Origin of the sequence: Phyllobacterium sp. P30BS-XVII (assembly GCF_014138335.1) — a bacterium.
GTDB classification, from domain to species: domain Bacteria; phylum Pseudomonadota; class Alphaproteobacteria; order Rhizobiales; family Rhizobiaceae; genus Phyllobacterium; species Phyllobacterium meliloti.
On record NZ_JACGXO010000001.1, the window covers coordinates 115343 to 171419 of the forward strand.

Here is a 56077-nt window from a genome sequence, read left to right on the forward strand (position 1 = left end):
AGCGTGATTTGCCGCAAATCACGGTGACATCCATCAATGTTCCCGGAGATGGCAGCAGTGCGACGGTTGCGTGGTCGCAGCGCCGGGTCAACCAGTCAGTCACAACGCCTTATGCGAAAGGCAGCACCATCGCCATTGATCCCAATCTGCGCGTCGCGGGTACAAACATCACATTTGTACGTGTTGAGACAAATATCGCCTACCTACCGCTCATCGCCTGGACGATGCAAAATCCTGTCAACACGTCCATTGGCACCTCAGGCAAAGGCATTCCCATGGCGAAGACAATCTATGGCCGCGTCCGTCAGGGTACAGCAGTCGCTTGCAGCAATTGCTGAGATAACAGATCGCCTTCAAGACCTGCTGATACTTGATATTTGTCATCCGCTTCAGTTTCACCTATCTGTGGAAGGTGGTTCTGATGGAGTAATGCATGTCTCGCGCTTTTCTTTTTGTGCTCGATTCCTTTGGCATAGGCGGCGCGCCGGATGCTGCAGCTTTTGGTGATGCGGGCGCAACGACGCTGGGGCATATTGCGGAAGCATGCGCTCAGGGACGTGGGGACAGGACCGGGCTGCGTTCCGGCCCGCTCGCTCTGCCGAAAATGGCTTCACTTGGTCTTTTCCACGCGGCCAGTCTTGCGTCCAACTTCGAAATTCCGTCTGAGACAACTGATCCGGTCGGATTATGGGGAGCCGCAGAAGAGGTTTCCAATGGCAAGGATACGCCGTCAGGTCATTGGGAAATCGCTGGCGTACCCGTAACCTTCAACTGGGGTTATTTTCCCCAGACAATCCCGACCTTTCCCGACAGTCTGATTGCAGAAGCTGTCCGCCGTGCCAATTTACCCGGTATTCTGGGCAACAAACATGCGTCCGGTACTGACATCATCGAAGAGTATGGCGAAGAGCACATTCGCAGCGGCCAGCCGATTTTCTATACGTCAACGGATTCCGTGATCCAGATCGCTGCGCACGAACAGCATTTTGGTCTCGGCCGGCTTTACAAGCTCTGCGAGATCATGCGCGAGCTGGTCGATCCGCTGAATATTGGCAGGGTGATCGCGCGGCCATTTGTCGGTGAAACCAGAGAAACCTTTGAGCGCACCGGTAATCGCCGCGACTATTCCGTCCCGCCGCCTGAACCGACATTGCTCGACCGCCTGACCGATGCTGGCCGCACCGTCATCGCGATTGGCAAGATCGGCGATATCTATGCGCATAAGGGCGTATCACAGGTGCGCAAGGCCAATGGCAATATGGCTCTTTTTGACGAGACCCTGATTGCCATGGACGATGCGCAGGACGGTGATCTGGTCTTCACCAACTTCGTCGATTTTGACATGCTTTACGGCCATCGCCGTGATGTACCCGGTTATGCCGCGGCACTGGAAGCCTTTGACCGCCGCCTGCCGGAAGCTTTGGCAAAATTGCGCGCCGGTGATCTGCTCATCCTGACGGCCGATCATGGTTGTGATCCAACCTTCAAGGGAACAGATCACACGCGCGAACGCGTTCCGGTTCTCTGTTTCGGGCCTGACCTGCCGCATGGATCGCTGGGTATCCGTCCGACCTTTGCCGATATTGGCGAAACGATTGCTGCTCATCTCGACATTGCACCCGGCCTACACGGCAAGAGCTTCTTGCGAGGCACAGCATCCCATGCCTGAACTTCCTGAAGTCGAAACCGTACGCCGTGGATTGCAGCCCTTCATGGAAGGCGCAACCATTGCGCGTGTCGAGCAGCGCAGACCGGATCTGCGCTTTCCCTTTCCGGAAAACTTTGCCCAAAGGCTGACAGGGCGCCGGATCGACTCGCTGGAACGCCGGGCCAAATATCTGATTGTGCATCTGGACGATGGTTTGGGATTGATCAGCCATCTGGGAATGTCCGGCTCCTATCGGATCGAACGGGACGAGGAAGAAACTGCGCCAGGTGTGTTTCACCATGAACGGTCGCGGAATACGACGCATGACCATGTTGTGATCCATGTGGAATCAAAAGATCGTGTGAAAAGTCGTATCATCTACAACGACCCACGCCGTTTCGGCTTTATGCTGTTTGCAGAACCAGGCGCGCTCAACACCCACAAATTCATTCAGGATCTCGGCATCGAACCCACAGGCAACCGGCTGGACGGCGCACTGCTCGCAAAACTTTTCGAAAACAAGAATGCGCCGTTGAAAGCGGCTCTGCTGGACCAGACACTGATTGCCGGCCTTGGTAATATCTATGTCTGCGAAGCTCTCTGGCGCGCCGAGCTGTCACCTCTGCGCGTTGCCGGGACCATTACTGGCGAGAACAGCGAACCTGATCCCATAGCGGAGCGGCTTGCTGCCTCCATTCGCTCCGTCATCTCCGATGCGATTGCCGCAGGCGGGTCCAGCCTGAAGGATTACCGGCAGACCGACGGGGAGCTTGGCTATTTCCAGCATTCATTTTCTGTCTACGATCGCGAAGGCGAGCCTTGCCCGCGTCCTGCCTGTGATGGCACGGTAACGCGCATCGTCCAAAGCGGACGGTCGACATTTTTCTGCCCGATCTGCCAGCATTAGGAGGAGTACCCGCATGGCCTACGAAAATATCATTGTCGAAACGCGCGAGAAGGTTGGCTTCATTCAACTCAATCGACCGCAGGCACTGAATGCGCTGAATTCCGCCTTGCTTGCCGAGCTGAGCGCGGCGCTTGAAGACTTCGAAAAGGACGACCGGATCGGTGCCGTCGTCATCACCGGCTCTGAAAAGGCATTTGCTGCCGGTGCCGACATCAAGGAAATGCAGACGCTCCAATTCGCCGATGCATATCTCAGCGATTATTTCAGCGAATGGGAGCGGGTCACGCGTCTGCGCAAACCACTTATCGCCGCGGTGGCGGGCTATGCGCTGGGCGGGGGCTGCGAGCTTGCCATGATGTGCGATTTCATCATTGCAGCGGATACTGCCAAATTCGGGCAGCCCGAGATTACACTTGGTGTCATGCCCGGCATGGGCGGCTCCCAGCGGTTAACGCGCTTTGTCGGCAAGTCCAAGGCAATGGACCTGTGCCTGACCGGACGCATGATGGACGCTGCAGAAGCTGAGCGTAGCGGCCTTGTGGCACGCGTGGTGCCCGCTGGCGAGCTTATTGAGGAAGCCCTGAAGGCGGCCAAGAAAGTTGCCTCCTTCTCCCTGCCGGTTGTCATGATGACCAAGGAGACGGTCAACCGCGCCTATGAAACAACGCTGTCGGAAGGATTGAGGTTCGAGCGGCGCCTGTTCCATTCCATGTTTGCGCTGGAAGATCAGAAAGAGGGAATGGCGGCCTTTGCGGAAAAGCGCACGCCAAATTTCAAGAATCGTTGAGGGTGAAATATCCACCGGCAAGGCGACGATTCCAAGTTGACGCAACAGGAAACGTCATCTATAAGCCCGACAACGTTTGGTGGCCCCTCGGCCACCCTATTATTTTGTGACGGCCGCTTTGAAGCTGCCGAGTAGCTGACAGAAAAGAGAGGCATCATGGCCAACACTCCTTCGGCCAAGAAAGCGGCGCGTAAGATTGAAGCCCGCACCGAAGTAAATAAATCCCGCCGCTCACGCGTGCGCACCTTCCTTCGCAAGTTCGAAGATGCGGTGGCAAGCGGTGATCAGGCAGCCGCTTCCGTAGCCTTCAAGGCTGTTGAACCGGAAGTAATGCGCGCTGCTACTAAAGGCGTAATGCACAAGAACACGGCATCCCGGAAGGTTTCCCGTCTTGCACATCGCCTCAAGGCCATGTCTGCATAATTAGACAGAAATAGTCTATTTTAAACCCGGCTGGTCTTTAGCCGGGTTTTTTATTTGCCGTTTTTTTGAGCATAAATTCGTTTCCAGTGAAAAAGATTGTGGCATATCAAAACCCTGACATATGCTGGTCACAAATAGTTTCATACAAAAAGCGACAATCATCATTTCTTGTTTAATATCAAATACTTACGGCAGGTAGTCATTGTGTGCCAACCCCAGCCGGGAGAATCTGCCACCCCAGCCACTGTCAAGCGATAATTTAATATTTTTTTTTGATCGCGTGAGTCCGCACTGCAGCAAAATTCGCATTCCAAAAAAGGCTTTGAATCCGAAGGCTTTTTCCGCACCGAACCGGGAGTCGTTAAAAAAATCGTAAAAGCGTTAACCTTTAATTCACTAAAAAAGCGTCGTGCCTGCCCTTGCCCTCCACGCAAAGGTTTTTGTAAGGTCCAGACATCGAAGGGGTGGGCAAAAACCCATTTAACAGGCTTATAAAATTAGTGGGTTCGAACGCAGATTTTTTGTTTGCGTAACGAGTAAGTTTTGTCGGTATTCAGGTTTTATACGGACCTGGGTGTTTCAGAAAAGAAGCAAGTTGGCGGCGCTGGCATCAGCCGGGCGTGAGTCTTTTTGCGCCAAAGTTGAGAAGGATATGGACGTGGCGGTTTTTAGAACTTCAGTGCGAGATTGTTCAGACCTGTATTACGCGTCCCTCTCCTTATCCGATCTATAGCTCCAGGAGATTGAAAGCCGGCCATAGGGGTGATCGGCTCTTTAGGACTGCAAACCGGTTCATGCCGGTCCACATGAGAACACGGGCAATCTAAGCCCGAACAGATAAATATCAGGATGAGGCGATGACAATGACCAGCGGAATAATGGATAACGGCACGAATGCAGCCATGGTCCCGCTCCATATGGACGAAGGGAAAAGTATGGTACCGGCCAGCAGCCAGGGCGAAATGATTTTCGAGAGGGTCAAGACCAAACTCAAGGCCAAGCTTGGAAATGAAGTTTACTCGAGCTGGTTCGGCCGCCTGAAACTGGATGAGACTTCCAAGAGCATTGTTCGCCTGTCTGTACCGACCGCATTTCTCCGTTCCTGGATTAACAACCACTACTCCGACATGATCAACGCGTTGTGGCGTGAAGAAGACGAGCAGGTTCTCAAGGTTGAGATCGTATTCCGCAGCGCCAGCCGTGCCTGCCGTCCTTCGCTGGAGGCCGAGCCTGCATTGCGTGCCGATCCGCGTGCCATCACCCGTGACAAGCCGGTTTTTCCTGTCGGCAACACGTCGCAGGACAAGAAGGCACCGGCGCATTTCGCTGACCGCGCTACCGATCGCCCCGGACAGAACTCTGTCTTTGGTTCGCCGCTGGACCCTCGCTATACATTCGAAACATTTGTTGATGGCACGCCAAACCGCGTTGCTCTGGCTGCAGCCCGCACCATTGCCGATGCCGGTGCCAGTGCCGTCCGTTTCAATCCGCTGTTCATCCATGCCTCTGTCGGCCTCGGCAAGACACATCTTCTGCAGGCGATTGCCGCTGACGCCCTGAAGCGCTCGGAGCGGGCCCGTGTGGTTTATTTGACCGCTGAATATTTCATGTGGCGCTTTGCAACGGCTATTCGCGACAACAATGCGCTCTCTTTCAAGGAACAGCTGCGCGACATCGACCTTCTGATCATTGACGACATGCAGTTCCTGCAGGGCAAGTCGATCCAGCATGAATTCTGCCATCTGATCAACACCTTGCTCGATAGCGCCAAGCAGGTTGTTGTGGCCGCTGACCGTCCGCCATCAGAACTGGAATCATTGGATGCGCGCGTGCGTTCGCGCCTGCAGGGCGGCGTTGCCCTTGAAATGGTCTCCCCTGATTATGGAATGCGTCTGGAGATTCTCAAGCGCCGTCTGGTTTCGGCGCAGCACGAAGACCAGTCGCTTGATATTTCGCCCGAGATTCTTGATCACGTTGCCCAGTCCGTTACGGGAAGCGGCCGCGAACTCGAAGGCGCGTTCAACCAGCTGCTGTTCCGCCAGACATTCGAACCCAACCTCTCCGTGGACCGGGTCGATGAGCTGCTGAGCCATCTGATGCGCGGCGGCGAAGCCAAGCGTATCCGCATTGAAGAAATCCAGCGCATTGTTGCGCGCCATTATAACGTGTCCAAGCAGGACCTTCTGTCCAACCGGCGTACACGCACCATCGTGAAGCCGCGCCAGATCGCCATGTATCTTGCCAAGATGCTTACACCCCGTTCGCTGCCGGAAATCGGTCGGCGCTTTGGCGGCCGTGATCACACCACAGTTCTGCATGCGGTGCGCAAGATCGAGGATATTGTCGGCAAGGACCAGAAACTGTCGCAGGAACTTGAACTGCTCAAGCGCCTGATCAACGATCAGGCCCAGTAAGGCCGACGCCACTTATCAACAGAAAGCCTGTGGTATGGTACGCTGATACCAGCCACAGGCTTGCTTTTTACGGTGACTTTCTGCCAATTTGCTTGACCTTGGGGGAACTTCGCCCTCTCGCCAGAAAAAGCGCCGCAGGCCCGTAAAGGCTTTGGGTCGAAAAAGACAGTGAGACCGGTTTATCATGCGTGTAACTCTTGAACGTTCCAATCTTCTGAAGTCGCTCAACCATGTCCATCGCGTGGTGGAACGGCGCAACACCATTCCGATTCTTTCGAACGTTCTTTTACAGGCCGAGGGTGCAAGTCTTGCCCTCAAAGCGACCGACCTTGATCTTGAAGTAACCGAAGCTACGGCTGCCCAGATTGAACAATCGGGCGCGACCACAGTACCGGCACATCTGCTCTATGACATCGTGCGCAAGCTGCCCGATGGCGCGGAAGTCATGCTGGCGACCAACACCGATGGCAATTCGATGACTGTGACCTCCGGCCGGTCGAATTTCCGCCTGCAGTGCCTGCCGCAATCGGATTTTCCCGAGCTAACCGCGGGCTCCTTCACTCACACATTCCGCATTACCTCGACAGCGCTGAAAAGCCTGATTGAGCGGACCCAGTTCGCCATCTCGACCGAAGAAACCCGCTATTATCTCAATGGCATCTATTTCCATGCCATCGAAAGCGAAGGTTCCCTGAAGCTGCGTGCTGTTGCCACGGACGGACATCGTCTGGCGCGCGCGGAACTCGAAGCGCCGTCAGGTGCCGAAGGCATGCCCGGCATCATCATTCCGCGCAAGACAGTTGCCGAATTGCAGAAGCTTGTCGATGATCCGGATGTCGCTGTCACGATCGAATTGTCGGACACCAAGATCCGCTTCACCATTGGCTCGGTGGTTCTCACCTCCAAGCTGATTGACGGCACATTCCCTGACTATCAGCGCGTCATTCCATCCGGCAATGACAAGAAGCTGACCATCGACCGCCAGAGCTTTGCCTCTGCCGTTGACCGCGTGTCGACGATCTCAAGCGAGCGTGGCCGCGCCGTCAAACTGACCATTGCCGACGGCCAGCTGACATTGACCGTGAACAATCCGGATTCCGGCAGCGCAACGGACGAGCTTGCCGCTGATTATGATTCCGACCCCATCGAGATTGGCTTCAACGCAAAATATCTCCTTGATATCACAGCCCAGCTTTCCGGCTCCGAGGCGATCTTCATGCTCGCTGATGCGGGCTCGCCAACATTGGTGCGCGATACGGGCGATGCAAATGCGCTCTACGTGCTCATGCCAATGCGGGTTTAACGCTGGCTGACGGACGTTTCTGACGCTGGAGTTCCTAGCCTCCTCCGTGGTGTGGAGGGTGAGATGGGGTTCGTGGTTCGACAAGCTCACCATGAGGGAGAGTGTGGATGCAACGCTAATCGCAAAGATTGCAGCACAAAGATTGCAGATCACCACCATTGCAGAACTTGGCTCCCCTTCATCACCTCTCTCCCTCATGGTGAGCTTGTCGAACCACGCACCCTGCATCACCAACCACACTTTGAACCCTGACAAACACCACAGCGATCGGATGGGAGAATGAACAATGCAATGTCATATGATTTCTTTCATCAACGCGACAGTTCACTGATGCGGACGCTTTCCTTTCTCAGTGGCAGCGCTTGAGCATGACGAGCGATGATCCCACAGCAGATGCAGGTAAACCGGCCCGTGTTTCCATCAGCCGGTTGAAGCTCGCGCAATTTCGCAATTATGAAAACCTGTCGCTGCGGCTTGGACCGTCGCATGTGGTGCTGACGGGGGAAAACGGCTCGGGCAAGACCAATCTGCTCGAGGCGATTTCATTCCTCTCGCCGGGCCGCGGGTTGCGCCGCGCGACCTATACGGATGTTACCCGTAATGATGCGCCTGATGGTTTTGCCATCCACGCGGCCATCGAGACCGAAGAGGGCTCTGTTGATGTCGGCACGGGACTGGCGGGCAATGCGCCGGGAGATACGGCACGGCGTGTGCGTATCAATGGTGTGACTGCATCGAGCGCCGATGACCTTTTGGAGTATTCCCGCATTCTCTGGCTGGTGCCGTCCATGGATGGGCTCTTCACCGGTCCCGCTGGTGATCGCAGGCGTTTTCTCGACCGTATGGTGCTTGCTATTGATCCGGCGCATGGCCGCCGCGTGGCTGACTATGAGAAAGCCATGCGCAGCCGTAACCGCCTCTTGACGGAAGAGCGCGGTAATAGCGCCTGGCTTGATGCCATCGAGACGCCTATGGCCGAGCTTGGCATTGCCATTGCCGCAGCCCGGGCCGAGCTTATGCGCCTGATCAACGGCATGATCGAGCGGCTGCCGGATGACAGCCCCTTCCCCAAGGCTGATTGCATCCTCAACGGCGAGTTGGAAGCGCGCATCGGCATCGAATCGGCAACCGATGTGGAGGAAACCTTTCGCCGCGCACTGCATGATGGGCGCACCCGCGACCGGACAGCGGGAAGAACGCTGGATGGTCCGCATCGATCCGATCTTCTGGTGCGGCACCGGCCCAAGGGCATGCCCGCTGAACTTTGTTCGACGGGCGAGCAGAAAGCCCTGCTCATTGGCCTTATCCTGTCCCATGCACGCCTGACAGGCGAACTCGCAGGCATGGCGCCCATACTTCTGCTGGACGAGATTGCCGCCCATCTTGACGAAGGCCGCCGGGCAGCACTTTTCGACATCATTGAAGAGCTTGGCGGTCAAGCCTTCATGACCGGCACCGACCGGGCGCTGTTTTCAAGTCTCGCGGGTCGCGCCCAGTTTTTCGACGTGGTTCACGGAGAAGTGCATGCCGGTTAGAACAGACCATGGAAAGTCTGTCTGTCACCGTGTTAGCATGTCCTAGAATCGTACTCTTCTGCAGCAATCCCCATCAAACAAAGCTTCTACGGCCCTCAGCCACTTGATCCAACAAAGGAACCCCTATGTCTGATCTTTCGTCCTTCCCAATCACCAAACGCTGGCCAGCCCAGCATCCTGAACGTCTCCAGCTCTATTCCCTGCCAACGCCGAACGGCGTGAAAGTATCGATCATGCTGGAAGAGCTTGGTCTGCCCTATGAGGTTCATCTCATCGACATTGGCAAAAACGAAAGCTGGACACCGGAATATCTGGCACTCAACCCGAATGGCAAAATTCCTGCGATCATCGACCCGGATGGTCCTGATGGTAAGCCGCTGGCACTGTTCGAATCCGGCGCGATCCTGCTCTACCTCGCCGAAAAGACCGGCAAGTTCCTGCCCTCGGATCCAGCGCGTCGCTACGAGACAATTCAGTGGGTGTTCTTCCAGATGGCCGCGATTGGCCCGATGTTCGGTCAGGTTGGCTTTTTCCACAAGTTTGCCGGTCGTGAAATCGAGGACAAGCGCCCGCTTGAACGTTACCAGAATGAATCCAAGCGCCTGCTTGGCGTGCTGGAAACGCGTCTGGAAGGCCGCCAGTGGATCATGGACGATGAATACACCATCGCCGATATCGCCACGCTTGGCTGGGTGCGCAATCTGGTCGGCTTCTATGGCGCGGGTGATCTTGTCGACTATGCCAGCCTGAAGAACGTACCGGCATGGCTGGAACGTGGTCTTGCCCGTCCGGCAGTACAGCGCGGTCTGGATATCCCCAAGCGCCCGTAAAAGCCTTTATTCCAGCATTGCCTGTTGAAAAACCTGTGAATGCCGCCGTTTTGGCGGCGTTCGCTTTTTGCCCGGTTGCATTCTCCCGGCAGAGCCGTAACTAATAGACCAATCTGACACATATATTAGAGTACCGGACGATTGTTCGAGGTATTCGGATCGTCGCGGTGCTCCATGATGGGGGGGCATTATGATGTGGAATCAGGTCTATAATCCGTTTGGCAATTCCGTTCTTTCAACACTGGCAGCAGCGATACCTGTTGTCGTGCTCCTGGCGATGATCGCATCCAACAAGGTCAAGGTACACATTGCAGCAATCATTGCGTTGATTGTCGCCAATCTCATTGCAATCTTTGTGTTCACCATGCCTGCCGATATGTCGATCCGGGCATCGCTGCTTGGCGTCATCACCGGCTTTTTTCCCATTGGATGGATCGTCCTCAACGTCATCTTCCTCTACCGGCTCACGGTGGAAAAAGGCGTGTTCGAAACGCTGCAAAACACCATTGGCGGCGTAACGCGCGACCGGCGTCTGCAAATCCTGCTGATTGCCTTTTCCTTTGGTGCGTTCTTCGAAGGTGCGTCGGGTTTTGGAACGCCTGTGGCCGTGACCGCCGCAATTCTTATCGGCCTTGGCTTTTCGCCGCTGGCAGCATCCGGGCTTTCCCTGATCGCCAATACGGCCCCGGTAGCCTATGGTGCTCTGGGCACACCCATTGCAGGGCTTTCCAGCGTCACCGGCATTGATCCTTTTCTCCTTGGCGCCATGGTTGGCCGCCAGCTGCCATTCTTCTCGCTGATCGTGCCATTCTGGGTTGTCTGGGCCTTTGCCGGATATAAGGGCATGAAAGAGGTCTGGCCGGCAATTCTCGTCACCGGCGTTTCCTTCGCCGTGCCGCAGTTTCTCATCTCCAACTTTATCAATCCATGGATCGTTGATATCGGTGCATCGCTGATCTCCATGGCCTGTCTCATCGGCTTCCTGCGCATATGGCAGCCAAAAGTCATATGGACATCCGCAGCATTGCGTACCCGCGATGATTCCGCCTCGCAGGTCCCACCGGTAAAGACAACCAAGACAACACCAACCCGGGCAGAAGTCTGGGCCTCGATGACGCCGTGGATCATTGTCTGCGCCGTGCTCCTGCTCTGGGGTACCGACTGGTTCAAGAATACAGTCAATCCATGGGCGACCTTGAGCTACAGCGTTCCCGGTCTCAACAATCTGATCATGAAAGTAGCGCCCATCGCGGCACAGCCAACACCTGAAAAAGCGGTCTTTGCCTTTACATGGCTGTCCTATACGGGCTCAGGCATGTTGATTGCGGCTGTTATTTCCGGGCTCGTCATGGGCTACAGGCCCATGGAAATGCTCAAAGTATATGGGCGCACGATCAAGCTCTGCTCCTATTCCCTCATCACCATTTCCGCCATGCTGGCCATTGGAACGCTGACACGCCTTTCGGGTATCGACGCCACCCTCGGGCTCGCTTTCGCTGCCACAGGCGTGCTCTACCCGTTTTTCGGCACATTGCTGGGCTGGCTGGGTGTTGCCCTGACGGGATCGGACACCGCTTCCAATGTGCTCTTCGGCAATCTGCAGAAAATCACATCCGAACAGCTCGGCCTCTCGCCGATCCTGATGGGCGCTGCCAACTCATCAGGCGGTGTCATGGGCAAGATGATCGACGCCCAGTCCATCGTCGTCGCTTCGACAGCCACCAACTGGTACGGGCATGAGGGGACGATCCTACGCTTCGTCTTCAAGCACTCGATCATCCTTGCCTGCCTTGTCGGCGTGCTTGTGATGCTTCAGGCCTATGTCTTTACCTGGATGATCGTTACGCCGCCTTGAGCGCAAGCGTCGGCCAACAGGCGTCGCGGCTTTAGCTGGCCGCGATTGGTTTAAGTTATTTTCGCATGCCTGTCGGTTTTTAACTCGCCTATACGTCCTATTGTGCAACGCCCGGCGTGGGGCGCATGTCAGAAGGAAAGAATGAAATGACACAATCACAAAAAGTGCAGGTGGAAAACGTCAACCATCCCGGCAACAAACAGCGCCTCGATCAGGCCAAATATGATGCTATGAAAGAGGCCTATCTGCAGGTCCTGCCAGCAGCGACGCCCGGCCTGACCGTGGCTGAAATTCGTGAACGCCTGACCGATGTGTTGTCACAGGAGCACTTTCCCGGCGGCGCCAAGGCCGGATGGTGGGCAAAGGCTGTGCAACTTGATCTGGAAGCCAAAGGCGTAGTGAAACGGGAAAAGACCAGCCCGATACGTCTATATCTGGCCTGAATTGACGCAATTCCATTCATTATCCTTGATGTTAAACACCAAAATTACTCAGCCTTTCAGCCCTTGCCTGCGCATTCGCCCCAGCCTAGATAGAGCCATGGAGGACGCCCTCCTCGCGGCATGACGTGCAGCGGATGAACACAGCCGGGACGGCCCGCATTTGGAAAAGGATGGTCGTCATGGCCTGGATTTATCTCGTTATCGCAGGACTGTTTGAAATTGGCTGGGCTATCGGGCTCAAATATACGGATGGGTTTACCCGTCTGACGCCTTCGGTACTGACCGGGGCAAGCATGGTTATCAGTGTTGTGGTTCTTGGACTTGCCTTGCGTGAATTGCCCGTAGGCAGTGCCTATGCGGTCTGGACCGGCATTGGCACAGTGGGTACTGCCCTGCTTGGCATGTATCTCTTCGGTGAACCGGCAACAGTGATCCGTCTTGTCTGTATCGGCCTGATCGTATCCGGTATTGCCGGCTTGAAATTTCTCGCCTGAGACAAATCGGATGCTGCCTTCAGGCTCAATCTTGTTCTAATGTGAGATATGACCGAGCCTGAAAACCCAGCATTTACCTCAACGGAACTCGAGCGCTATGCCCGCCACATCATCCTTGCGGAGATCGGCGGGCCTGGCCAGCAAAAGCTCAAACGTGCCCGCGTGCTTGTTGTGGGGGCTGGCGGGCTTGGCGCACCGGTGCTGCAATATCTGGCAGCCGCCGGTGTTGGCACCCTCGGCATTGTCGATGATGACCGGGTTTCGCTGTCCAACCTGCAACGGCAGGTCATCCATGATACGGAGCTTGTCGGCTCAGCCAAGGTGGAAAGCGCTGCCCGGGCCATTGCTGCGATCAACCCACACGTAACGGTTGAGGCGCATGAAATACGGGTTGCACCTGACAATGTTGCCGATCTTGTCAGCCGCTATCACATCGTCGTTGATGGTTCGGATAATTTTGACACACGTTATCTGCTGGCAGATGCCTGTGCAGCAGGAAAACGCCCGCTGGTTTCGGCAGCGCTTGGGCGCTTCGATGGGTCTTTGACGACGCTCAAGCCCTATGAGCAGAACGCCAAGGGTGAGCAAAATCCATCCTATCGCGATCTCTTTCCGTCGCCGCCGCCACCGGGACTTGTGCCTGCCTGCGCAGAAGCGGGCGTTCTTGGTGTGCTGCCGGGTGTGATCGGCAGTCTGCAGGCCACGGAGGTCATCAAGCTGATTACCGGTGTGGGTGAACCGCTCATCGGTAAGCTGCTGCTTTACGATGCTTTGAGTTCGCGGTTCGAGTCGATCAAGTATAGAGCAAGTGCAGCCGGGGCCGCGGCGTGAGCGTGATCCATGCCGCTTGAGCTGACACCCGAGCAGCAGGCAATCGCGAGCGGCGCGCGTGGTGAAGGCGCGGCAATGGCAATGCGCATTGTGGCCGCAACGGCCCGGCAGATGGGTGCGCCCTCTCTCATCCCCATTGCATCCGCCCACATTGATGGCGCGCTCTATCACGGCGATTCCGGCACGCTGTTTGCCGAGAAACTGGTGGAAGGCGGAGCGAAAGTTGCCGTGCGGGCGACACTCAATGTCGGCTCGCTTGACTTGACCGGCTGCTCCAAAAACCGGCTTGAGCCGCGTGAACGCGGCATGGCGCGGCGCATGATGGATGCCTACCGGACGCTTGGCTGCGAACCGACATGGACCTGCGCGCCCTATCAGGCGGGCCATCGCCCTGCCCTTGGCAGTGATGTTGCCTGGGGCGAATCCAATGCGGTGGTTTTCTGTAATTCCGTTTTGGGTGCGCGCACAAACCGTTACGGCGATTTTCTGGATATCGCCTGTGCCATATCAGGCTATGCCCCCTATTATGGTTTTCACCGGCCGGAAAACCGTCGGGCCAAAATTATGTTCGATGTCACAGGTCTTGAAGCCAGCTTTCTTGATTCAGAAGTAGCATGGCCGATTCTCGGCAGCCTGTTTGGGCGGGAAGTTGGAGATTCTGTCGGCGTTGTCGCCGGTATCGACCATCATCCGGGCGAGGATGCATTGAAAGCCTTTGGTGCAGCCTCGGCATCAGCAGGTGCTGTCGGGTTGTTTCATGTGGCGGGTGTGACGCCTGAGGCGCCCGATCTTGCCACAGCATTGCACCATCAGACACCTGAAACGGTGATCAAGGTGAGCGGCGATATGATCAGAGATTCACGCCGCAGACTATCGACCGTGGCAAACACGGAAACCATCAATGCGGTAGCGATTGGCAGCCCGCATCTTTCCAGCACTGAATTTGATCGTCTGGAGGCACTGATCGCCGGGCGTCGCCTGAGCGTGCCACTCTATGCCTGCACCGGCCGCCACGCACTGGCTACACTGGAGAGCAGCGGCAAGCGTCAGACACTGGAGAAAAGCGGCGTCATTATCGTTGCCGATACCTGCGTCGTCGTTACGCCTATCCTGCCCGATATCGACAATGCCGTGCTCATGACCAATTCGGGCAAGTTTGCACATTATGCACCGGGAAATACGGGTTATGGCGTTATTTACGGCTCAATGGCCGAGTGTGTGGAAAGTGCCGTAACCGGGTGTCCCGTATTTGGTGCCGCATGACTGAGTTTCAGACGGAAATCCTCGTGAAGGGACAGCCAGCAAAGGCCGAGGCGCTGGTGCTGACGGCCCCGATCAGTTTCTGGGGCGGGGTTAATCCCCAAACAGGGCTGATTGCCGATGTGCGCCACCCGCAGCATGGCGTGGCAATCACCGGAAAGGTGTTGTGCCTTCCGGGAACCATTGGTTCTTCATCTGCCGCCGCCGTGCTTCTGGAGCTTGTCTATGCGGGCCTCGCCCCCGCTGCAATTGTCCTGCATGAACCCGATGCCATCCTTCTGCTTGGATTGATCGTGGCTCAGGAAATGGGCCACGTAACGCCAATGGCCCTGAAACTTGATCGCAAGGCGTTTGGGTCTCTGTCCCATGAGATTTTACAGATAGATGCAGCTGGGATGATTTCAATCCGATAGAACTGTTTGCAGGTTCGTGGTTCGTGGTTCGACAAGCTCACCATGAGGAGAGTGGGGATGCAAGGCTAATCGCAGAGATTGCAGATCACAAAGTTTGCAGAATTTAGCGCCTATACCCCCTCCCTTCGTCATCCTCGGGCTTGACCCGAGGACCTATAGTTTGAAAGAGCCCGCATCCATGTTGACCTGATATTTTTAGCCATGGGTCCTCGGGTCAAGCCCGAGGATGACGGAGAGAGATATTGCTCTCATGGTTGTCGAACCACGAACCATCCCACAAAACTGATACAAATCGGCTATACCCTGTTGGGCAAAACCCGATCGGGCGGGCGATGACCGTCAATGAAGGTGCGGATGTTGATGATCACCTTCTCGCCCATATCAATGCGGCCTTCCAGCGTGGCAGAACCCATATGCGGCAGGATGACGACTTTGCCCGCTTTGGCGAGCTTGCGCAGTTTCGAATTCACCGCTGGCTCGTGTTCGAACACATCAAGTGCGGCGCCGGAGAGTTTTCCGGTTTCCAGCTGGGCAATAAGCGCCTGTTCATCAATGATCTGGCCGCGGGCCGTGTTGACGATAAAGGCGGAGGGCTGCATCAGCGCCAGCCGCCGTGCCGACAGCAGATGGAACGTCGCGGGAGTAGACGGGCAATTGACGGAGACGATATCCACCCGCGCCAGCATCTGATCGAGACTGTCCCAGTAGGTAGCTTCCAGTTCAGCTTCCGTTTTGGGGCTGACGGGCTTGCGATTGTGATAGTGGATCGACAGGCCGAATGCCTTGGCGCGGCGGGCAACGGCTGTACCGATGCGGCCCATGCCGACAATACCGAGGCGCTTGCCCCAGATACGGCGTCCGAGCATCCAGGTCGGGCCCCAGCCCTCCCATTTGCCATCATCGAGAAGAATGGACGCGCCTTCCACCAACCGGCGCGGCACGGCCAGCATCAGCGCCATGGTCATGTCAGCGGTGTCTTCGCTCAGGACATTGGGCGTATTGGTAACAGTGATGCCGCGTTTGGCGGCGGCGGGGACATCGATATTATCGACGCCATTACCGAAATTGGCGATGAGCTTGAGATTGGGACCGGCTGCATTGATGATCTCTTCATCGATACGGTCAGTAACAGTCGGCACGAGAACATTGGCTTGCTGGACGGCTTCAATCAGTTCCGCCTTCGACAATCGCCGGTCATCGACATTCAACCTGGATTCGAAAAGTTCACGCATGCGCGTCTCAACGGAATCGGGCAACTTTCGGGTGATGACGACCAGAGGCTTTTTGCTAACCAATATTCCCCTCCCTTTTTCCGATGGTATTGAGACCTCTTTAACCAAACCATTGCAAACTGCAATCGCTCTTGAGTTCCGCTTCCTGTCTATCAAGGCGGCGCATCAAAGACAAAGAAAAATAGGGATCGTTTCTCGTTCAACCGCATAATCGCCGGAAAAGAGCAGGGAATGATGAAGGACTGGTTTTGTTGGGCATCTCATTTATTCGTTCTTTCGCACTGACTACAGGCATTGTCTGGGCCATTTTGCTGGCCTCGCCTGCCGCGATACCGGGCTTTGCAACGGCGCAAGCCGCGGAACAGGTGGGGCCGAGCGGCCTCCCCTTGCCGCGTTTTGTCAGTCTGAAACCCGGCCGCGTCAATTTGCGCGTGGGTCCCGGACGTGATTATGCGGTGACGTGGCTGTTCCTGAAATCCGGGCTGCCGGTTGAAATCGTCCAGGAATATGACAATTGGCGGCGCATTCGCGATTCTGAAGGGACAGAAGGCTGGGTCTATCAGTCCCTGCTCTCAGGCAAGCGCACGGCCATGACCGCACCGTGGCAGCGCGACAAGGACAATGTCATGCTGAATGTCTATCGCAGCGCCGATGACAAGGCTGGTGTCGTGGCGCAGGTGCAACCCGGCGTTCTGGCAACCCTCAAGAACTGCAATGGGGACTGGTGCCGGCTGGTTTTCAGCGGTGCCAGCGGCTGGATGCGGCAATCGGATATCTGGGGCGCTTATCCCGGCGAGAAATTTGATAATTAGATTTATACGACCTCGCGCCCACGTCGATTTTGCGACCGCTGGAACATAAGAATCGCCGAGATGACAATGATAACACCGATAATGGTGAAACCTGTCACAACGGTGCCAAAAACAATATAATCAAAAGCCATGGTAAAAATCGGCACCAGATAAAACAAAACGCCTACCTTGCTCGCGGCTTCATTGGAAAGCATGTGGAAGAGCAGGAGAACAGCGCCAACGGACACAACGCACACCATCCACACGACGCAGAAGGCGAATTGAGCCGTCCACACCACATTCCATCCCTGAAAAGCAATAATGATGAGAAAGACAATGGAAGCGGCTGTGTATTGATAAATCACTGACGCGATCGGATGGATGTTCAAATGCTTTTGATACACAGAGCCCATCGTGATCGCGAGAACCGATGCAAAAGCAAACAGAACCCCGCTTCCGCTCATGGCGCTTACATCCTTGGCACCGTAAACGACCAGACTAAGTCCCGCAAAACCCACGGCTAGCGACAGATATCCCCTGATACCAATAATTTCCCGCGCAAAAATGGGCGTGAGAATGGGTTGAAGACCCAGAATGATTGCCAGAGTGCCCGGTGCCAAATCATGATCAATTGCCAGAAAAAAGAAGCTTTGATAGGCGACCTGCAGCAACAGCCCGGCGACCATGGATTTCACTATCAGGCTTTTGGATACAGAGAGCGTTTCACGTATTTCCCTTGGCAACAGAACGCTGCTGGCAACTGTAATCACCAACAGCGCCCCGACAGCCCGCAGAACCAGAAACGACCAGACGGAGCCATTCTCAAGGCCCAGTTTTACAAATATTGCGCCGCTGCTCCACATCAGCAAAAACAGCACGGGAGCGACCTTGACGAGATTTCGCACAGACAGCTCGATTTCCATTGTTTTGAACGATGCCCGGCATAATATTCATTCAGAATTGCCCGTAAAATTAGAAATAACGATCTCCTCAATCACACAATATGATTGCCTCCTTTATACAGGATTTGGCCGATGGATATGGATAGCTCACAGTTGCGCGCCTTCGTGACAGTGGCTGAATTGAGAAGTTTTTCGCGCGCATCATTGCAACTCAATCGCGTTCAATCTGCCGTCAGCCAGCTTATCCAGCGGTTCGAGGCGAACATAAATGCGAAGCTCTTTGTCCGCGAGCATGGCAGGATCAGTTTGACAGCAGAGGGAGAAGCACTCCTGCCCTATGCGATAAAGATGCTTGCGATCAACGACGAGGCGGTTGCGATGCTATGCCGTTCGCAGCCAGCTGATTGTTTGCGAATTGGAACATCGGACACCTATGCGGCGTGTTTTCTTCCCCCAATACTCGCCATGTGCAAAGACATTCGTTCAAACCTGCAAATCGAATTGCATTGCGGCTACAGCGAAAAAATCTGGGGTGATTTTGCCTGTGGTGAGTTGGATATCGTCCTCACGCAGAATTGCCCGGCTGACATCATATCCGAAACGCTTCATATAGAGCCGCTGCAATGGGTTTGTTCCAAGGCAAGCGATGTCCACAGGGCAGAAACCGTGCCGCTGGCCCTGTTTACCAGAGGTTGTGCTGATCGGGATTTGGCCGTGAAAACTCTGGCAAAAGCAAAGAAAGATTACGCAATCTGCTATCAGAGTACCAGCCAAGCTGGAATATTGGCAGCGGTGTCATCAGGCATGGCGGTGTCCGCAATAGCGGCCAGCACACAAACGCCGTCGTTCAAGTCTCTTGATGAGTCCGACGGATACCCTGCTTTGGGAAATCTTGAGATATCCCTCGCCTATCGTGATCATCGTGATCATCGTGATGACAGCGCAACGTCGCTCTTCGCAAATGTCGCAAGGTACTATTTCAAGACGCTGCCTAAATCCGCACACGCCTAGATATGAAATTAGTAAGCCGCCCGCCAAAGGAGGACCGCATTGCAATTGGGCGCTATATAGACTAAGTAAACTAAACTAAGTTTACTAGGAGCGCGCAATGCGAACCGTCAATATACATGAGGCCAAAACCCATCTTTCCCGTTTGCTCGAGCAGGCGGCGCGCGGAGAACCATTCGTCATCGCCAAGGCTGGCAAACCTATGGTCAAGGTAACAGCGATTGATGCTCCGACCGGCTTGGACGCACGCCGTTTGGGGTTCATGGCCGGACAAATCACCATACCCGACGATTTTGACCGGATGGCCAGTGACGAAATCAACCAGTTGTTCGGCAGCGACGAATGAAACTGCTGCTCGATACACATCTGCTTCTTTGGGCTGCCGGATCACCTGAAAAGCTGACGCCCGGTGCTCGCGCCGCAATAGAAAACCCGCTGAATGAATTGCTTTTCAGTTCGGCCAGTCTCTGGGAGATCGCAATTAAGCGCGGGCTAGACCGGGTCAATTTCCAGATTGATGCACGTGTACTCAGGCGCGGGCTTCTGGATAATGGATATCAGGAATTGCCGATCACGAGTGAGCACGCCGTTTCAATCGAAAGTCTGCCGCCGATCCACAAAGATCCATTTGACCGCATTCTGATTGCGCAGGCAACGGTAGAGGGTATTACCCTGCTGACAGCGGACACCATCGTCGCGCGATATCCGGGCCCCATCCAGATTATTTAGCTTAGCAATCGGCCGCGTTTTTGCGCAGGTGGATGATCATGCCCGCACAGACATCAAACGTTTATCTCAAAGAGGCGGCAGGCGGCGTTTCACTGATGTTCCTTTGATAATGGCCGTACTGGTCACTGCATATTGGGACAGGGCCTCCAGAACATCGTCCATCTGCTTGATCGTCTGAACAATTAAGCGCGCGAGAAACGGATCGTCCCCGGTGACTCTGTCGCATTCAATAAATTCCGGGCACTCTTGGATAAGCTTCTCGACGATATGCAATTTGCCGGGAAGTGGCCTTATGCGCACCATCGCACGAATTTGATATCCCAACACATTGGTATCCACATCCAGCGTGAACCCTCGTATGACGCCTGTGGATTCCAGTCGGCGTACACGCTCAGTCACGCTTGGCGATGACATTCCGACCATTCGTGCCAATTCGCTTATTGAGAGACGGGCATTTGCATCAAGAGCCGTTAAAATGCGGATGTCAGTTTCGTCTAAAGATGATTTTTGGGATTGAAGGGATTTCATAAATTTTACCTTTAAAATAGCAGGAGCACTCAAGGCATAGGCTCCAATCTTCCATATAAATCATGGGGTGGCGTCTGCATAATTTCTTCAAAGGAGAAATTCATGCAGTTTGGTATTTTTGCCGGTCTGACGACCTGCGCACTCTGGGGTTTGACATTTGTAGCGGCAGGGGTAGTCGAGCCATTTTCCGTATGGGATTTGACTATCGCACGCTATGGCGTTTTTGGCGTGGCCTGCGCCGTATTAATGTTTTGGCGTCGTTTCCGGCCCGTCGGATTACCCTTTCCCAGACTTGCAACGGGACTATTTTTAGGCGCGACTGGCCATGTCGGCTATTTCGTTTGCGTCGCTTTTGCAACGACATTGTCTGGCGCGGCAATTCCACCCATCATTATCGGCACAATGCCGGTCCTCCTCGCCATCATTGCGAATAGACGTGACCATTCCGCACCATGGCGCTCGCTGATACTTCCGCTTGCGCTTATCGCAACCGGTGTTGGCATTATCAATGCGGCGACTATCAACGAAGCTCCAGCGCGTGATATTTATCCTATCCTGCTCGGTATTCTTGCGTCGGTCACAGCACTTGCTATCTGGATTGTCTATGGCCTGGTCAATGCATCGGTCATGCGCGCCAAAAATGCTCCAGACGCTTTGCAATGGACCGGGCTACAGGGATTGGGTGCCGCTATTGGCGGCCTGATGCTTCTGCCTTTGGCTTCTTTTGAAACTGTCAACACCGTCTCCACTGCTGACATTTATAACTTTGCAGGATGGGCTTTGCTGATGGGCGTGGCCGGATCATGGCTGGCCACATGCTGCTGGGTCGTGGCGTCCCGGCGACTGCCGCTTGCATTTTCTGCACAGCTTATTGTTGCCGAAACCATTTTTGGATTGGGCTATGGATTCGTGTTTGAAGGTAGAGGACCATCTGTTGCCGAAACAATCGGCGCACTGCTTCAAATAATCGGCGTTTGCTCAGCTATAAATGTTTTTAGAAAATTCGCGCAGCCAACAGCCGACGAACAGCCACTACCAGCAGCGAAAGAGGCCAACCCAGCGATTTAAGCAAAATCAGCCGCGCTTTTTGCGCAGGCGGATGATGATGTCCACATTGACGATTTCCATGCCCTCAGGCACAGGAGGAAGGCTGCCGACCATGGCAGAACCATCGGGAATATCAATCACTTCATTTTCGCCTTCGACGAAAAAGTGGTGATGATCGGAAACATTGGTGTCGAAATAGGTCTTTGCCCCTTCCACAGCCAGAATGCGCAGCATTCCCGCCTGGGTGAACTGGTGCAGGGTGTTATACACAGTTGCCAGCGAAACCGGCACATTGGCGCCCAGCGCCTCTTCATGCAGTTCTTCCGCTGAAAGGTGGCGATCACCCTTTGCAAAGATCAGGCTGGCAAGCGCAATACGCTGACGGGTAGGACGCAAACCCGCAAAGCGCAGGCGCTCTTGCAAGGGTACGTCGGCATCAATCTCATAAGAAATATGCATGGCCCGTCTGCCACTCCGTTAAATGATATCAAAAGTCTCACCATAGACTGTTGTCTATCGTGTTACATCATTGATATATGCCGTCTTGCGAAATCGATCAATAGGCTGCAATTCAGCCATTCCGTTAGGGATAAGCCAACAGACCGTTTTCAGCAAGAAACACTCTGTGATAGGGTCCGCCCGCGCAAAAGCGCCAGCATTGAAGCAATTGATGGGAGACAGAATGCCAGAACAGAAATCAAGCTACGGGTATGAAGAGCTTCTTGCTTGTGCCCGCGGAGAGATGTTCGGCCAGGGCAATGCCCAGTTGCCAGCGCCACCCATGCTGATGTTCGATCGCATTACCGAGATTTCCGAGACCGGCGGCGAAAACGGCAAGGGCTATATCCGCGCCGAATTCGACATCAAGCCGGACCTGTGGTTCTTTCCCTGCCACTTCATTGGCGATCCTGTCATGCCGGGTTGCCTTGGCCTTGACGCCATGTGGCAGATGACCGGCTTCTATCTGGGCTGGCTCGGCGAGCCCGGAAAGGGCCGCGCCCTGTCGACAGGCGAGGTGAAATTTACCGGTATGGTCACACCAAAGACCAAACTTGTTGAATATGGTATCGACTTCAAGCGTGTCATGCGCGGACGTCTGGTGCTTGGCATTGCGGACGGCTGGTTAAAAGCCGATGGCGAAACTATCTATAAGGCAACTGACCTGCGGGTTGGCCTGTTCAAGGAAAGCGCGGCCTGATAGGGCAGCGCAATACCTTCAAGGAGATCGCGATGCGGCGAGTGGTTGTGACGGGGATGGGTATCGTATCCTCTATCGGAAATAATGTGCAGGAAGTGCTGGAATCCCTGCGTGCAGCGAAATCGGGCATTGTCTTCGCCGAAGACTATGCAAAATACGGTTTCCGCAGTCAGGTACACGGCGCTCCTACGCTTGATCCGACAACGCTGGTCGACCGGCGCGCAATGCGGTTTCACGGTGGTGGAACGGCCTGGAACCATGTGGCCATGGATCAGGCAATCGCCGATGCCGGTCTCGATGAGAGCCAGATTTCCAACGAACGCACCGGCATCATCATGGGTTCCGGTGGTTCATCCACCCGTACAATCGTGGAAGCTGCCGATAAAACCCGCGAATCGGGTTCGTCCAAAAAGGTCGGCCCCTTTGCTGTGCCGAAAGCCATGTCTTCAACCGCTTCGGCAACACTTGCCACATGGTTCAAGATCAAGGGCGTCAATTATTCCATCTCATCGGCCTGCGCGACCTCCAATCACTGCGTCGGCAATGCTTACGAGATGATCCTTTACGGCAAGCAGGACATGATGTTTGCCGGCGGCTGTGAAGATCTCGACTGGACCCTCTCCGTGCTCTTTGACGGCATGGGTGCCATGTCATCCAAGTTCAATGACAGGCCTTCGGTAGCTTCACGCGCCTATGACAAGAATCGCGATGGCTTCGTTATCTCCGGCGGTGCCGGTGTGCTGGTTCTGGAAGAACTGGAACACGCCAAGGCACGCGGCGCCAAGATTTACGGCGAGATTGTCGGCTACGGCGTCACCTCAGATGGTGCCGACATGGTTGCACCGAGCGGCGAAGGCGCTGCCCGCTGCATGCGCATGGCAATCGAAAACGTGAAGGGCAAGGTGGATTACATCAACCCGCATGCCACATCGACGCCCGTTGGCGATCTCAAGGAGATCGAGGCGATTCGCGAAGTGTTTGGCACGGCAGAAGCCGGTTGCCCGCCAATCTCGGCGACAAAATCGCTGACCGGCCACTCGCAGGGTGCCACTGGCGTACACGAATCAATCTATTCGCTTTTGATGATGAACCACAATTTCATCGCCGAAAGCGCCAATATCGAAGAACTCGATCCGGCATTCGAGGACATGCCTATTGTGCGCAAGCGGATCGACAATGCCAAACTGGATACGGTTCTGACCAACTCCTTCGGATTTGGTGGCACCAATGCAACGCTGGTGTTCCAGCGGTTCCAGGGTTGAGAGGGAAGAATATGGGTGAACTGATGAAAGGCAAACGCGGTCTCATTATGGGAGTCGCGAACAGCCATTCCATTGCCTGGGGAATTGCCAAGGAACTGGCCGATAATGGCGCAGAGCTTGCCTTCACCTATCAGGGTGACGCATTCGGCAAGCGCGTTGCGCCGCTGGCCGAACAGCTGGGCTCAAAGCTGCTGCTTGCCTGCGATGTCGAGGATATTGCGACTGTTGATGCGGTGTTCGAGACGCTGGAAAAGGAATGGGGCACGATCGATTTCATCGTACATGCCATCGGCTTTTCCGACAAATCACAGCTCAAGGGCCGCTATGCGGATGTGACCACACGCGATAATTTCAGCCGCACAATGGTGATCTCGGCCTATTCCTTCACGGAAGTGGCTCAGCGCGCCGCAAAGCTGATGAAGAATGGCGGCTCAATCCTGACGCTGACCTATGGCGGTTCGACTCGCGTTATGCCGAACTACAACGTCATGGGCGTGGCAAAGGCGGCTCTGGAAGCCATGGTGCGCTATCTGGCGGCGGATTACGGTCCGGAAGGTATTCGCGTCAACGCGATCTCTGCTGGCCCTGTGCGCACGCTTGCCGGTGCGGGCATTGGCGATGCACGCGCCATGTTCTCCTACCAGAAGCGCAATGCGCCGCTGCGCCGGACCGTTGATATCGAAGATGTCGGCCGTTCTGCTCTCTATCTTCTGTCCGATCTTGCGAGCGGTGTAACCGGTGAAATCCATTATGTGGATTCCGGCTACAACATCGTATCGATGCCAACGCTTGAAGAATTGAAGAAATCCGACGACGGCAAGGAGTAAATCCTCCTGCCAGAACTGACAGTAGTCCCGTGAAATCAGGCTTGGTTTTGCGGGATTTTTGTTGAAAGTGGGCCTCCATTTTTCGTCAGGAATGTCAGGAGAACCACCATGCGCCTCGTTGAAACACTCATTTACAGCCTGCGCCCTGGAACAGGTGCCGAGTTCCACAGGCTGGTGCGCGAAGAAAGCCTGCCGATACACAATGCTGTCGATATGGACATCGTTGACTTCGGCCAGTCGGAACACCACCCCGATGCCTATTACCTCATGCGCGCCTACGACAATCTTGATCATCTGAACAGTTCGCAGCAGGCGCTCTATTCCAGCGATATATGGCGCAAGGGGCCACGTCCCGCCATTCTCGAACGCATCGTCGTCAGCCTCAAAACCATGGCGTGGATGAGCGAGGCGGCTATTGAGGAAACCCGGCTTTGCGGTGTCCGAAGACGAGCGATGAACTAGGGGGCTGGACTCTGATTATTTCTTCGCTTCGATAATCTTGTAACCAGCCACGTCTTCAATCGGCAGAACCGAGCGGAACAGCGATTTCAGGGCCGCCTCATAGGGCATCTGCCGGTTGGCGACCAGCAGCAGCTTGCCGCCGGGCTTCATGCGCTTGGCGGCGGCGGCAATGAACCCCTGCCCCATGGTTGGATCAGCACTGCGACCGGCATGGAAAGGCGGGTTCATGACGATGGTGTCATAGATTTCAGTGATGGCTTCGCCGTTCACATCGTGCCAGTGGAATGACAATGGCAATTGCGTTGATCCGGCAAGGTTCGACTTGGCCGCTTCCAGCGCTTCAAAATCTGCTTCATAGAGCGCCAGTGATTTCAGCTTCTCAGGATGCTTCAGCACTTCACTGGCAAGATAACCCCAGCCCGCACCAAAATCCGCCGTATGGCCGCTAATACGTCCGGCAAAATGCTTCACCAGCAACGCCGAACCCTTGTCGATGGCCGTATGGGAGAACATGCCGGGCGCAGTGGTGAAACGCTCTTCCACGCGCGTTGGCTCGGCAACCAGTGCCTGCACCTGCGTATCGTCGATAGTCTCGGGGCGGGTGAACCAGAAGGCCACTGCATGGTTCTTGGACAGACGGTCCTCAACGGAGGCAAATTTTTCAACTGTCTTGCGGAAACTGTCGACACCGAGTTTCTTGTCACCGCTAACCACAATCAGACCGCCGGTATTCACTTGGCGCAGAGCCTGTGCCAGCCATGCTTCATTGCGCCCACGATGCTTGCCAAGCAGGATCAGCGCGCCATTGAAGCGTTCGTTGCCTTCAAGGCGCGAAACGGCCTTGAAGCCGGCCTTTTGCAAGGCGAGATAATCGGGCCTGAATGGCTGGAGAGCTGTCAGGACAGCCTTCCACGCGGGATCAATGTCGCGATCCACCTCGGCGCCAAGGAAGAGCCATGCGCTATCAGGACCGGGGAGCGGCAATATCTCGTCTTCAAAGGGCAGAAAAAGCGTCTTGAGCGCGCCGTTGGCCATGGCAGTGTCCATTCATCAATAGGTCAATCTAGGGCGAAATTGCCAAGCATGGAAATCCCGCCAAGAAAAAAGCGCGCCACAGGGGCGCGCTTTCATCACGTCAAAGCAAGAGGCTTATTCAGCGTCTTCTTCAGCCTGCTTCTTTTCCTGAACGATTTCCTTGCCGGTTTCCTGATCGACAACCTTCATCGACAGGCGAACCTTGCCACGTTCGTCAAAGCCCATGAGCTTGACCCAGACCTTCTGGCCTTCCTTGACCACATCGGAGGTCTTGGCAACGCGCTCGGAAGCGAGCTGGGAAATATGGACCAGACCATCGCGCGGGCCGAAGAAATTGACGAATGCGCCGAAGTCAGCGGTCTTGACGACTGTGCCTTCGTAGATTTCGCCGACTTCAGGTTCAGCAACGATCGAGTGAATCCACTTGCGGGCGGCTTCGATTTCCTTGGCAGAGGACGACGCGATCTTGACCGTGCCATCATCTTCAATGTTGATCTTCGCGCCCGTCTTTTCGACGATTTCACGAATGACCTTGCCGCCGGAACCGATAACATCACGGATCTTGTCGGTCGGGATGTTCATGACTTCAATGCGCGGAGCAAATTCGCCAAGTTCCGAACGGCCTTCGGTGATGGCTTTCGCCATTTCGCCGAGGATGTGCAGACGACCGTCCTTGGCCTGACCCAAAGCAACCTTCATGATCTCTTCGGTGATACCGTCGATCTTGATATCCATCTGGAGCGCTGTGATACCGCTTTCAGTACCCGCAACCTTGAAATCCATGTCGCCGAGATGATCTTCATCGCCCAGGATGTCAGAGAGAACAGCGAAACGCTCTTCTTCCTTGATCAGGCCCATGGCGATACCTGCAACTGGACGCAGCAGCGGAACGCCGGCATCCATCAGGGCAAGCGAGGTGCCGCAAACGGTTGCCATTGACGACGAACCATTGGATTCGGTGATTTCCGAAACCGTGCGCAGCGTGTAGGGGAACTGTTCCTTGGCAGGCAGAACCGGATGGATAGCGCGCCAAGCGAGCTTGCCATGACCGATTTCGCGGCGGCCGGGCGAACCCATGCGACCTGTTTCACCGACCGAATAGGGCGGGAAATTGTAGTGAAGCAGGAAGGTTTCTTTGTACATGCCGGTCAGCGAGTCGACATACTGTTCGTCTTCGCCGGTGCCGAGCGTTGCAACAACGATGGCCTGTGTTTCACCGCGGGTGAACAGGGCCGAACCGTGGGTGCGTGGCAGAAGGCCAACTTCCGATACGATTGCACGAACTGTCGACAGATCACGGCCATCAATACGGCTGCCAGTGTCAAGAATGTTCCAGCGAACGATCTTCGCCTGAACCGACTTGAACACGGTTGCGATCTGCTCGGAGGAGAATTCCGGCTCTTCAACGCCTTCCGGGAAGAAATGTGCCTTGACCTTGGCCTTGGCAGCATCAATCGCCACATAACGCTGCTGCTTGTCAGTGATCTTATAGGCTGTGCGCAGATCAGCTTCGCAAACCTTGAGAACAGCAGCTTCAACAGCGGAAAGGTCTTCCGCATGGAAATCGCGTGGCTCTTTGGCAGCAACTTCAGCAAGCTTGATGATCGCATCGATAACCGGCTGGAAGCTCTTGTGACCGAACATAACGGCGCCGAGCATGACGTCTTCAGCCAATTCCTTGGCTTCCGATTCAACCATCAGAACCGCTTCGCCTGTACCGGCAACAACGAGATCGAGGCTCGACTCGACCATTTCGTCAACGGTCGGGTTCAACTTGTATTCACCGCCGATATAGCCGACGCGTGCGCCACCGATTGGGCCCATGAAGGGAACGCCTGACAGCGTCAGCGCTGCGGAAGCGCCGATGAGCGAAACGATATCTGGGTTGTTTTCGAGATCGTGCTGGATAACGGTCAGAACAACCTGTGTGTCGTTCTTGTAGCCATCAGCAAAGAGCGGGCGGATCGGGCGGTCGATGAGGCGCGAAACCAGTGTTTCGTTTTCGCTTGGACGGCCTTCACGCTTGAAGTAGCCACCGGGGATCTTGCCGGCTGCGTAGGTCTTTTCCTGATAATTTACGGTCAGCGGAAAGAAATCCTGACCTGGCTTTGGTTCCTTGGCGGAAACAACAGTGGCAAGAACCACGGTCTCGCCATAAGTGGCGAGAACTGCGCCGTCGGCCTGGCGGGCAATCTTGCCCGTTTCCAGAATGAGCGGACGACCGCCCCATTCGATTTCAACTTTGTGTTGATTAAACATACTGTGTCCTTGAGTGGAGACAAACGCGCATCCCTTTGGATAGCAGCGTTATTCTTCCGTTTCGTTTTGACCAATCACGGGCAAGACAACGTGCAACTCGCACTTTCGAGTTGCCTGCAATCCTGCCCCATGACGTGTCGCATGAGTAAGTGTTCACCCCTGTTCGGAATGAACGAAACCGGCGGAGCGCGCTAACGCAACCGCCGGTTCAATCCGTTATTAACGGCGCAGGCCGAGCTTTTCGATCAGCGTCTGGTAACGACCCTGATCAACCTTCTTGAGATAATCAAGAAGACTGCGGCGTGTCGAAACGAGCTTGAGCAGACCACGGCGGGAATGGTTATCCTTCTTGTGGTCCTTGAAATGTTCGGTCAGGTTAACAATGCGCTCTGTCAGGACAGCAACCTGGACTTCCGGAGAACCGGTGTCGCCTGCCTTTGTACCATATTCAGAGATCAGTGCCTGCTTACGTTCAGCGGTAATCGACATCGTATATCCTTTCTTTTGAAGGGAAAAACGGGATGCCCACGGCCGGGATGTCGTCCAGCGGGGGCCGGTTAAAGCGGAGGCAAAGCCTATCGCTGCGGGCCGTATAGTCGAAAATGTGACAAATTACCAGCCGCAAATGATTCGAGGGCATTTCAGCAGTCGAACATGGGGCAAAACGGTCATATTCATTTTGCCATCTTACAATAGAAATAGATTCCGGCATGAGCATGGCAGGATCGTCTTTGCCTCGATTCCGCCAAGCCGCCTTTCCATAGTGCGTTTGCTCACCATCAATCAGGAGTGAAATCATGAACACCATTCATCAGGCGGCTGCCGTGGGTTTTGCCGCGAAGGCTGATAGTTATGTGCGCGGACGCCCCGATTACCCGCCTGCACTCGATATATGGCTGCGTGATGAGCTTCAGCTAACATCCGGCAAGACCGTGGTTGATCTTGGAGCCGGAACCGGCAAATTCACCCTCCGGCTCATCGCAACAGGCGCAACCGCCATTGCAATCGAACCGGTGCCCGAAATGCTGCAGAAACTCTCAGAGAAACACCCTGATATCACAGCCATGGCAGGCACGGCGGAATCGATTCCCCTTGATGACGCATCGGTTGATGCTGTTGTCTGTGCCCAAGCATTTCACTGGTTTGCGACGAAAGCCGCGCTCACGGAAATTCACCGCGTGCTCAGGCCGGGAGGACATCTCGGGCTGATCTGGAACACGCGTGACGAGCGGCTGCCCTGGGTGGCGAGACTTGCAGATGTTTTCAAGCCCTATGAAGGTGACACACCGCGCCATGGCAGTGGCGACTGGAAAAAACCTTTTCCCTTCAATGGTTTCGGTGCTCTCAAGGAACAACATTTTCCCAACAGTCACATCGGGTCCCCGGAGGATGTCCTTGTCAACCGCGTGTTATCAACGAGCTTCATCGCGGCCTTGCCGCCGGAAAAGCAGGAGCAAGTCGCAGCTGACGTGCGGGCAATCATAGCGAGCGAGCCATCACTTTCCGGCAGGACAGAAGTGACGCTGCCCTATGACACGGCTGTCTATAGTTGCGTCAAGGAATGATGTCGTCCAATAAAAAACGGAGATCAAGGAGATGGCAAACGGCATGAATGACACCCCGGCAATTCACCTCTTTTCCTATGGCACCTTGCAGCAGGAGGGCGTGCAGCTATCCTCGTTCGGTCGTCGCCTGAGCGGTTCACCGGATGCGATGCCGGGCTTCAAGCAATCGATGATCGAGATCACCGATACCGATGTCATCCGTGCCAGCGGGAGCAATTTTCATCCCATAGTTGTGCCGAGTGGCGATTTTGCTGACGAGGTGGCTGGAACGGTTTTCCAGATAACCGCATCGGAGCTTGCGGCCGCCGATGCATATGAAGTCTCCGACTATAAACGCATTGAAGTGCGGTTGAAGTCAGGGGTTGATGCCTGGGTTTATGTGAAAGCTTAGGTTGGCATTGTTGCCGCTCTGTGTGGTTCGTGGTTCGACAAGCTCACCATGAGGGAGAGGGGTGATGCAATACTAATCATCGCCGACGCAGATTGTGGCTCCCCTTTTATCAACCCTGCTCCGTCATCCTCGGGTCAAGCCCGAGGATGACGGAGCAGGTGGTTTGCAGGGGGTTAAATTCAGCAATCTTTGCAAGTATCGCTGCATCACCCCTCTCCCTCATGGTGAGCTTGTCGAACCACGAACCACGCACCACCACCCGCAGCACTGCAATCAAAGGCCCAAGACCTAGATCGTGAAAACGCGCTTGGGTTTGAACTGACCCTGCTCGATAAACCCGATAGCCAGAAGCTTGCCCTTGCTGGTCACGCAGGCTTCGTCGGCTTCCACAGGAGCATCGCGGCCGCGCAGGATGACCGGATTGCCCATGCGGATGCGGTGGGCCTGATCATCGGAAAGAGCAACCTGTGGCAGGCTTTCCAATGCGGCACCCGTATCGATAAGAAACGCATCCATTACGGAAAAACGCGCTGCAATGCTTTCATAGGAATTATCCGCGCCTTCATCATCCTCGGCGGGAACCGGCGGATGGGCAGCTTCCAGCTCTGCCAGCGTGACGAAATCCTGTTCGTCAAAAGGTGCAACTTCAATGCGGCGCAGATCGGAAATATGGCCATAGCAGCCAAGGTCGCGCCCCATATCGCGGGCCAGCGAACGCACATAGGTGCCTTTGCCGCACTCAACTTCGAAAATCGCCGTCAATGCATCAGGCTGCTCGATCAGGTCAAGCCGGTCGATTTCCACTTCGCGCGAAGGAATTTCCACCTCTTCACCGCCACGCGCCAGATCATAGGCGCGTTCACCTGCAATCTTGATGGCGGAGAATTTTGGCGGCGTCTGTTGAATGACACCGGTGTATTTGGGCAGGATGGCAGTAATCGCCGCCTTGTCGGGACGGGTATCGGAGGTAACTGTGATTTCGCCTTCCATGTCATCGGTGGTGCGCTCTGCACCCCAGGTGACGGTGAAACGATAGATCTTGGTTCCGTCCATCACATAGGGCACGGTCTTTGTCGCTTCGCCCAGCGCAATTGGCAACATCCCCGATGCAAGCGGATCAAGCGTGCCCGCATGACCGGCCTTTTCAGCCTTGAACAGCCATTTGATCTTGGAAACGGCTTCGGTCGAACCCATGCCCTTCGGCTTGTCGAAAATCAGCCAGCCGGATACCGGACGGCCCTTTTTCTTGCGCTGCCGTGCCATCAGTTATTCCCGTCGCCGCCATGTCCGGGCACGTCACCGGGGTTCGGATCACCGCCGTCATCGTCATCATGATCATCATGATTGTCGAGATCGCGGGTCACTTCAGGCTTGCGCAGCAGCGCATCAATCTTGGCGTAATTGTCGAAGCTCGTATCAATACGGAAGCGAAACTCCGGCATATATTTCATCTGCTTGAGAAAAACGCCCGCCCGGCCGCGAATGAATTTCGCATGCTGATTCAAGGCGGCAATCACCGCGTCACCATCCTTCGCGCCAATGGGCGAGACAAAGCAGGTGGCAATCTTCAAATCATTGGACATGCGCACTTCAGAAATGGCGACGACGGCGTTTTCCAGTGTGTCGTCACGGACTTCACCGCGCTGGAGCACCTGAGAAACCGCATGGCGCACCTGTTCACTGACGCGCAATTGGCGTTGAGACGGGCCGGAGGAAGCAGAACGAGGCATAATTATTGTATCCCAACATACAGGAGATCGCCGGTTTTGGTCCGGCGATCCTGTTATCGATGATTTAAATGCCGCCCTTCTCAGGGCTGGGCATTAGAGTGTGCGGGTGATGTGTTCGACGCGGAACGCTTCGATTGTATCGCCTGCGCGAATATCGTCGTAGTTCTCGAACGCCATACCGCATTCCTGACCCGCAGGCACTTCGGAAACTTCATCCTTGAAGCGCTTGAGTGTCTTGAGCTTGCCTTCGTGAATGACAACGTTGTCGCGGATAAGGCGCACACCTGCACCACGCTCGACCTTGCCTTCCGTAACACGGCAACCGGCGACTTTGCCAACCTTGGTAATGTTGAAGACTTCGAGAATCTCCGCATTGCCGAGGAAGGTTTCGCGGCGTTCCGGCGACAGAAGACCGGACATGGCTGCCTTCACGTCATCCACCAGATCGTAGATGATGTTGTAGTAGCGGATTTCGATGCCTTCACGCTCGGCCAGATCACGTGCCTGCTTGTTGGCACGCACATTGAAGCCGATGATTGCAGCATTGGAAGCTTCCGCCAGAGCAATATCGCTCTCGGTGATACCGCCAGCACCCGAATGGATGATGCGTGCCCGAACTTCGTCGGTTCCAAGCTTGTCCAGCGCACCGGCGATGGCTTCGATGGAACCCTGCACGTCGCCCTTGATGAGCAGCGGGAATTCCTTGAGGCCTGTCACCTGCAACTGGCTCATCATCTGCTCAAGCGAACCGCGCGAGCCAGCCTGACGTGCCACAGCCTTTTCACGGGCAAGACGCGTACGGTACTCGGAAATCTCGCGCGCCTTGGCTTCGTTTTCAACGACGGCAAAGCGATCACCAGCCTGTGGCGGACCCTGCAGACCAAGAACCTCAACCGGCGTTGCGGGTCCCGCATCCTTCAGGTTTTCGCCGCGATCATTGACGAGCGCGCGGACACGGCCCCATTCACTGCCGGCAACGATGATATCACCGGGCTTGAGTGTGCCCTTCTGAACCAGAACGGTTGCTACCGAACCACGGCCACGATCCAGCTTGGCTTCGATGACGACGCCTTCAGCTGTACGGGTCGGATCAGCCTTGAGATCAAGAACTTCGGCCTGAAGCAGGATGGCTTCAAGCAGCTTGTCGAGACCAAGCCCTGTCTTGGCTGAAACTTCCACATCGAGCGTTTCACCGCCCATGGTTTCAACGAAAACTTCGTGCTGAAGCAGGCCATTGCGGACCTTCTGTGCATCGGCTGATGGCTTGTCGATCTTGTTGATCGCCACGATGATCGGAACACCCGCTGCCTTGGCATGGTTGATCGATTCGATTGTCTGCGGCATCACGCTGTCATCGGCAGCAACAACAAGGATAGCAATATCCGTTGCCTGCGCACCGCGGGCACGCATGGCCGTAAAGGCGGCGTGACCTGGTGTATCGATGAACGTGATCTTGTGACCGTTCTGTTCAACCTGATAAGCACCGATGTGCTGGGTAATACCACCGGCTTCGCCTGATACAACGTTCGCCTTGCGGATAGCGTCGAGCAGCGAGGTCTTGCCGTGATCGACGTGACCCATGATCGTGACCACTGGCGGACGCGATACGAAGGAAGACTGATCGTCCTGTACGTTGAAGATACCTTCTTCAACGTCGGATTCAGCAACGCGGCGAACCGTGTGGCCAAATTCCTCGGCAATCAGCTGCGCCATATCCGCATCGATCAGGTCGCCAGCCTTCATCATCTGGCCTTCCTTCATCAGGTACTTGATGACGTCAACCGAACGCTCGGCCATACGCTGGGCAAGTTCCTGAATGGTGATGGTCTCCGGCAGAATGACTTCACGCGCGATCTTCTCACGTGTTTCCTGCTGCATGCCGCGCTTGAATTTCTCCTGACGGCGACGCATGGCGGAAAGCGAACGGCTGCGGCCCTCATCATTGAGCGCGGAGCCCAATGTAAGCTTGCCACGACGGCGTTCGTCTTCACCCTTGACGACCTTGGGTGTACGCACTTCCGGCTTGGCCGGAGCAGCACTGCTGCCGCGACGCGCGCCGGCAGGACTGCCGCCACCGCGACGTTCTTCTTCTTCCTCACCACCAATCTTGCGGACAGGACCCTTGGGAGCAGCCGTCTCCTCGGTGGCAGCTTTCGCTGTCTCCGGCTGGCGCTTGCGGGCTTCCTCTTCCGAGCGATGCTTGGCGTCAGCTTCCTTGCGCAGGCGTTCTTCTTCCTCGGCCTGACGGCGGGCAGATTCTTCACGCTCCTTGGCGCGCAGGGCATCTTCTTCCGCACGGCGGGCAGCTTCAACAGCTGCACGGGCACGATCCTCGGCGTCGCGAACCTTTGAACCTTCCAGTGCCTTGCGGCGGGCTTCAAGCTCGGCAGTCGACAATGTGTTCAGCACCATGCCTGAACGATCGTTCGGACGAGGACTTGCTGACCGGTAGGGCTGCTGCGCAGGACGCTGCGACTGCGACGGAGCAGCGGAACGCGCGCTCGCGGAAGCAGAAGCTGCTGGTACACTTGGTGCAGGTGTTGCCGGACGCGGAGCAGGCGCTGGAGCGCTTGGTGCTGCTGTCTGGACAGGCGCAGGGGCTGGAGCCGGCTGCGGAGCCGGAGCCACAGGCCGTACAACCGGTGCCGCAGGCGCAGGCGCCGTGGATGCAGCGGGCGCCGGGGCCGGGGCAGCAGGAGGCGTTACCTCCGGCTTCTGATCCGGCAGGCTAAACTTGCGCTTCTTTGTTTCAACGACAACAGACTTCGTGCGGCCATGACTGAAATTCTGACGCACTGTACTCTGTTCAACGCCAGGCCGCTTCAAGGTCAGGGTCTTTTTATTGACGCCAAGCGTCTTGTCGTCTGTCGATTTTGTATCGCTCATTCCGTTTCCGTTTCCTTCGCGGCAGGTGCCGCTTTAGCGTCGGCCAGATCCGTACGGCCATCGCGAAAATGCTGTAGCAGCCGAGCTCGATCGATGAACCCGGCAGCTGCCTTCCCCTTGAGTACGGCAGCATGTATCACATTTACCCCGCCTAATGCCAAATCCATTTCATCGCTTTCAAACAATGAAAGGGCGGGAATTTCCGGTCCGCCGGCATAAACTACCGAACGGCGGGCCTGGTCAAGCTTGCGGACGCCATCTTCGGCGGCTTCTCGGGCATGAAGAACCAACGCTGCGGTGCCACTGCGGATAGCTGAGTCCACTTTTGCGGCCCCTGTTACCACAACACCGGCCTTGCGCGCCAACCCAAAACTGCCGAGCGCGAATTTTACCAGCATCTGCTCCACAACCAGCCCGAAATTATCCGGGACAGTCACGTTGGTTTTCAATGCACGCGGGAAAAGCTTTCGCTTGACCGCTTCATCAATATAACGGCGCTCGGCCTTCACCCAGCATCCCCTGCCGGGAAGATTGCGCTTCAAATCAGCGACAACCGTCCCATCGGGGCTTGCCACAAACCGGATCATGTCATCGACAGAACCGCCTTCGCGCGTGACAATGCATGTCCTGTCGTTCATTTCCGGTTCCACGTACAAGGTCTTCTCGCTATCAGCCAGCGACCTCTTCGTCCGGCACTTCATCAGTTTCTACGGCAACCAGATCGTCTTCGGTGATCCAGCCAGCCTTGAGGCGGGCAGTCAGAACCATCTGTTCGGCCTCGGTACGGCTGACTTCAAAAGCGGAGAGAATGCCCGAATGGTTGATTGTCTCACCATCCTTGCGCTCACGCCAGCCGGTCAGTTCATCCACCGCATATCCGGCGAAGTCTTCAATCGTCTTGACGCCATCTTCACCGACAGCAACCAGAATGGCATTGGTCATGCCTGGCAGGTCGCGCAATTCGTCCGTAACACCGAGTTCCTTGCGGCGGGCATCGCGCTCTTCTTCGATGCGACCGAGATATTCCTGCGCACGCTGCTGGATTTCGCTTGCCGTTTCCTCATCGAAACCATCGATGGAGGAAATTTCATCGCCATCTACATAGGCGATTTCCTCAACGCTGGCAAAACCTTCCGACGCAAGAACCTGACCGACCATCTCGTCAACATCAAGCGCTTCCATGAACAGGTTCGAACGCTCGACGAATTCCTTCTGGCGACGTTCGGATTCTTCCTGCTCGGTGAGAATGTCAATATCCCAGCCGGTTAGCTGCGATGCAAGGCGAACGTTCTGACCACGACGACCAATTGCTAGTGATAGTTGGTCATCCGGAACCACAACTTCAATACGTTCCGCATCTTCATCGAGAACAACCTTGGAAACTTCCGCCGGCTGCAATGCGTTGACGATGAAGGAAGCCGGTTCTGGCGACCACGGAATGATGTCGATCTTTTCGCCCTGCAATTCGCCGACAACCGCCTGAACGCGCGAACCGCGCATACCAACGCAGGCACCAACAGGATCGATTGAGGAATCGCGGGAAATCACGGCAATCTTGGCGCGCGAACCCGGATCACGGGCAACGGACTTGATCTCGATGATGCCGTCGTAAATCTCAGGCACTTCCATGGTGAAAAGCTTGGCCATGAACTGCGGATGGGTGCGGCTCAGGAAAATCTGCGGGCCACGCTGTTCGCGGCGCACATCATAGACATAGGCGCGAACACGATCACCATAGCGGAAAGTTTCGCGGGGGATCAGCTCGTCACGACGAACAATCGCTTCACCGCGGCCAAGATCAACGATCACATTGCCGTATTCAACGCGCTTGACGCTGCCGTTGATGATTTCACCAACACGGTCCTTATATTCATCATACTGGCGGTCACGTTCGGCTTCGCGCACTTTCTGCACGATAACCTGCTTGGCGGACTGGGCAGCGATACGGCCAAAATCCATCGGCGGCAGCTGATCGGCGAGGAAGTCACCGGGCTGCGCATCAGGGTTGCGGTCGCGGGCAGCATCCATGCTGATCTGCGTAACCGGATCTTCGACATTATCGACGACTTCAAGCAAACGTTGCAGCTTGATTTCGCCTGTCTTGGCGTTGATATCGGCGCGGATGTTGGTTTCCTGACCGTAACGCGAACGTGCGGCCTTCTGGATGGCGTCGGCCATTGCCGCAAGAACGATCTCGCGGTCAATCGACTTCTCGCGGGCCACCGCATCGGCGATCTGCAGAAGTTCTAGCCTGTTTGCACTGACTGCCATGTCTTTCTCCTTGAAATTCCCCTTGGGGTTCATCGCACCGCTTCTCCCGCGGCGTATGAAGATCAATCCTGTTTAGTCTGTTCCTGCTCAGCAGAATCCGCTGACCCTGCTTCGTCGGCAGCGCCCTCCTCCGGAATCCTGCCTTCGCGCAAATCCTTGTCGCGGCGCAAAGCATCGCGAATGAGATCATCTGTCAAAATGAGCCGCGCATCCGAGATCAACTCGAAAGGCACTTCGATTACCGGCTCATCACCATAACTCGCCTGATCGCTCTCTATCGTGACAGCATCATCGGTTACGGCAGCAATGCGACCACGGAATTTCTTCCGGCCGCTCAAAACAGCCGATGTGTCGACCTTGACGATATGACCGGACCAGGTGTTGAAATCCGATTTGCGCACCAATGGGCGATCAATACCGGGTGACGACACTTCCAGATGATAATGGCGGTCGATGGGGTCTTCCACATCAAGCACCGGCGACATGGTGCGGCTGACCAGTTCGCAATCTTCAACGGTCATCGTGCCATCGAAGCGCTCGGCCATGATTTGCAAAGTCAGGCCGTTCAGACCTGAGAGACGAACACGCACGAGGCGAAAACCGATGGATTCGAGAACCGGTTCAATAATTCCGGCAACACGGGCATCAATGCCCGTCTCGGTTATAATACGCGCTTCATGTGCAGTTGTATCAACCGCTTCGTGTTCTGTTTTGGTGCCGTCTGTCACGCAGAATTTTCCCTGTTTCGGCCCCAAGAAACAAAAAAGAGCGGGACCTGTGTGGACCCACCCCTGTTCTATCGACCAAGAATATGAGTTCTATATATCGAAATGACGGGGTAGTTTCAAGCTCCGTGTCGAATTTCTACACATCAGCTACAGTTCGACGATTTTCAAACCGGAAGACTACCAATCCGTCTTACGTGTTGCGCTGAGAAACGCCGCAGAGGCCCAAGGCAGTCAGAAACGGTCCGGACAGGCGGATTGAGGCTTTTATAAGGGGCCAAAACGCCCGATTCTGGCCATCGCAATGCATTTTCGCATGGCTGCCCTGCGCCGAAGGGCCTAACCATTTGAGGTCAACTCACCTATTTATGCTGCATCGCAATATAACTGCGAAAGGAATGAGCCATGACCACGAGACATATGCCTAACAAGATCAGCCGCTTTCTCAATGTATTCGGCAGTGCCGTCGCTGTTGCTTCTGCAACACGTATCGGTCATCAGCCGGTTGCATCGGATCTGCGCAATCTTGGCATTGACCCTGTTCAGTTCAGCGCTATCCACCGGAACTAGAGCATCGCGCCTTCAATAAGGCGCAAGCTCTCTATCCGGTGGACTGAAACTGATCGCTGATCAGTCTTCGTTTGCGGCAAGCTGCGACAGTACCTTGCCTTTGCCCCGTGCCCGCAGAATAAGCGGCACAACCACAGCACAGACAGCCAGAACAAGCAGAATGATCGCGATGGGCGAACCCACCAGAACGGTGACGTCGCCCTGACTGATCGCCAGCGCGCGGCGCAATTGCTGCTCGGCCATGGGCCCAAGGATCAAACCGACAACCACCGGTGCGATCGGATAACCGAAGCGCCGCAGGATATATCCCAGAATACCGAACACCAGCAGCATACCAAGCTCGAATGTCGAGGGATTGGCGCCAATAGTGCCAAGCGTTGCAAACACCAGAATGCCCGCATAGAGCCAGTGCCGTGGGATCGACAGCAAGCGGACCCAAAGGCCGATCAATGGCAGGTTCAGCACCAGCAGCATGAAATTGGCCACCAGCAAACTGGCAATCAGGCCCCAGACGATTTGCGGATTTGTCGCGAACAATAGTGGTCCGGGCTGCAAACCGAATTGCTGGAACCCTGCCAGCATGATGGCCGCAGTCGCTGTCGTGGGCAGGCCTAGTGTCAGAAGAGGGACCAGCGTTCCGGCTGCCGACGCGTTGTTGGCAGCTTCTGGACCAGCCACACCTTCAATGGCGCCGTGACCGAACTCCTCCGGCTTTTTCGCCAGCTGTTTTTCCACCGAGTAAGACAGGAACGTGCCAATCTCGGCACCGCCAGCGGGCATGGCACCAATCGGGAAGCCGATAATTGTGCCGCGCAACCATGGTTTCCATGAGCGCGACCAGTCGTCCCTGTTCATCCAGACAGAACCCTTGACCGGCTCGATCTTTTCATCGCCGCCCCCACGCGCAGCCGCCACACTCAGCGTTTCGCCGATAGCAAAGAGCGCAACGGCAAGCGTCGTCACTTCCACCCCGTCAAGCAAATCCGGAATGCCGAATGCCAATCGTGCCTGACCTGTCTGAAGGTCGATGCCGATGAGGCCGAGGGCAAGTCCGAGAAAGAGTGCTGTCAGGCCGCGAAGCGTCGAATCGCCGAAGGCAGCCGATACGGTCATGAAGGCAAGAATCATCAAGGCGAAATATTCGGCTGGCCCAAAGGACAGGGCAAATTTGACGATAGTCGGCGCGATCAACGCAAGGCCCAGCGTTGCAATCAGACCAGCAACGAAGGAGCCAATGGCAGCCGTTGCCAGAGCAGGTCCCCCGCGCCCGGCGCGCGCCATTTTATTGCCTTCGAGCGCGGTGACAATGGATGCGCTTTCCCCCGGCGTATTCAGAAGAATGGATGTGGTCGAACCGCCATACATGCCACCGTAATAAATACCGGCAAACATGATGAGCGAACCCGCTGGATCAAGTTTGTAGGTTACGGGCAAAAGCAGCGCGACAGTCAGCGCAGGTCCGATGCCGGGCAGGACGCCAACGGCAGTGCCCAGCGTGACGCCGACCAACGCATAAAACAGGTTCATCGGCTCCAGTGCGACGAGAAAGCCGTGGGCCAAGAGTGTGAATGTATCCATGGCTATGATGCCCTTTAAATGAGGTGCTCAAGTGGCCCGGCCGGAAGCGACAATTGCAGCCCCTTGGCAAAAATCACCCATACGACAAAGGAAAGGACGATGCCGATTGGAACTGTCATCCAGAGCGGCCCCTTACCGAACCCGCGCGCGGTCGCTGCAAACAGCAGGCCCGTTGCAATGGAAAAGCCGACGGTGTTCAGAAGCAGCATCTGGGCGGCGAGTCCGCCAACAATCCAGAAAACCGGCCCGAATTCCTGTTCTTCGCGCGCGGGAAAATCTCCACGACGGGCTTCAAAACCGGTCCATATGGCCAATACAAACAAGCAGGCGGCGATGGCATAAGGGAAAGCGCCGGGGCCAATGCGGGTCGAGCTTCCGCCATGGGCGGTCGCAGTGCTGTAAACAATCACAGCCGCGATGATGGCCAGAACGGCTGCAATGACCAGCGCCGCCCGATCAGGGCGGCGCGCTTCGGAAGTGGTTGGCTTGTCTGTCATTTTACAAGGCCGATATCTTTCAGGATCGCCGACGTGGCTTCCGTGTCCTTGGCCAACTGCGCCTTGAACGCATCACCGGCAAGATATGTATTGGCCCAGCCCTTGGCAGCAAGCTGATCCTGCCATGTCTTCGACTTCACCATCTTTTCAACATCCGCGCCGATAGCAGCTTCCTGTTCCTTGGATATGCCGGGAGCAGCAGCAACCATGCGCCAGTTCTGAATGGCGACATCAACGCCGCCTTCCTTGAAGGTTGGCGCATCAACACCTGCAACCTTGGCATCACTGGAAATGCCGATAATGCGCAATGTGCCGGCCTTGATCTGCGATTCAAACTCGCCGTAACCGGAAATACCGACTGTCACCTGATTGCCGAGAATAGCAGCAAGTGCTTCACCGCCACCGGAGAAGGCGATGTAATTGACCTTGGTCGGATCAACACCTGCGGCCTTGGCAATAAGGCCAGCCGTAATGTGATCCGTACCACCAGCGGAGCCACCACCCCAGGAAACGGAACCCGGATCAGACTTCAGCTTCTCAACAAGATCAGCAATGTTTTTGATCGGGGATGCCGCCGGCACAACCAGCGCTTCAAATTCGCCCGTGAGGCGGGCAATCGGTGTGACCTGTGTCAGATTAACAGGTGAGTCATTGGTGAGGATAGCGCCGACCATCACATAACCGCCGACAATCAGCTGCGCCGGATCGCCCTTTGCCGAATTGGCAAACTGGGCAAGACCGATGGTGCCGCCAGCACCTGGAACATTGACGACCTGAACGTTTCCGGAAATCTTCTCATCCTGCAAGACGGTCTGGATCGTACGCGCCGTCTGATCCCAGCCACCGCCAGGGGCTGCAGGCGCCATGATCTTATAGTCTGCAGCGAAAGCCGCACCTGACACAATCAGTGCGCCGGTCGCGACGAAAGCAAGCAACATTTTACGCATTGTAGAAATCCTCCCGTGACAGCATTCCGCCGTCTGTTTTTGCTGGTCCTTTGAAGAAGCCGGGAGTTGGCAACAGTCAAAGTCATGAATTGACGGCGAGCGTCGAACTCAAGCACAACAATATAACTACGGACAGCCTCCCAGCGGTCTCCTCATCTTCAGATTGATATGAGAAAACTGTCTTGAAGCTGTCACAGGCAATAAAGAGCAGGCAAATATTGCCTGAACACCGAAGTCAGCGGCGCAAAAAGGTCAGATAAGCACCAATGCGGCCTTCGCGATGCGCCTTCTGTTCATAGCGCGTGCCGGGCCAGGCTTCGTAAGGCGTATGCCAATCAGCAGAGGTTTCGGCCTGCCAGTCAAATTCGCTATGAATGCGGCAATGCTGCAGTGTCCAGTTCACATAGGTGTCGATATCGGACGCAAAGCGGAATGGACTACCCGGCTTCAAAACGCGGGCAAAACGATCGAGATTTTTCTGGCTGACGAAACGCCGCTTCCAGTGCTTCTTTTTCGGCCAGGGATCTGGATAGAAGAGATCAATGCCATCAAGCGATGCTTCCGGCAACCAGTCCAAAACCTGTGTCGCATCGTCATCGTAAAGACGGATGTTCTGCAACGGCTTCTCGTGCAGATCGACGACAAGCTTCGCCATGCTGTTGACGAAAGGCTCGACGCCTATGAAACCGGCTTTGGGAAAGCGTGCGGCCTCATGCAGCAAATGCTCACCGCCACCAAAGCCAATTTCCAGCCTGACCTTGTCGACCTCCGCAGTAAACAAACTGCGAAGGTCGTTTGGTGCAGATTCCGACAGATCCAGCTTGAGCAACGGTAGCAATTCATCGCGAATGGACCGCTGCAAGGGCCGTAGCGTCTTGCCATTGCGTCTGCCAAAAAAGGCTTCCGTCGAACGCTCGCGTCTGGGCTCTTCTGTCTCTGTCATCATTACAATCAATCGTAGTGGCGGCTTACGCTGCCAGTACAGTCTTCAGTTGCTTGGCCAGATCGGTCTTCTCCCAGGAGAAGGAACCATCGCGGCCAGGCTTGCGGCCGAAATGACCATAGGCTGAGGTCTTGGCATAGATCGGCTTGTTCAGATCAAGATGCTTGCGAATGCCTGTCGGCGAAAGGTCCATGACCTTGCGCAAAGCACCTTCGATTGCATCTTCACTGACCTTGCCGGTGCCATGCAGATCCACATAAACAGAAAGCGGCTGCGCAACGCCGATGGCGTAGGACAGCTGGATCGTGCAGCGATCAGCAAAACCTGCCGCAACAACATTCTTGGCAAGATAGCGCGCTGCATAGGCAGCTGACCGGTCAACCTTCGTTGTGTCCTTGCCGGAGAAAGCGCCACCACCATGGGGAGCCGCACCGCCGTAAGTGTCAACAATGATCTTGCGGCCCGTCAGACCCGCATCGCCATCGGGTCCGCCGATGACAAACTTGCCGGTTGGGTTGATGTACCAGACGCAATTATCCGCAATCTTGAGATCACCCAGCGCTTCGCGAATATGGGGTTCGACGACCTGACGTACCTTCTTGGAATCCCAGCTTGCATCAAGATGCTGAGTCGAAAGGACAATCTGAGTGGCTTCTGCGGCAACACCGTCCACATAACGAACGGTGACCTGGCTCTTGGCATCAGGGCCAAGCCGTCCAGCATCCCCTTCGCCCTTGTGACGAGCAGCGGCGAGGAGTTCGAGAATCTTGTGGGAGTAATAGATCGGCGCTGGCATCAAGTCAGGTGTTTCGCGGCAGGCGTAACCAAACATAATGCCCTGATCGCCGGCACCTTCTTCGCCCTGCCGGTCGGCGGCGTTGTCGACACCCTGTGCAATATCGGCTGATTGAGGATGCAAAAGCACGTCAATCTTGGCGGTTTTCCAGCTGAAACCTTCCTGCTCATAACCGATATCACGGATCGCACGGCGCGCCGCCGCACGGAAACGGGATGGATTGATGACCGGATGACCCTTGGCGTCATGGACAACCGCGCCGCTCTTGTCCTTCTTGAGAAGCGTATCGGGAACACGCACCTCACCGGCGATAACGACTCGGTTGGTCGTCGCCAAGGTTTCGCAAGCGATGCGTACAGTCCATGGATCAACGCCCGTCTTCTTCGCTTCCTTGTAGATCATATCGACGATTTCATCGGAAATCCGGTCACAGACCTTATCTGGATGACCTTCCGATACGGACTCACTGGTAAAAAGGTAGGAACTGCGTGTCACGGGGAACCCCTCTTGAAACAAATATGCGCTCTATCCGCAGGGAACGAGCATGCGTAGTGTTTGCCAAGCTCGAAGGATTCAGTCAATTGCTTTCGTTTTCAAACAAACAGCATTGGAAGATTTTTTTACTACAATCCGGAAAGAAAGCTCAGTTTGCACAGAATCTTTGTTATTCCGAATCTTCCTCGTGGCTCAAAGTCCGGACGAGGTCGAGGATTTTGCGTCTTATCTTGGGATCACCAATCTTTGCAAAGGCACGCGCAAGCTGGATACCCTCCGAGCTGTTGAGGAAACCAACCACATAGGTGTTGTCACTCTCCTCTTCGAAACCCTGCGGTTTGTCCGGCTGCTCGGGCATATCGTCAAAGAAGAATGTGACCGGCACATTGAGAACGTTACCGATCGCTTGCAGACGACTGGCGCCGACACGGTTGACACCCTTCTCGTATTTCTGAATTTGCTGAAAAGTAATTCCCAGACTGTCGCCAAGTTTTTCCTGGCTTAGACCAACCATGTTGCGGCGCAAACGGATGCGCGCGCCCACATGGACGTCAACTGGGTTCGGTCGCTTTTTATTATCGGGCATGAAAATCTCATTCGTATGAAATGGGGCTGAAAACTAATTTTATCATCAATGTATCAACAGACCAAATATACAGGTATTCGACAGGGCAACGACATAAAAGTCAACCAAGACGCCTTCTGTCACGGTAAAAATACGCCAGTACCGCAGCAAAAAACACGCTGAGTACAATCAGAAATTGAAACCTGCGTAAGGCTTCACTTAATGGTAGCTGAACCTTACCCGGTAGCGCCGCGTCAATAACGCCAATGGCATCCAGTGCCAAAGCGTCAATGATTCGACCATATGGATCGACAACAGCCGACAACCCATTGTTGGCTGCGCGAACGAGTGGCAGGCCCTGCTCGACAGCACGCAACTGCGCCTGACGAAAATGCTGGTATGGCCCCGGCGTATCACCGTACCATGCATCATTGGTCACATTGATGATCGCATCTGCGGGGGCTCCCTGATAACCGAGTTCGGCGGGGAAAATCGCCTCGTAACAGATCAATGGCAGGGCAACGAAACGATCATTCACCTTCAGCGATTGCCGGGACGCTCCTGATGTAAAGCCACCGGGCATTTCCACAACCTCGCTGACGCCCAGACTGCGCAGAATACCTTCAAGCGGCAGATATTCGCCAAAAGGAACAAGGTGTACCTTGTCCGCTGCGCCGACAATCTCGCCCGCGCCGTTGATGGAATATATCGTATTATAATAAAGCGGCTGTTGATTACCGCCCGGCTCTTCCATGCGAATGGCGCCTGCGAGCAGCATCTGTCCATCGTCAAGCGTGTCGGCTATGGCCTGCAGAGCATCCGGCGTCTTGGTCAAAATATAGGGTACAGCAGTCTCCGGCCAGACGATCACATCCGGTTTGGCGACCCCGGCTTTTGGCGGCTGAGCGCTCATACCAAGATATTTGTCAAAAATATCGCGGCGAGCACCTGCATCGAATTTGAGGTTCTGCGCGATTGATGGTTGGACAATACGCACGTTCGGCCCCTTGGCCACAAGGCTTGCCGTCTGCAGCCTGTAGAATCCATAACCGGCATGGGCACAGACCAGAACCATCGCCAGAATCACGCCCGTCCTGATATCCCGGCGACCCGCCAATAGAGCGGGCATGGAGAATACCAGCACAGCCAGCGCATTCATTGCCAGTAGCCCGACAATGACCGACGACTGCATGAGCACGGGAACCGGCATTGCTGCATAGCCAATGGCATTCCACGGAAAGCCGGTCAGAACAAAGGAACGTAGCCATTCTGCAACGCCAAAAGCGAATGCCAGCGACAGGATACGCCCAAGCCCTTCACTCCAGAACAACCGGGCCAATGCTGCCGCAAAAGCGTAGAAAATGGCGAGAACTGCAGGTAGTCCAAGGATCGCCAATGGAATGGCCCAGGCGAAATTGGCAGCATCTACGAGCAAGGCATTGCCGATCCACCAGAGCCCAAAAACAAAATAACCGAAGCCGAACCACCAGCCGATCATGGCCGCTGGCAACAGCCTGCGAATGGGACCTGCCCCCGCATTATCAACGGCACCATCGATCAGCCAGACAAGAACGGGAAAAGAAACGAAGCAAACGGCAAAAAAATCATAGGGTGGCAGTGCGAAACTCGCCAGAGCGCCCATGAGAAAGGCCAGCGCAATACGCTTCCATCCCCATAGAAGGATGATCTTACCGGCCAGACGCTGGATCATACCAAGCCCCACCCCTTCTGATTTTTCTTCAGTCTTAGTCGGTGAGACTTGCGCCAATCATTCGTCCATTTCGGCAGGTTCATCCGCCGCGCCTTGCCGCGGGGTGCGCGGACGGCGCTCGGCATGGCGCAAGGGTACGATGCGTACCTTGCGGATACGGCGTGGATCGGCCTCCAATACGTGGAATTCATAGCCGGGAACCGCCTGCACCATTTCGCCGCGCACGGGAATACGTCCAAGGATAGAGAAGATCAGACCGCCGACCGTGTCCACATCCTCGCCATGTTCGCCAACGACGAAGCCCGGGCCGATCTTTGCGGCAATCTCTTCAAGATCAGCACGCGCATCGGCAATGAAGATACCTTCCGGCTCTTCCATGATCATCACTTCATCGTCGTCATGCTCGTCTTCAATGTTGCCGACGACCATTTCCACAATATCTTCCAGTGATACCAAACCATCGGTACCGCCATATTCATCGATGACCAGTGCAATCTGGATGCGCTGCGCCTGCATGCGCCCCATCAGATCATTGGCCAGCATCGAAGGCGGCACAAACAGAATCGGGCGCATAAGGCTGAGTTCCGCAATCGTCTTGGTGAGTTCGACATTGCCCAGATCAAACTTGGCAGCAGCGGGCGCTTTCGGTGTCTTGGCCGAAGTCCGCCGCTGGGTCTTCACCCGCGAAATCTTGGTGATGTGATTGACCACATCCCGGATGTGAACCATGCCGCGCGGATCATCCAGAGTTTCAGCAAAGACAGGCATACGCGAGTGGCCGGACTTTTCGAAAACCTCAAGCAGATCGCCAAGGGTCGTGGTGATATCAACCGCTTCAATATCGGCACGCGGAATCATCACATCCTCCACGCGCAACTCGCGCAGGCGCAGGATGTTGTGCAGCATGGCGCGTTCTTCCGGCGAGAATGCCGTATCGCCATGATCGGTGCCAGCCAGCGCCGCATCGATATCCTCTCGCAAGGATGTACCCGGGCGAGCGCGCAGGAATGGAAAAATTGCGGTGAGAAGCGAGCGCTTTTCAGTGGCGGGCGCTCTGGTGCTACTTTGCCCCTCGGCGTCACTCTCCTGCCCGGTTATGCCCTTTGCGGGTGCGGCAGGATCGTTCTGGTGCGACGTGTCAGACATGGTCCTCAATCGGATTGATCGTCAGAGACCGATAGCGCATATGGGTCGGGAATGGCAAGATGCGCAAGAATTTTACGCTCCAGTCCCTCCATCTCTTCCGCTTCGCTCTCAACAATATGATCATAACCGAGCAGGTGCAGAAACCCATGCACGATCAGGTGGGTCAGATGGTGGTCAAACGGCTTCTGCTCGTCAATAGCTTCGCGCTCGACCGTTTCCCGCGCAATAACGATATCACCGAGCATCGGCCCCGGCTTCTGGCGCGGCTTGATGGGGAAGGCCGGAAATGACAGGACATTGGTCGGCTTGTCCTTGTCGCGCCAGTCATTGTTAAGCTCGCGGATTGCCGCATCATCGGTGAATACGAGACTGAGTTCACTTTCAGGCTGCGAGCCCCCGTCGAGAATCTGCCATGCAGCCGCAATGGCCCGTTCTGCAAGCGTGCGCAGTTCCGACTCATCGGCCCAGCCGTCTGTTTCAACCAGAATATCAATATCGATCAAAATCGTACCACCAGTGCGAGGATATCTTTCGAGATTCAACCCGATAAGTCAGCTGTTGTGGTTTTCGAGAACCGGAGCGCAGTGGACATTTCAGTCCATGAGCCCCGGAAGCGCAGAAAATCGCATCAGATGACCATCGGGGTGAAGTGATCGAAGCTATCTCAGGGCTTGGCGCCTTCCTTGTCATAGGCCCGGACGATTGCGGCTACGAGCGGATGACGGACAACGTCCACGTCTGAGAACCGAACGGTGACAATGCCGCTGACGCCTTCGAGAATTCTCAGCGCCTCGACAAGACCGGATTTCTGGCCGGGCGGCAGATCGACCTGGCTCGGATCGCCTGTGATGATCATGCGGCCGTTTTCACCCAAACGGGTCAGGAACATTTTCATCTGCATCGCTGTCGTGTTCTGCGCTTCATCGAGGATGATTGCAGAATGTGCCAGTGTACGTCCGCGCATGAAGGCAAGCGGTGCAATTTCGATCACACCGGCAGCAATTGCCCGTTCCACCTTGTCGGCAGGCATCATGTCATAGAGCGCATCATAGAGCGGGCGCAGATAGGGATCGACCTTTTCCTTCATATCGCCGGGCAGGAAGCCCAGACGCTCGCCAGCTTCGACAGCCGGACGGGAAAGAATGATCCGATCGACAAGACCGCGTTCCAGAAGCATGGCGGCATGGGCAACGGCCAGATAGGTCTTGCCGGTACCGGCAGGTCCAACACCGAACACCATTTCGGAGCGGTCGAGCGCCCGCATATAGGCATCCTGCGTCGGCGTGCGGGCAAAAATGGTTTTCTTGCGGGTCGATATCTGGGCAGCAGCCATCTTGCTCTTGTTTTCCATGGTGGGAAGCGTCAACTGGTCGTCAGCGGCAATAGCCATGCGCAAGGCACCATCCACATCGGAAGCGGAGATGTCATGGCCTTTCTGCAGCTGTTCATAGAGCTGGTCGAGAGTCCTGCGGGCCTGTTCCGTCGCACCGGGTTCGCCGCGAATGGCAAGCTGGTTACCCTTGGATCGGACATCCACACCCAGTTTCTGTTCGATGCGGGCAAGGTTCTCGTCGAACTGACCGAACAGGGCACTTGCCAGCCGGTTATTATCAAATGTCAGTACGATATGCGCCAGATCCGAGGCTCCTGATGGAGCGGGTTTCAGCTTTTCGGTGGCGGTCAATCGGCTCTCCTTACCAAAAGGTGTTCAGTCCTTATATAGTCCCATCGCCCGTAGTTTCCATCTCACGAACCCCAACCAGACTGTTGGTTCCTGTGCTGATGATTCGTACCCTGATTATGTCGCCGATTTCGCCGCCATGTACATCGATAATTACAGGTTGTAACCAAGGAGATCGTCCAACCATCTGTCCCGGCTCCCGCCCGGCCTTTTCAATCAGCACATCCATGGTCTTGCCGACGAGACTGCGCTGGAAGGCATATTGCTGTTCGGACAGCAATGCCTGCAGGCGCTGCAGTCTTTCATCCTTCACTGCTTCAGGAACGTGATCGTCCATATCGGCGCCCGGCGTGCCGGGACGCGGCGAATATTTGAAGGAATAGGCGGCGGCATAGGTGACATCGCGCACGATCTGAAGCGTTGCCTCAAAATCCTCTTCCGTTTCACCGGGGAAGCCGACAATGAAATCACCTGACAGGGCAATATCAGAACGCGCGCCGCGAATCCGATCAATAAGCCTGACATAATCCGCAGCTGTATGTTTGCGGTTCATGGCCTTGAGGATACGATCTGAGCCTGATTGCACCGGCAGATGCAGATAGGGCATCAGCATCGGCAAGTCGCGATGGGCATGGATCAGCGTATCGTCCATATCGCGCGGGTGGCTGGTCACGTAGCGCAGGCGCGCAATGCCGGGGATTTCTGCGAGCCGGTAAAGCAGTTCGCCCAAACCCCATTCGCGTCCATCGGGACCCTCGCCATGCCATGCATTGACGTTCTGGCCGAGCAGGGTCAGTTCACGCACACCGGCATCGGCAAGCTTTTCGGCTTCCTTGAGTATCTGCGCGACAGGCCGTGAAACCTCAGAACCACGGGTATAGGGCACCACGCAGAAGGTGCAGAACTTGTCACAACCTTCCTGAACGGTGAGGAAAGCGGTCACACCACGGCTTCTTGTCTGCTCCTTGCGCGGGGCAGGCAGATGTTCGAACTTGTCTTCAATGGCATATTCGGTTTCGACAACCCGTTCGCCCTGACGCACGCGGGCAAGCGCCTGCGGCAGCCGATGATAGGTTTGCGGTCCAACCACTAGATCAACCACCGGCGCCCGGCGCGTGATCTCGTCACCTTCAGCCTGCGCCACGCAGCCCGCCACGCCGACAGTCAGCTCGCGGCCTTCTTTGGCGCGGGCGTCCTTCATCTTGCGCAGACGGCCCAGCGCGGAATAAAGCTTTTCGGAAGCCTTTTCGCGGATATGGCAGGTGTTGATCAGCACCAGATCGGCATCATCAGCCGTATCAGTTGGTGTATAGCCCTCGGCGGCCAGACTGTCAGTCATACGCTGGCTGTCATAGACATTCATCTGGCAGCCATAGGTCTTCACATAGACCTTGCGTGTATTGGCAAGCGCCGGTGAAATTGCTGCGGGGCCGGATGTCTCGTCCGGTTTATGAGAGATGCTGATATCGTCCATGCGAGGCTTCTAAAGCTTTTTATCGTCTTTGAGAATAGCAGAGTCAGGGAGAATGGCCGTCTCGGGGTTTTCCACGCGAGGCGTAACCAGGTCGCGTCCGAGCAGTGAGGACAACATCATCGCCCTCACCCGCTCCTCCATCAATCGTGCCAGGGTCTTGCGATTTGTCTTGGCATCGATGGTCATCGGTTCGCCAAACCAGACATCAACGTCAATCGCACCGTCCTTCAAAAGCCCGATCAGGCTTGGTCCCAAAGGCACATCGCCGGGCCACGAAATCAACGGGCGATGGAACCGCCCCATGGGCACACCATGCACCCGCGTATAGGCAATGGCCACGGGTTGCACGGTGACTGTTTCAACGCTCGTTTCGCGGATAGCAACCTGTGCAGCGCCAAAGAGCGAGGTCTTGAAAGGCAGTACGCGATTGCCATCAGACGTTGTACCCTCGGCGAACAGCACCATGACATCACCGGCAGCAAGGCGCGTGGCAATCTCGCTCGCCTGATCATGGGTCTTGCCGCGTTTTTCACGCTCAACGAAGACCGAGCGTTGCAGCTTGGAAAGCATTCCGAACAATGGCCAGCTTGCAACTTCAATCTTGGCAATAAAAGACAATTCCTTGAGCGAACCCAGAATCACAATATCGGACCATGAGGCGTGATTGGCCGCCAGCAGCAATGGTCGCTCCGTTGCCATGTCACCATGCATGTGAATACGGAAGCCAAGCAATCTGGAGACAATACGATGGTAGAAAATGGGAAAGCTTTTACGCAAACCCAAACCGGCCTTCAGGAAAATATACTGCAAGGGTATCGAGATCGCAGTGATCAGGACAAACGCTGTTGCCGTTACGATGAAACGGGCCCATGCCATCATATCAGCGGACCTGCTTCAGATCGCGGCGCATTGTCAGGGCGGCAGAGCGCCCATCAGCGGTCTCATAATAGCCCGGACGCTTGCCGACCTGTTTAAAGCCAAGGCGGCGATAAAGCGCCAGCGCCGGAACGTTCGTCTCATCGACCTCGAGAAACAACATGTCTGCGCGGGCATTGTGCAAATGGCGCAAGGTCGCATCCATCAAAGCGTGTCCAAGGCCGCGGCGTTGTGATGATGGTGCGACGGCAATAGTCAGTATTTCGGCCTCATCAATCACAAGCCGAGCCAGCACAAAACCGCCGGGTGGTGCCAAGCGGTTGCCCTCTTCCCGCGCAATGAATCCGAAGATATTTTCCTGCACGATCAGCGAATGGAATTCTTCCTCGCTCCATGGTTTGCTGAAGGTCAGCATGTGCAGCTTTGCCAAATGGGTCGCATCGGCGCTCATCAATCGCTCGATGACAAAAGGACGGTTTCGCAGATTGCCCAGGGGAAAGCCCATCATTCCGCGACCTTCCTTTTCAACACGAAGCCCTGTTGCGGCTTAACATCAAGCCCACGCAGATAAAGCGGTTTGGGTGCTTCACCGTTGATCTCGCGCAGCGCGCCAAGGCGGGCAAAGGCTCCAATCGTTCCTGTTGATGTTGTCACAGCCACATCCAGCTTCTGCTCAAGACCGGCGTTGACAAGCGCCGCACCCGAACCGGATAGTACCACATCATTCTGGCGTTCGGACAATGCGGTAAAAACCTCTGGCAGCGTGGTCACACCGGGCACCGAGCCAACCGAACCATCTGACGCAAAGAATTGTGCATAAATCTCTTCCCGCCGCGCATCAATGATGGACAGCACAGGGCGTCCGGCAAATGTCTGCCGGGCATCATAAGCCAGCGCTTCAAGTGTGCTGATACCCACCACCGGACATTTCAGCGCCAGGCCAAACCCGCGTGCCGTCGATACCCCGACACGCACACCTGTGAACGAGCCCGGACCAACGCTTACGGCAATCTTGCCGATACCGCCGATTGATATGGCGGCTTCATTCAATGCCTGTTCGATAAATGCCATTAAGCGTTCGGCATGCCCCTTGCCAATATCCTCACTGATTGCGGCGAGCATAGTCCCGGTTTCAACATCGAGAACAGCGACGGAGCAAAGAGTCGAAGCAGTATCAAGGGCAAGCAGTTTCATGACCAATCGCGTAAACAAGAATCAGCCAGCAAACAAGGTGTGTTCGCTTGACGATGCAGATTCTGGTGCATGGTCTCGCGATTAGTGAAAATCCGCTTGGAGCCGTAGACGAGTTGCGGCCGCGGCCAATCTTTTGTCTCTTGTCCATAACCGCGTGCCGGGCGTCAGCCGTGTTGCAGCCAGCAAGTGCGCATCGATATAGCCGATACCAAGACCAAAGATTGTTTCAGCGTCAATGAAATATAAGATCTCTTTGTCATCGGCCACCTGCACTTTCGGCAAATCCTGAAGGCTGTTCAAAATGAGTTCACGCTGCCGCAAACTCCCCAGAGCCAGTTCCCCCACGATAAACGGATGGATTAATATTTGCGCAGCATCGAGATGTCGTACTAGCTCCGCATCGCCATAGCGCAGATGATCTATCCATACTGAAGTGTCGGCGAGGATCATTCTTGGACGTCCGGCGTAATCTGACGCCGGGGTATAGTGTTCAAATCAGGTTCACTCCCACCCAGAAGTGCCAATCTACGGGCGCTCTCAATGTTGATCAACGCCTTGAGGGCCGCACGCATAAGCGCGGATTTCTCCCGCAAGCCCGTATATTCCTGCGCTTTGGCAACCAAATCATCATCGAGAGCAAGTGTGGTACGCATCTTCATATTCCTTATATAGGCACGAATTTAGCATCGAATGATGCCTTAAACAATGCGTACTAAGGTCTAACCTCTTGCTATTGTGGCTGGCCGTGACCGGACAAAACCTGTAAGGCGCCACGCATTCCGTTGCGAAAGGCATCATCAAAACCAACGCCACGGATTTGCCAGTGAAATGTTTTATGCTGGCCATTGATCCGCCATTCGGCAACCCAGCCCATCGCCTCATTGCTCCACACAAGCTCACCGGAAAGCGCTGTATCACCTATCCCGGCCTTTGCAGCCGCATTGAGTTCTGTAAGATCAGCCGTTGGCAATGTTTGGACAGTCCAGCCCTTTTGCGCCAATTGTGCTTTGGTCGGCAGTGCAATAGGCAATCCAACTTTCGTGGCCGCCGCTTGAAGGGCGCTGCGCATGTCAGCGTCTTCATCATCGTCGCCAGTCATAACAAAGACGCGCTTGGGCGGCCTGATATCGAGAAATACCGCGACACGCGGTCTCGCCGCGCGCCACGGTTGGCGTCCAAGCAAATTCAGTGACGAATCTAGCGCAGTCTTGTTGAAATAGACGGTCAGATCCTGTGGACGATCGTAAGAGCCCTGTTCGTCGTGTATGGGCTGGCCCGACAGGCGATCATGATATTCAAAGCGGGTGACAAGTCCTGCAACATTGGCTCCAAGTGCAATAGCCGCCGGATCGCCGATCAGGCGGGGATCGCCAGAGACTTTCACGAGTACATCTTGCAGACATTGGGCAAGGCCAAGCGCTCTGTTTGCATCGCCGCGCCCTGTCACCACCGCCTGCGACTGGTAAAGGTCGGCATCAGATGCATCATCCGCCGCAACGGCAACCCCACAGCAGAGCAAAAGAACTGTCAGAATAGCGCCAACAATACGGGGAAGCGCTGCTTTGATGTCCATCCGACCTGCCCTTCCCTATCGTTAAAAAGCTTTCGATCAATTGTCCATGATCAGCGCCAGCGGCGCTTTGAACTGTGCCACAAGCCCTTCCTTTTCATATTGTACATCGGCGTCACCAGTGCCCGACAGACCAAACCGGATCAGGCGCGAACCGAATCCCTTCTTTTCCGGAGCTATTGCCGCCGGACCACCGCGCTCACGCCATGTTAGCACGAATTCCATCTGCGACTGCGCCCGCTGAATCTCCCAACTGATATCCACTTTGCCATGCGCGTTGGACAGTGACCCATATTTCAGCGCGTTTGTTGCAAGTTCATGCAGCAGCAATGACAGCGAAAGAACGGCCTTGGGGCCGAGATTGAGATTGGGGCCGCGCAAATTGAACTGTGACGTTTCACCATGCAATGCCAGAACACTTTCCAGTACCGAGCGGATGCGCGCGGCTGACCAGTTCTGATGCAACAGCACATTATGGGCAGAGCTGAGCGCCATGATGCGCTGCTTGAATGCCTCGACAGCATCCTGCGGCGCATCCCGCAATGTCTGCGTCGCGATGGCCTGCACCATGGTCAGGGTGTTTTTCAACCGATGGCTGAGTTCCTGATTGAGAATACCCTGCTCGTGTTCGGCCTGCAGCTTGGCGATGGCGGCATAGGTTCGGTCTGCAACACTGACCACGAATTGAATCTCATCCGTCTGCCAGTCCCGTGGATTTTCATCATGGACGAACATCAGCCCCACCAGTTCGCCGCCATGCATCAACGGGACATTGATAAAGGATCGAGCCTGGATTGCGGCATAACCATCATAGTCAAGGGCAAGCCAGTCCGTGCTGGTTACATCAGAAACGGCGATGGGTATGCCGATTTGAGAGTTCTTGATTGTCGCCTTGAAATTAACCAGCGAATGTCGGCCAGCCATCGACTTTAGATCCGACGCTGTCCAGTCGCGCTCCACATTGAAGAGATCCGCCGTGAGATCGATGATGGCAAATCCTGCGCGACCGGCACCCAGATTCTCTCCCAATATCCTTGAGGCAATCTCTGCGGCGTCGCCGGTCGTATTGGCATCGCGAATACTATCACCAAGTTCCAGCAGTGCAGTCTGCCGGATTTCAGCCTGCTTGCGCTTGGTCACATCCTGAACCGTGCCACGGAAAGCAACCGGCTGCCCATTATCATCATGGACAAGTTCACCCCGGCGGCTCAACCACCGCAGCGCCCCGTCATCGGCGCGCTTTATGCGGTATTCGATATCCAGAATGACATTGCCTTCCAGTCGCGTGGACTGGTTCGATACGAGGTGTTTGTCTTCCTCGTAGGTCAATGCTTCGAACGTTGTCGCCGGATATTGGTCATTAACCGCCAACCCGTAAAGCCTGCACATCTCTGGTGTCACCCGCGATGTGTTGGTTTTCATATCGAGTTCGAATGCGCCGATACCGCCCGCCTGCTGGGCAGGTGCAAGCCAGCCATCAATCCGGTATTGCTTGTTGCGTGCCGCTTCACTGGACAGCGCGCGTTTGAGGGTGGCCCGAACCGTACGGCGCTGCTGGATGACAACATCATTGCGGTCTTCCACCACGCGGCGCAATTCGAGAATGGTGATGACCTGCTCGGCAAGATCCTGCAAAGCTTCAGTCTGTGCTTCAGTCAGCCCGGCGGGACGCGGCGCATTGTCAATGACGCAGAGTGTACCGATTGCCTCGCCGCTGGGCGTGTTGAGCACGGCTCCGGCATAAAACCGGATAAAGGGTTCGCCCGTCACCAGCGTATTGTGCTTGGTGCGCTCATCCAACGTCAGATCGGGAATAATGAGAACTGAACCTGTCAGCAGGGCATGGGCACAGACCGACTGTTCGAGCGGTGTCTCTGATGGTTCGAAACCAGAGCGGGCTTTGAACCATTGCCTGTCGCCGGTGACCAGACTGATCAAGGCCACGGGAGCCTCGCAAATCTGTTTGGCAAGGGAAACGATATTATCGAATGCCGGTTCGGGCGGCGTATCCAGAATGTCATATTCCTCAAGCGCAGCCAGCCT

Annotated in this window: 60 protein-coding genes (2 of these 60 cut by a window edge); 28 read left to right on the plus strand and 32 right to left on the minus strand. The window is 55.5% G+C overall.

Annotated elements, in window-relative coordinates:
- From FHW17_RS00540 to FHW17_RS00610, 15 genes are all read left to right on the plus strand, one after another.
- A protein-coding gene (locus FHW17_RS00540) for a TadE/TadG family type IV pilus assembly protein (RefSeq protein WP_162700227.1) crosses the window boundary here: on the plus strand, positions 1-338 show its 3' portion. Its footprint begins 199 nt before the window's first position; the window shows 338 of its 537 coding nt (coding positions 200-537); its start codon lies beyond the left edge, outside the window; it ends in the stop codon at positions 336-338.
- 95 nt (positions 339-433) lie between these two features.
- Positions 434-1669: a phosphopentomutase gene (locus FHW17_RS00545; RefSeq protein WP_182508994.1), complete on the plus strand. Its 1236-nt coding sequence runs from the start codon at positions 434-436 to the stop codon at positions 1667-1669.
- Positions 1662-2555 (plus strand): bifunctional DNA-formamidopyrimidine glycosylase/DNA-(apurinic or apyrimidinic site) lyase, encoded by an 894-nt coding sequence (gene mutM, locus FHW17_RS00550; RefSeq protein WP_182508995.1) that lies wholly within the window; start codon positions 1662-1664, stop codon positions 2553-2555. The genes FHW17_RS00545 and mutM overlap by 8 nt, the downstream gene beginning before the upstream one ends.
- Before the next feature lie 13 nt (positions 2556-2568).
- Positions 2569-3342: an enoyl-CoA hydratase gene (locus FHW17_RS00555; protein ID WP_091878627.1), complete on the plus strand. Its 774-nt coding sequence runs from the start codon at positions 2569-2571 to the stop codon at positions 3340-3342.
- A gap of 156 nt (positions 3343-3498) precedes the next feature.
- Complete coding sequence (gene rpsT / locus FHW17_RS00560) at positions 3499-3765, plus strand: 30S ribosomal protein S20 (RefSeq protein WP_112523402.1); 267 nt, start codon at positions 3499-3501, stop codon at positions 3763-3765.
- A gap of 917 nt (positions 3766-4682) precedes the next feature.
- The gene (gene dnaA / locus FHW17_RS00565) at positions 4683-6179 is read left to right on the plus strand and encodes a chromosomal replication initiator protein DnaA (protein ID WP_182509390.1); all 1497 of its coding nucleotides are present in this window, start codon (positions 4683-4685) and stop codon (positions 6177-6179) included.
- A gap of 184 nt (positions 6180-6363) precedes the next feature.
- Complete coding sequence (gene dnaN / locus FHW17_RS00570) at positions 6364-7482, plus strand: DNA polymerase III subunit beta (RefSeq protein ID WP_091878630.1); 1119 nt, start codon at positions 6364-6366, stop codon at positions 7480-7482.
- Between the two features lie 368 nt (positions 7483-7850).
- The gene (gene recF / locus FHW17_RS00575) at positions 7851-9017 is read left to right on the plus strand and encodes a DNA replication/repair protein RecF (protein WP_113095019.1); all 1167 of its coding nucleotides are present in this window, start codon (positions 7851-7853) and stop codon (positions 9015-9017) included.
- 125 nt (positions 9018-9142) lie between these two features.
- Positions 9143-9847, plus strand: a complete 705-nt coding sequence (locus FHW17_RS00580; RefSeq protein WP_113095020.1) for a glutathione S-transferase N-terminal domain-containing protein — start codon at positions 9143-9145, stop codon at positions 9845-9847.
- A 193-nt stretch (positions 9848-10040) separates the two neighbouring features.
- Positions 10041-11702 (plus strand): L-lactate permease, encoded by a 1662-nt coding sequence (locus tag FHW17_RS00585; RefSeq protein ID WP_112523989.1) that lies wholly within the window; start codon positions 10041-10043, stop codon positions 11700-11702.
- A gap of 146 nt (positions 11703-11848) precedes the next feature.
- On the plus strand, positions 11849-12145 hold the full coding sequence (locus FHW17_RS00590) for a hypothetical protein (protein ID WP_112523411.1): 297 nt from the start codon (positions 11849-11851) through the stop codon (positions 12143-12145).
- 179 nt (positions 12146-12324) lie between these two features.
- The gene (gene sugE / locus FHW17_RS00595) at positions 12325-12639 is read left to right on the plus strand and encodes a quaternary ammonium compound efflux SMR transporter SugE (RefSeq protein ID WP_112523992.1); all 315 of its coding nucleotides are present in this window, start codon (positions 12325-12327) and stop codon (positions 12637-12639) included.
- A gap of 48 nt (positions 12640-12687) precedes the next feature.
- Positions 12688-13470 carry a molybdopterin-synthase adenylyltransferase MoeB gene (locus tag FHW17_RS00600; protein ID WP_182508996.1) on the plus strand — a complete coding sequence of 261 codons (783 nt, stop codon included), beginning with the start codon at positions 12688-12690 and terminating at the stop codon, positions 13468-13470.
- A gap of 9 nt (positions 13471-13479) precedes the next feature.
- On the plus strand, positions 13480-14733 hold the full coding sequence (locus FHW17_RS00605) for an aconitase X catalytic domain-containing protein (protein WP_182508997.1): 1254 nt from the start codon (positions 13480-13482) through the stop codon (positions 14731-14733).
- Positions 14730-15143, plus strand: a complete 414-nt coding sequence (locus FHW17_RS00610; protein WP_182508998.1) for a DUF126 domain-containing protein — start codon at positions 14730-14732, stop codon at positions 15141-15143. The genes FHW17_RS00605 and FHW17_RS00610 overlap by 4 nt, the downstream gene beginning before the upstream one ends.
- Before the next feature lie 296 nt (positions 15144-15439).
- On the opposite strand, the gene FHW17_RS00615 is transcribed toward FHW17_RS00610, so the two are convergent.
- Positions 15440-16441 carry a D-glycerate dehydrogenase gene (locus tag FHW17_RS00615; protein ID WP_112523994.1) on the minus strand — a complete coding sequence of 334 codons (1002 nt, stop codon included), beginning with the start codon at positions 16439-16441 and terminating at the stop codon, positions 15440-15442.
- On the opposite strand from FHW17_RS00615, the gene FHW17_RS25145 reads away from it, so the two are divergent.
- A complete protein-coding gene (locus FHW17_RS25145; protein ID WP_162700490.1) occupies positions 16374-16586 on the plus strand; it encodes a hypothetical protein in 213 nt (70 codons plus the stop codon). The two genes, FHW17_RS00615 and FHW17_RS25145, sit on opposite strands and share 68 nt — an antisense overlap.
- A 94-nt stretch (positions 16587-16680) precedes the next feature.
- Entirely contained in the window at positions 16681-17187 is a 507-nt protein-coding gene (locus FHW17_RS00625) for an SH3 domain-containing protein (protein WP_227988208.1), read from the plus strand.
- A 2-nt stretch (positions 17188-17189) separates the two neighbouring features.
- Here FHW17_RS00625 and FHW17_RS00630 read toward each other — a convergent pair whose 3' ends face one another.
- Positions 17190-18089: a DMT family transporter gene (locus tag FHW17_RS00630; RefSeq protein ID WP_210275773.1), complete on the minus strand. Its 900-nt coding sequence runs from the start codon at positions 18087-18089 to the stop codon at positions 17190-17192.
- Between the two features lie 111 nt (positions 18090-18200).
- Between FHW17_RS00630 and FHW17_RS00635 the strand changes: the two genes are divergently transcribed.
- The 3 genes from FHW17_RS00635 to FHW17_RS00645 all read left to right on the plus strand — a co-directional run bounded on the left by FHW17_RS00635 (position 18201) and on the right by FHW17_RS00645 (position 19805).
- Positions 18201-19079: a LysR substrate-binding domain-containing protein gene (locus FHW17_RS00635; protein ID WP_182508999.1), complete on the plus strand. Its 879-nt coding sequence runs from the start codon at positions 18201-18203 to the stop codon at positions 19077-19079.
- A 97-nt stretch (positions 19080-19176) separates the two neighbouring features.
- Complete coding sequence (locus FHW17_RS00640) at positions 19177-19422, plus strand: type II toxin-antitoxin system prevent-host-death family antitoxin (protein ID WP_112523427.1); 246 nt, start codon at positions 19177-19179, stop codon at positions 19420-19422.
- Positions 19419-19805, plus strand: coding sequence for a type II toxin-antitoxin system VapC family toxin (locus FHW17_RS00645; protein ID WP_112523430.1), 387 nt, complete (start codon positions 19419-19421; stop codon positions 19803-19805). The genes FHW17_RS00640 and FHW17_RS00645 overlap by 4 nt, the downstream gene beginning before the upstream one ends.
- Positions 19806-19871: 66 nt before the next feature.
- Here FHW17_RS00645 and FHW17_RS00650 read toward each other — a convergent pair whose 3' ends face one another.
- On the minus strand, positions 19872-20333 hold the full coding sequence (locus tag FHW17_RS00650) for an Lrp/AsnC family transcriptional regulator (RefSeq protein WP_113095501.1): 462 nt from the start codon (positions 20331-20333) through the stop codon (positions 19872-19874).
- Between the two features lie 102 nt (positions 20334-20435).
- Between FHW17_RS00650 and FHW17_RS00655 the strand changes: the two genes are divergently transcribed.
- Positions 20436-21401 carry a DMT family transporter gene (locus tag FHW17_RS00655; RefSeq protein ID WP_182509000.1) on the plus strand — a complete coding sequence of 322 codons (966 nt, stop codon included), beginning with the start codon at positions 20436-20438 and terminating at the stop codon, positions 21399-21401.
- Positions 21402-21407: 6 nt separating this feature from the next.
- Here FHW17_RS00655 and irrA read toward each other — a convergent pair whose 3' ends face one another.
- Entirely contained in the window at positions 21408-21839 is a 432-nt protein-coding gene (gene irrA, locus FHW17_RS00660; protein ID WP_091878642.1) for an iron response transcriptional regulator IrrA, read from the minus strand.
- 223 nt (positions 21840-22062) lie between these two features.
- On the opposite strand from irrA, the gene fabA reads away from it, so the two are divergent.
- The 4 genes from fabA to FHW17_RS00680 all read left to right on the plus strand — a co-directional run bounded on the left by fabA (position 22063) and on the right by FHW17_RS00680 (position 25129).
- Positions 22063-22578: a 3-hydroxyacyl-[acyl-carrier-protein] dehydratase FabA gene (gene fabA / locus FHW17_RS00665; RefSeq protein WP_091878644.1), complete on the plus strand. Its 516-nt coding sequence runs from the start codon at positions 22063-22065 to the stop codon at positions 22576-22578.
- 32 nt (positions 22579-22610) lie between these two features.
- Positions 22611-23840: a beta-ketoacyl-ACP synthase I gene (fabB, locus tag FHW17_RS00670; RefSeq protein WP_113095026.1), complete on the plus strand. Its 1230-nt coding sequence runs from the start codon at positions 22611-22613 to the stop codon at positions 23838-23840.
- Positions 23841-23851: 11 nt separating this feature from the next.
- Positions 23852-24667, plus strand: a complete 816-nt coding sequence (gene fabI, locus FHW17_RS00675; protein WP_112523439.1) for an enoyl-ACP reductase FabI — start codon at positions 23852-23854, stop codon at positions 24665-24667.
- 108 nt (positions 24668-24775) lie between these two features.
- Positions 24776-25129 (plus strand): NIPSNAP family protein, encoded by a 354-nt coding sequence (locus FHW17_RS00680; protein WP_182509001.1) that lies wholly within the window; start codon positions 24776-24778, stop codon positions 25127-25129.
- Positions 25130-25144: 15 nt separating this feature from the next.
- On the opposite strand, the gene FHW17_RS00685 is transcribed toward FHW17_RS00680, so the two are convergent.
- The 4 genes from FHW17_RS00685 to FHW17_RS00700 form a co-directional block, all read right to left on the minus strand.
- On the minus strand, positions 25145-26164 hold the full coding sequence (locus FHW17_RS00685; RefSeq protein ID WP_182509002.1) for a class I SAM-dependent methyltransferase: 1020 nt from the start codon (positions 26162-26164) through the stop codon (positions 25145-25147).
- Between the two features lie 114 nt (positions 26165-26278).
- Complete coding sequence (gene pnp / locus FHW17_RS00690) at positions 26279-28423, minus strand: polyribonucleotide nucleotidyltransferase (RefSeq protein ID WP_112523448.1); 2145 nt, start codon at positions 28421-28423, stop codon at positions 26279-26281.
- Positions 28424-28642: 219 nt separating this feature from the next.
- Positions 28643-29002 carry a 30S ribosomal protein S15 gene (gene rpsO, locus FHW17_RS00695; protein WP_304610589.1) on the minus strand — a complete coding sequence of 120 codons (360 nt, stop codon included), beginning with the start codon at positions 29000-29002 and terminating at the stop codon, positions 28643-28645.
- Positions 28896-29222 (minus strand): hypothetical protein, encoded by a 327-nt coding sequence (locus tag FHW17_RS00700; protein WP_182509003.1) that lies wholly within the window; start codon positions 29220-29222, stop codon positions 28896-28898. Before FHW17_RS00700 ends, rpsO begins: the two co-directional genes overlap by 107 nt.
- Between FHW17_RS00700 and FHW17_RS00705 the strand changes: the two genes are divergently transcribed.
- Together FHW17_RS00705 and FHW17_RS00710 are read left to right on the plus strand one after the other, a co-directional pair.
- Complete coding sequence (locus FHW17_RS00705; RefSeq protein ID WP_182509004.1) at positions 29221-29988, plus strand: class I SAM-dependent methyltransferase; 768 nt, start codon at positions 29221-29223, stop codon at positions 29986-29988. The genes FHW17_RS00700 and FHW17_RS00705 overlap by 2 nt on opposite strands.
- Before the next feature lie 43 nt (positions 29989-30031).
- Positions 30032-30379 (plus strand): gamma-glutamylcyclotransferase family protein, encoded by a 348-nt coding sequence (locus tag FHW17_RS00710; protein WP_112524008.1) that lies wholly within the window; start codon positions 30032-30034, stop codon positions 30377-30379.
- Between the two features lie 288 nt (positions 30380-30667).
- Here FHW17_RS00710 and truB read toward each other — a convergent pair whose 3' ends face one another.
- The 6 genes from truB to rimP all read right to left on the minus strand — a co-directional run bounded on the left by truB (position 30668) and on the right by rimP (position 37994).
- Positions 30668-31642, minus strand: coding sequence for a tRNA pseudouridine(55) synthase TruB (gene truB, locus FHW17_RS00715; RefSeq protein WP_182509005.1), 975 nt, complete (start codon positions 31640-31642; stop codon positions 30668-30670).
- Positions 31642-32109 (minus strand): 30S ribosome-binding factor RbfA, encoded by a 468-nt coding sequence (gene rbfA, locus FHW17_RS00720; RefSeq protein ID WP_112523461.1) that lies wholly within the window; start codon positions 32107-32109, stop codon positions 31642-31644. The genes truB and rbfA overlap by 1 nt, the downstream gene beginning before the upstream one ends.
- Before the next feature lie 93 nt (positions 32110-32202).
- A complete protein-coding gene (gene infB / locus FHW17_RS00725) occupies positions 32203-34995 on the minus strand; it encodes a translation initiation factor IF-2 (RefSeq protein ID WP_182509006.1) in 2793 nt (930 codons plus the stop codon).
- Positions 34992-35696: an RNA-binding protein gene (locus FHW17_RS00730; RefSeq protein WP_112523468.1), complete on the minus strand. Its 705-nt coding sequence runs from the start codon at positions 35694-35696 to the stop codon at positions 34992-34994. Before FHW17_RS00730 ends, infB begins: the two co-directional genes overlap by 4 nt.
- Complete coding sequence (gene nusA, locus FHW17_RS00735) at positions 35665-37266, minus strand: transcription termination factor NusA (protein WP_112524010.1); 1602 nt, start codon at positions 37264-37266, stop codon at positions 35665-35667. The genes FHW17_RS00730 and nusA overlap by 32 nt, the downstream gene beginning before the upstream one ends.
- 62 nt (positions 37267-37328) lie before the next feature.
- Complete coding sequence (gene rimP, locus FHW17_RS00740) at positions 37329-37994, minus strand: ribosome maturation factor RimP (protein WP_182509007.1); 666 nt, start codon at positions 37992-37994, stop codon at positions 37329-37331.
- Between the two features lie 402 nt (positions 37995-38396).
- Between rimP and FHW17_RS00745 the strand changes: the two genes are divergently transcribed.
- Positions 38397-38561, plus strand: coding sequence for a hypothetical protein (locus FHW17_RS00745; RefSeq protein WP_175540538.1), 165 nt, complete (start codon positions 38397-38399; stop codon positions 38559-38561).
- Positions 38562-38621: 60 nt separating this feature from the next.
- Here the strand turns inward: FHW17_RS00745 and FHW17_RS00750 are convergent, their stop codons facing one another.
- The 18 genes from FHW17_RS00750 to FHW17_RS00835 all read right to left on the minus strand — a co-directional run.
- Positions 38622-40139, minus strand: a complete 1518-nt coding sequence (locus FHW17_RS00750) for a tripartite tricarboxylate transporter permease (protein ID WP_182509008.1) — start codon at positions 40137-40139, stop codon at positions 38622-38624.
- Positions 40140-40153: 14 nt separating this feature from the next.
- Positions 40154-40636: a tripartite tricarboxylate transporter TctB family protein gene (locus tag FHW17_RS00755; protein ID WP_112523477.1), complete on the minus strand. Its 483-nt coding sequence runs from the start codon at positions 40634-40636 to the stop codon at positions 40154-40156.
- On the minus strand, positions 40633-41583 hold the full coding sequence (locus tag FHW17_RS00760; protein WP_112523480.1) for a tripartite tricarboxylate transporter substrate binding protein: 951 nt from the start codon (positions 41581-41583) through the stop codon (positions 40633-40635). The genes FHW17_RS00755 and FHW17_RS00760 overlap by 4 nt, the downstream gene beginning before the upstream one ends.
- A 235-nt stretch (positions 41584-41818) precedes the next feature.
- On the minus strand, positions 41819-42526 hold the full coding sequence (locus FHW17_RS00765; protein WP_112524012.1) for a tRNA (guanine(46)-N(7))-methyltransferase TrmB: 708 nt from the start codon (positions 42524-42526) through the stop codon (positions 41819-41821).
- Between the two features lie 25 nt (positions 42527-42551).
- Complete coding sequence (gene metK, locus FHW17_RS00770; RefSeq protein WP_112523483.1) at positions 42552-43817, minus strand: methionine adenosyltransferase; 1266 nt, start codon at positions 43815-43817, stop codon at positions 42552-42554.
- A gap of 169 nt (positions 43818-43986) precedes the next feature.
- Positions 43987-44403 (minus strand): helix-turn-helix domain-containing protein, encoded by a 417-nt coding sequence (locus FHW17_RS00775; RefSeq protein WP_112523486.1) that lies wholly within the window; start codon positions 44401-44403, stop codon positions 43987-43989.
- 100 nt (positions 44404-44503) lie between these two features.
- Positions 44504-46093, minus strand: coding sequence for an apolipoprotein N-acyltransferase (gene lnt, locus FHW17_RS00780; RefSeq protein WP_182509009.1), 1590 nt, complete (start codon positions 46091-46093; stop codon positions 44504-44506).
- Between the two features lie 57 nt (positions 46094-46150).
- Positions 46151-47239 (minus strand): hemolysin family protein, encoded by a 1089-nt coding sequence (locus FHW17_RS00785; protein WP_112523492.1) that lies wholly within the window; start codon positions 47237-47239, stop codon positions 46151-46153.
- Positions 47240-47244: 5 nt separating this feature from the next.
- Positions 47245-47742, minus strand: a complete 498-nt coding sequence (ybeY, locus tag FHW17_RS00790; protein ID WP_182509010.1) for an rRNA maturation RNase YbeY — start codon at positions 47740-47742, stop codon at positions 47245-47247.
- Between the two features lie 161 nt (positions 47743-47903).
- Positions 47904-48923 (minus strand): PhoH family protein, encoded by a 1020-nt coding sequence (locus FHW17_RS00795; protein ID WP_227987319.1) that lies wholly within the window; start codon positions 48921-48923, stop codon positions 47904-47906.
- A gap of 31 nt (positions 48924-48954) precedes the next feature.
- Positions 48955-50394, minus strand: coding sequence for a tRNA (N6-isopentenyl adenosine(37)-C2)-methylthiotransferase MiaB (gene miaB, locus FHW17_RS00800; RefSeq protein ID WP_112523499.1), 1440 nt, complete (start codon positions 50392-50394; stop codon positions 48955-48957).
- 9 nt (positions 50395-50403) lie between these two features.
- Positions 50404-51270: a lysophospholipid acyltransferase family protein gene (locus FHW17_RS00805; protein ID WP_246706732.1), complete on the minus strand. Its 867-nt coding sequence runs from the start codon at positions 51268-51270 to the stop codon at positions 50404-50406.
- Positions 51271-51274: 4 nt separating this feature from the next.
- Entirely contained in the window at positions 51275-51778 is a 504-nt protein-coding gene (gene rimI / locus FHW17_RS00810) for a ribosomal protein S18-alanine N-acetyltransferase (protein WP_182509012.1), read from the minus strand.
- Complete coding sequence (gene tsaB / locus FHW17_RS00815; protein WP_182509013.1) at positions 51775-52464, minus strand: tRNA (adenosine(37)-N6)-threonylcarbamoyltransferase complex dimerization subunit type 1 TsaB; 690 nt, start codon at positions 52462-52464, stop codon at positions 51775-51777. The genes rimI and tsaB overlap by 4 nt, the downstream gene beginning before the upstream one ends.
- Before the next feature lie 81 nt (positions 52465-52545).
- Positions 52546-52914 carry a type II toxin-antitoxin system VapC family toxin gene (locus tag FHW17_RS00820; RefSeq protein ID WP_182509014.1) on the minus strand — a complete coding sequence of 123 codons (369 nt, stop codon included), beginning with the start codon at positions 52912-52914 and terminating at the stop codon, positions 52546-52548.
- Positions 52911-53117: a type II toxin-antitoxin system VapB family antitoxin gene (locus FHW17_RS00825; RefSeq protein ID WP_112523516.1), complete on the minus strand. Its 207-nt coding sequence runs from the start codon at positions 53115-53117 to the stop codon at positions 52911-52913. Before FHW17_RS00825 ends, FHW17_RS00820 begins: the two co-directional genes overlap by 4 nt.
- 77 nt (positions 53118-53194) lie before the next feature.
- Positions 53195-54037 carry a DUF2066 domain-containing protein gene (locus FHW17_RS00830; RefSeq protein WP_182509015.1) on the minus strand — a complete coding sequence of 281 codons (843 nt, stop codon included), beginning with the start codon at positions 54035-54037 and terminating at the stop codon, positions 53195-53197.
- A gap of 36 nt (positions 54038-54073) precedes the next feature.
- Positions 54074-56077, minus strand: partial view of a GAF domain-containing protein gene (locus FHW17_RS00835; protein ID WP_182509016.1) — the 3' portion only. It continues 39 nt past the right edge of the window; only the last 2004 of its 2043 coding nucleotides appear in the window; its start codon lies off the right edge, out of view; the stop codon is at positions 54074-54076.

What these genes read in the sequence shown, in the direction of transcription:
- FHW17_RS00545 (WP_182508994.1), top strand. Translation starts at nt 434, where the DNA reads ATGTCTCGCGCTTTTCTTTTTGTGCTCGATTCCTTTGGCATAGGCGGC.
- mutM (WP_182508995.1), top strand. Translation starts at nt 1,662, where the DNA reads ATGCCTGAACTTCCTGAAGTCGAAACCGTACGCCGTGGATTGCAGCCC.
- FHW17_RS00555 (WP_091878627.1), top strand. Translation starts at nt 2,569, where the DNA reads ATGGCCTACGAAAATATCATTGTCGAAACGCGCGAGAAGGTTGGCTTC.
- rpsT (WP_112523402.1), top strand. Translation starts at nt 3,499, where the DNA reads ATGGCCAACACTCCTTCGGCCAAGAAAGCGGCGCGTAAGATTGAAGCC.
- dnaA (WP_182509390.1), top strand. Translation starts at nt 4,683, where the DNA reads ATGGACGAAGGGAAAAGTATGGTACCGGCCAGCAGCCAGGGCGAAATG.
- dnaN (WP_091878630.1), top strand. Translation starts at nt 6,364, where the DNA reads ATGCGTGTAACTCTTGAACGTTCCAATCTTCTGAAGTCGCTCAACCAT.
- recF (WP_113095019.1), top strand. Translation starts at nt 7,851, where the DNA reads ATGACGAGCGATGATCCCACAGCAGATGCAGGTAAACCGGCCCGTGTT.
- FHW17_RS00580 (WP_113095020.1), top strand. Translation starts at nt 9,143, where the DNA reads ATGTCTGATCTTTCGTCCTTCCCAATCACCAAACGCTGGCCAGCCCAG.
- FHW17_RS00585 (WP_112523989.1), top strand. Translation starts at nt 10,041, where the DNA reads ATGTGGAATCAGGTCTATAATCCGTTTGGCAATTCCGTTCTTTCAACA.
- FHW17_RS00590 (WP_112523411.1), top strand. Translation starts at nt 11,849, where the DNA reads ATGACACAATCACAAAAAGTGCAGGTGGAAAACGTCAACCATCCCGGC.
- sugE (WP_112523992.1), top strand. Translation starts at nt 12,325, where the DNA reads ATGGCCTGGATTTATCTCGTTATCGCAGGACTGTTTGAAATTGGCTGG.
- FHW17_RS00600 (WP_182508996.1), top strand. Translation starts at nt 12,688, where the DNA reads ATGACCGAGCCTGAAAACCCAGCATTTACCTCAACGGAACTCGAGCGC.
- FHW17_RS00605 (WP_182508997.1), top strand. Translation starts at nt 13,480, where the DNA reads ATGCCGCTTGAGCTGACACCCGAGCAGCAGGCAATCGCGAGCGGCGCG.
- FHW17_RS00610 (WP_182508998.1), top strand. Translation starts at nt 14,730, where the DNA reads ATGACTGAGTTTCAGACGGAAATCCTCGTGAAGGGACAGCCAGCAAAG.
- FHW17_RS25145 (WP_162700490.1), top strand. Translation starts at nt 16,374, where the DNA reads ATGCGCGTCTCAACGGAATCGGGCAACTTTCGGGTGATGACGACCAGA.
- FHW17_RS00630 (WP_210275773.1), bottom strand. Translation starts at nt 18,089, where the DNA reads ATGGAAATCGAGCTGTCTGTGCGAAATCTCGTCAAGGTCGCTCCCGTG.
- FHW17_RS00635 (WP_182508999.1), top strand. Translation starts at nt 18,201, where the DNA reads ATGGATATGGATAGCTCACAGTTGCGCGCCTTCGTGACAGTGGCTGAA.
- FHW17_RS00640 (WP_112523427.1), top strand. Translation starts at nt 19,177, where the DNA reads ATGCGAACCGTCAATATACATGAGGCCAAAACCCATCTTTCCCGTTTG.
- FHW17_RS00645 (WP_112523430.1), top strand. Translation starts at nt 19,419, where the DNA reads ATGAAACTGCTGCTCGATACACATCTGCTTCTTTGGGCTGCCGGATCA.
- FHW17_RS00650 (WP_113095501.1), bottom strand. Translation starts at nt 20,333, where the DNA reads ATGAAATCCCTTCAATCCCAAAAATCATCTTTAGACGAAACTGACATC.
- FHW17_RS00655 (WP_182509000.1), top strand. Translation starts at nt 20,436, where the DNA reads ATGCAGTTTGGTATTTTTGCCGGTCTGACGACCTGCGCACTCTGGGGT.
- irrA (WP_091878642.1), bottom strand. Translation starts at nt 21,839, where the DNA reads ATGCATATTTCTTATGAGATTGATGCCGACGTACCCTTGCAAGAGCGC.
- fabA (WP_091878644.1), top strand. Translation starts at nt 22,063, where the DNA reads ATGCCAGAACAGAAATCAAGCTACGGGTATGAAGAGCTTCTTGCTTGT.
- fabB (WP_113095026.1), top strand. Translation starts at nt 22,611, where the DNA reads ATGCGGCGAGTGGTTGTGACGGGGATGGGTATCGTATCCTCTATCGGA.
- fabI (WP_112523439.1), top strand. Translation starts at nt 23,852, where the DNA reads ATGGGTGAACTGATGAAAGGCAAACGCGGTCTCATTATGGGAGTCGCG.
- FHW17_RS00680 (WP_182509001.1), top strand. Translation starts at nt 24,776, where the DNA reads ATGCGCCTCGTTGAAACACTCATTTACAGCCTGCGCCCTGGAACAGGT.
- FHW17_RS00685 (WP_182509002.1), bottom strand. Translation starts at nt 26,164, where the DNA reads ATGGCCAACGGCGCGCTCAAGACGCTTTTTCTGCCCTTTGAAGACGAG.
- pnp (WP_112523448.1), bottom strand. Translation starts at nt 28,423, where the DNA reads ATGTTTAATCAACACAAAGTTGAAATCGAATGGGGCGGTCGTCCGCTC.
- FHW17_RS00705 (WP_182509004.1), top strand. Translation starts at nt 29,221, where the DNA reads ATGAACACCATTCATCAGGCGGCTGCCGTGGGTTTTGCCGCGAAGGCT.
- FHW17_RS00700 (WP_182509003.1), bottom strand. Translation starts at nt 29,222, where the DNA reads ATGATTTCACTCCTGATTGATGGTGAGCAAACGCACTATGGAAAGGCG.
- FHW17_RS00710 (WP_112524008.1), top strand. Translation starts at nt 30,032, where the DNA reads ATGAATGACACCCCGGCAATTCACCTCTTTTCCTATGGCACCTTGCAG.
- truB (WP_182509005.1), bottom strand. Translation starts at nt 31,642, where the DNA reads ATGGCACGGCAGCGCAAGAAAAAGGGCCGTCCGGTATCCGGCTGGCTG.
- rbfA (WP_112523461.1), bottom strand. Translation starts at nt 32,109, where the DNA reads ATGCCTCGTTCTGCTTCCTCCGGCCCGTCTCAACGCCAATTGCGCGTC.
- infB (WP_182509006.1), bottom strand. Translation starts at nt 34,995, where the DNA reads ATGAGCGATACAAAATCGACAGACGACAAGACGCTTGGCGTCAATAAA.
- FHW17_RS00730 (WP_112523468.1), bottom strand. Translation starts at nt 35,696, where the DNA reads ATGAAGTGCCGGACGAAGAGGTCGCTGGCTGATAGCGAGAAGACCTTG.
- nusA (WP_112524010.1), bottom strand. Translation starts at nt 37,266, where the DNA reads ATGGCAGTCAGTGCAAACAGGCTAGAACTTCTGCAGATCGCCGATGCG.
- FHW17_RS00745 (WP_175540538.1), top strand. Translation starts at nt 38,397, where the DNA reads ATGACCACGAGACATATGCCTAACAAGATCAGCCGCTTTCTCAATGTA.
- FHW17_RS00750 (WP_182509008.1), bottom strand. Translation starts at nt 40,139, where the DNA reads ATGGATACATTCACACTCTTGGCCCACGGCTTTCTCGTCGCACTGGAG.
- FHW17_RS00755 (WP_112523477.1), bottom strand. Translation starts at nt 40,636, where the DNA reads ATGACAGACAAGCCAACCACTTCCGAAGCGCGCCGCCCTGATCGGGCG.
- FHW17_RS00760 (WP_112523480.1), bottom strand. Translation starts at nt 41,583, where the DNA reads ATGCGTAAAATGTTGCTTGCTTTCGTCGCGACCGGCGCACTGATTGTG.
- FHW17_RS00765 (WP_112524012.1), bottom strand. Translation starts at nt 42,526, where the DNA reads ATGACAGAGACAGAAGAGCCCAGACGCGAGCGTTCGACGGAAGCCTTT.
- FHW17_RS00775 (WP_112523486.1), bottom strand. Translation starts at nt 44,403, where the DNA reads ATGCCCGATAATAAAAAGCGACCGAACCCAGTTGACGTCCATGTGGGC.
- lnt (WP_182509009.1), bottom strand. Translation starts at nt 46,093, where the DNA reads ATGATCCAGCGTCTGGCCGGTAAGATCATCCTTCTATGGGGATGGAAG.
- FHW17_RS00785 (WP_112523492.1), bottom strand. Translation starts at nt 47,239, where the DNA reads ATGTCTGACACGTCGCACCAGAACGATCCTGCCGCACCCGCAAAGGGC.
- miaB (WP_112523499.1), bottom strand. Translation starts at nt 50,394, where the DNA reads ATGGACGATATCAGCATCTCTCATAAACCGGACGAGACATCCGGCCCC.
- FHW17_RS00805 (WP_246706732.1), bottom strand. Translation starts at nt 51,270, where the DNA reads ATGGCATGGGCCCGTTTCATCGTAACGGCAACAGCGTTTGTCCTGATC.
- rimI (WP_182509012.1), bottom strand. Translation starts at nt 51,778, where the DNA reads ATGATGGGCTTTCCCCTGGGCAATCTGCGAAACCGTCCTTTTGTCATC.
- tsaB (WP_182509013.1), bottom strand. Translation starts at nt 52,464, where the DNA reads ATGAAACTGCTTGCCCTTGATACTGCTTCGACTCTTTGCTCCGTCGCT.
- FHW17_RS00820 (WP_182509014.1), bottom strand. Translation starts at nt 52,914, where the DNA reads ATGATCCTCGCCGACACTTCAGTATGGATAGATCATCTGCGCTATGGC.
- FHW17_RS00825 (WP_112523516.1), bottom strand. Translation starts at nt 53,117, where the DNA reads ATGCGTACCACACTTGCTCTCGATGATGATTTGGTTGCCAAAGCGCAG.
- FHW17_RS00830 (WP_182509015.1), bottom strand. Translation starts at nt 54,037, where the DNA reads ATGGACATCAAAGCAGCGCTTCCCCGTATTGTTGGCGCTATTCTGACA.